This is a genomic window from Nocardia sp. NPDC051750, from assembly GCF_044453135.1.
Classification (GTDB): domain Bacteria; phylum Actinomycetota; class Actinomycetes; order Mycobacteriales; family Mycobacteriaceae; genus Nocardia.
Window position 1 is genome coordinate 802,318 of record NZ_JBITCK010000003.1, and the last position, 57,671, is coordinate 859,988.

Consider the following 57,671-nt stretch of genomic DNA (forward strand, 5'->3'; position numbering starts at 1 on the left):
AAAGAACGACTTTTGTTCTATGTTGACGAACTGCTCGGGCCGCAGTACTTTGTTGTGACGCCACTCACAGCCATTCGGCAATAGGTCTCATCCGGGGTGGCGGTAAGCGACCGCAGATCCGGAAATTTCGCCCCGGCGTCGTTCATCTTCCGAAACCGCAGTGAGAGAGCAAAATCCATGAAGCGTCTCGACGGCAAGGTCGCGTTCATCACCGGTGTGGCGCGCGGCCAGGGGCGATCGCACGCCGTCCGGCTGGCCGAGGAAGGCGCCGCGATCATCGGCATGGATATCTGTGCCCAGATCCCGTCGGTGTTCTACCCGATGGCCACCGAGGAGGATCTCGCCGAAACCGTGCGCCTGGTCGAGAAGGCGGGCGGGCGGATCGTGACGACCCTCGGTGACGTGCGCGAGCGTGCGGATATCCAGCGCGCCTACGACGCCGGTATCGCGGAGTTCGGCCACATCGACACCGTCGTCGCCAATGCCGGCATCATGCCGGTGCTGGACAAGGGGAGTGAGCCCCAGGCCTGGCACGACACCGTCGACACCATGCTCACCGGTGTGTGGCACACGCTGGAGGTGACCGTGCCCGGCATGATCGAGCGCGGCGAAGGCGGGTCCATCGCGATCACTAGTTCCGCCGCGGGCCTGCGCAGTATCGGCCTGAGCACCTTTCCCGGGCAGGCCGGATATTCCGCCGCCAAGCACGGAGTCGTCGGCCTCATGCGGCTGTACTCCAAACAGCTCGCCAAGCACTTCATCCGGGTCAACACCATCCACCCCACCGGGGTGAACACCCCGATGGTTGCCAATGCCGAGTACGGCGCTTTCGTCAATGCGCACCCCGAGGTCGCCAACGACGATGCGTACAAGGACCCGATGCCGGTCGAGTTGATCGAGGCGGTCGATATCAGCAACGCCCTGGTCTTCCTCGCATCCGACGAGGCCCGCTACATCACCGGCGTCACCCTGCCCGTCGACGCCGGCTACAACAATCGCTGAGAAAGGGCATCACGCCATGACCACCACCGACACCACCCTGGCCGCCCCTGCGGTCGCCGATCGTGAGCAGGTCTTCATCGGGGGCCGCTGGACCGACTCCACCGGCGACGAATGGATCGAACTGGTCGATCCGTGGAGTGAACAGATCGCGGCCCGTATCCGCAGCGCCACCGCGGAAGACGTCCGGCGCGCTGTGGACGCCGCCCGGGAATCGTTCGACTCCGGAGCGTGGGCCGGGAAATCCATGGCCGAACGGGCCGAGGTGATCGACGAGATCGCGACCCGGCTCGAGCAGCGGCAGGACGAACTCACCACCATCGGCGTCCTCGAGGTGGGTATACCGGTCACCGTCAGTGCCGGCACTCAGCAGATGACCGCGGGACTGTTCCGCGCGGTCGCCGAGGAAGCTCGGAACTTCGCGGTCCGCGAGGACCGGACCCGCGCCGACGGTGGGATCTCCCGGATCCTGTCCGAACCCACGGGTGTCGTCGCGGCGATCATTCCGTGGAACGGTCCCATCGGCACGATCGCGTTCAAGGTCGCGCCCGCGCTTGCCGCGGGATGCTCGGTGGTACTCAAAGGTGCGCCCGATGCACCGCTGTCGCCTGCAGTCTTCGCCGATGTGATCGCCGAACTCGTTGCCGAGGGCCGGATCCCGGAAGGCGTGGTGAGCGTGCTCATCGCCGACCGGGAGGTGTCGGAAACACTGGTCACCAACCCTGGCGTCGACCACATCACCTTCACCGGCTCCACCATGGCCGGGCGGCGGATCGCGGCGCTCGCCGGTGAGCGGATCGCCCGCGTCTCCCTGGAACTGGGTGGTAAATCCGCGGCGATCATTCTCGACGACGCGGATCTGGACCACGTCCTGCAATCGCTGCCGATGGGCGGGTGCATGCAATCAGGGCAGGCGTGTATCGCGCTGACCCGGGTGCTGGTGTCGCGCAAGCGCCACGACGAGGTCGCCGCGGCACTGTCGGCGGCGTATTCGGCGCTGCCCATGGGGAATCCGTGGGCGCCGGAGAACTTCCTCGGCCCGCTCGCCGGAGCGCGCCATCAGGAACGCGTCCAGGCATATATCGACGCCGCGGTGCACGACGGTGCCATCGTTCTCGTCGGCGGCGGCCGGCCGGAGGGCCTCGATCAGGGCTATTTCGTCGCCCCCACACTGATCGACGGGGTGCGCAACGATATGCGCATCGCCCAGGAAGAGGTGTTCGGCCCGGTCATCTCGCTCATCACCTACGAGGACGAGGACGAGGCGGTAGCCATCGCCAACGATTCGATCTACGGCCTGTCCGGTGCGGTGTACACCGAGGATCTGGAACGCGGTTATGCGCTGGCCCAGCGGATCCGGACCGGGACCGTGAGCGTGAACGGGTCGGTCATCGATTTCACGCTGCCGTTCGGCGGATACAAACAATCCGGAGTGGGCCGGGAAGGCGGGGTCGAGGGGCTCGCGGAGTTCTTCGAGACGAAGACGGTTCATATGCCCGCCCCCGCGATCTAGCGAGGCAACACCTGCGCAGGAACCGGCACTGCGCCGGATCGGCCGGTACGAGGATGCCCCCTCGTACCGGCCGGATTCGTTTATCGCTCAGCGGGAGGCCACGGTTTCGGGCACGGCGATCTCGGCGTCGCGCACCACACCGTGCAGGAAACTCCGCACCATTTCCTCGAACAACTGCTTGGAGGTCATCCGGTTCTCCATCAGGGCGGTGGCCAGTACCGGCTGGGACTCCGGATCGACATTCGGGAAGATGGTCGTCCGGGAACTGGGCCCGCGCATCGCCTCGGTGAGCGCGGCACCGACGGTGATTCGTTCCATCCCGTCCAGAATCTGGACGTGCAGGTGCGCCGGCACCCCCGAATCCGCCAGGAACCGGGCCGTTTCCTCGTATGTGCTGATGAGCAGGTCCCGGGGCAGATACTGGAGCAGGATCGGTGCGGCATTGCGGTGCCGCAGGATCGAGCGGCGCAGGTTCAGCGCCAGGGCGACGAAGAACTCCGGCCAGTCCGGACCGGGTTTGCGGCGCGGAATACTGCCCGCCCCGGCTATCTGGCGCGCAACGGCAGCCAGGATCTCCGACTTGTCCGCGAAATGGTGGTACAGCGAGGGTGCGCGCACGCCCAGGTGTTTGGCCAGCCGGGGAAGGCTGAACGCGTCCAGGCCCTCGGTGTCGATGATCTCGATGGAGGCCGCCACCACGGAAGAGCGGCTGATCAGAGGCTGCGACGGACGAGGCATATGCGGCTTTCCACTCGGGTGACACCAGGCGTTTTACCTAGCGACGTGAGGTTGATCGTATCGCGCCGCCGGTCAGGACCGCGGATGTGGCACCGACTCGTCCAGGAAGGCGAGCAAGCCCTCGGTCAGCACATCGTTGTCGTCGCCGCTGACCATATGTCCCGCACCGTCGACGGCGATATGGCGGGCCTGCGGAATCAATTCCAGTAGATCGCGGACGCCCTCGGGCCCCACGACATCCGATTGCCGCCCCTGGATCAGCAGTGTGGGGACGGCGATCCGCTGCGCCGCCGCACGTGCCCGTTGCTCGCGGAAGGAGGCATGGTCGGGGCCGTTCTCGCGATGGTTGATCATCCGCGGGTCCCAGTGCCAGTACCATCGGCCGTCGCGGAGTCGCAGATTCTTGCGGAGCCCGTCGGGCCGGGGCGGGCGTGGCCGGTGCGGGTTGTAGGCGGCGACCGCCGCGGCGGCCGCGTCCAGGGAATCGAAACCGGACAGGCCGTCGCGCATGAAGGCGGCGACCCGGTCCACACCGTCCGCTTCGGCCACGGGCGTGATGTCGACCAGCACGAGCGCCCGAGCCAGGTCCGGGTGGGTACCCAGTGCCAGCAGTCCGGCCATTCCGCCCATCGAGGCGCCGACCACGACCGGCGGCCGGTCGAGTTCGGCGGTCACAGCGACCAGGTCGCGGGCATGGGCGGCCGGCGAATAGTCGCCGTCCGCGGCCCAGTCGCTGTCACCATGGCCGCGAGCGTCCACCGCCAACGCACACCATCCGTTCGTGGCGAGGTGCAGGCTGGTGCGCCGCCAGGAATGCCGGGTCTGGCCGCCGCCGTGCAGCAGTAACACGGTGCCGCGGTCGGTGCCGTCCGCGGGGTTGAAGCGGTCGGCGACGAGTGTGACTCCCGCGCCGGGCAGCCGGGTAACGGTACTGGTCGAGGTCATGATCGGTGATCTCCTCTACGTTCAGTGGCCGGATGTGCCGCCGTCGACGGCGAGTGTGGATCCGGTGATGTAACCCGAGGCGGGGCCGGCCAGGAACACCACGGCCGCGTCGATCTCGCGCTGGGTGGCGGTGCGGCCGAGGGAACAGTCCCGCAGGAATTCGTCCAGGATGTCCTGGGACATCTCGCCGATCATGTCGGTGTCGACGAAGCCGGGCGCTATGGCATTGACGCGGATACCTTTTCGCCCCGCCCACTGATGGGAGAGGTCGCGGGTCAACCCGATGAGCCCCGCCTTGCTCGACGCGTAGGCGGCCTGGGGCAGTACCGATTTGATCAGTCCGAGCATGCTCGCCACATTGACGATGCTCGAGCCGGGACGCATCACCCGTGCGCAGGCCTGCGCCGTCCAGTACGCGCCGAAGAGATTGACCTCGAGCACGTTCCGGTAGTCGCCGGGATCTTCCCGGGTGGCCGGTGCCGTATGGGTGATGCCGGCATTGTTGACCAGCACATCGAGCCGGCCGAATTCCGTGATGGCCGTACGGGCGAGTGTTTCGCACTGGGCGGGGTCGGTGACATCCGTCGGCACCACCGAGCACCGGCGCCCCAGCGCGGTCACGCTCGCGGCGACCTGCTCGAGCTTGTCCCGCCGCCGCCCCGCGACCACGATATCGGCGCCCGCCTCCGCCAGGGCCCGGGCTAACCCTGCCCCCAATCCGCTGCCCGCCCCGGTCACCACGGCCACGCGGCCGGTGAGGCGGAAGAGATCGAGCACCGATCCGCTCGGCGGCACTACGGTATCCATCCACCGAATCCTCTCGTCGTTAGCTAATCACATTAGTTTTACCAGCCGGGTGGGATTCTCGGGTGATTGCCTCACGTGGCCCTTGATTGTCATTTATCTAAAAGCATAAGATTTAATGAGTAGTGACAGCAAGGGATGGTGAGGTGATGGCCGATACTCGGACGATGCGGGTGGCCGGTAAGGACTCCGCCGCGGACGGTGTCGTCACGGTGACGCTCACCGATCCGGACGGCGGGGTGGTGCCGGAGTGGGAGCCCGGCGCACATATCGACCTCGAGCTCGGCGACGTCACCCGGCAGTATTCGCTGTGCGGTGATCCCGCGGACCGGTCCGCACTGCGTGTCGCGGTGCTGCGGGAATCGAACGGCCGCGGGGGTTCGGTGTATGTCCACGACAAACTGGAGGCCGGCGATCTGATCGAGGTCGGCGGTCCCCGCAATAATTTCGCGCTGGCGCCCGCTTCTTCGTATCTGTTCGTCGCCGGTGGTATCGGCATCACGCCGCTGCTCCCGATGCTGCGGACTCTCGCCCAGCGAGGAGAACAGTGGCAACTGGTGTACGGGGGAAGATCGCGGGGGAGTATGGTCTTCGCCGAAGACTTGGCGTCGGCGTATCCCGAGCAGGTCCGCCTGCACCCACAGGATGAATACGGCCTGATCGACCTGGCGACCGCGCTGGACGACGCTACCCCGGGTACCGCGGTGTACTGCTGTGGTCCCGAACCACTGCTGCGCGCGATCGAAACCGCCTGCCGTGAACGTGACCAGCTCGCCCTGCATGTCGAACGGTTCGCTCCCAAAGGAGTCGCACCGGCAACCACCGGCGCATTCGAGGTCGAACTCGCACGCAGCGGCGCGGTGGTGACGGTCGGCGAATCGGAGTCGGTACTGGACGCCCTGCAGCGCAGCGGCGCAGACGTCGATTTCTCCTGCCGCGAAGGCACCTGCGGAACCTGTGAGGTCGCCGTGCTGGCCGGCCGTCCGGAACACCGGGATTCGGTCCTCACCGAGGATGAGCAGGCGGCGAACGACGCCATGATGGTCTGCGTTTCCCGGAGTTGTACACCGCGTCTGGTGCTCGATCTCTGACCCTGCCCTGTCCGTTTCCCGAGGAGTCACTGTGTCCCCATCCGAATCCGCTGCGCTGTACGAAGTGCGCGATCACATAGCTGTGATCACGCTGAACCGGCCCGACGCCCTGAACGCCGTGAACTCGGCGCTGTCGGCGGCGGCGGGGGCAGCGCTGGAGCGCTCCGCGGCCGACCCGGAAGTTCGCGTCGTGGTGATCACCGGTGCCGGCCGGGGCTTTTGCGCGGGCGCGGATCTGAAGGAGATCGCCGCCGGTCGCAGCATCTACGATCCCGATCACCGGGAGTGGGATTTCGCCGGAATCGTGCGGCACTGGATTCCCAAGCCCGTGATCGCCGCCGTCAACGGGTTCGCGCTGGGCGGCGGCACCGAAATCGTGCTCGCCGCGGATCTCGCGGTCATCGACGAGAATGCCTCGCTCGGGCTGCCCGAAGTGCGGCGCGGCCTGCTCGCCGCCGCCGGTGGGCTGCTGCGGATCCACCGCCAGGTGCCCGCCAAGGTGGCCGCCGAGATCGCGTTCACCGGTGAACCGATCTCGGCGGCCCGGGCCTACGAACTGGGTCTGGTCAACAAGATCGCTCCCACCGGTACTGCACTGCCGGTCGCGCTGGAATTGGCCGGTGTGATCGCCGCGAATGCCCCGGTGTCGGTGCAGCAGAGCAAGACGGTGCTGCACGAGAGCGCCGCGTCGGACACCGGGTGGTCGCCGGCGGAGTGGGAGGTGAACCGTGCGGCCACGAAGGCGGTGATGTCCGGTGCGGATGCGAAGGAGGGACCGCGCGCGTTCGCCGAAAAGCGGAAACCTCGATGGACAGGGCGATGATCGTAGACCTGGAACGTGGCGTTTATCAAAAAACAAATCTTGATTGACGTATCACAGCTGCCGCTGTAGCGTGGATCACATGGCGACCGGTCTCCTCCGGAAGCCCCCGACTTCGCACCGTGACTCGAACCGGTGCATTCGACCCGAATCATCCAGAATCACCGACGCCGGCGGCCCGGTCGTCGCAACACGGGCAAAGGAGCTCGCAGATGAAACTCCAGGACAAAGTCGCGATCATCACCGGTGGCGGCTCCGGCCTCGGCCGGCAATCAGCCCAGCTGTTCGCCGCCGAGGGTGCGCGGATCGGTGTGGTCGATATCGACGCGGAACGCGCCAAGGGCACCGTCGAACTGGTGCGGGAGCAGGGTGGCGAAGCGATCGCCCTGGTCGCCGATGTCAGCAAGAAAGCCGAGATCGCCGAGGCGGTGACCCGGACCGTCGCCGAATTCGGCAAACTCGACATCATGTTCGCCAACGCGGGCATCGTCTCCCGCGGCGGTGTCCCGTCGGTTGCCGGCGGCGAGCAGGTCGCGTTCGAAGATCTCACCGAAGACGACTGGCACCAAGTCCTCGGTGTCAACCTCAGCGGTGTCGTGTACTCCGCGCAGGCCGCGGTACCGGCGCTCGAGGCCAACGGCGGCGGAGTCATCCTCGCGACCTCCTCGGCCGCGTCCATCGCCGCCTACCACAGCATCGCCATGTACTCGGCCACCAAAGCCGGAGTGAACGGCCTGGTCCGCGGCCTGAGCCTGGATCTCGGCAAGCGCGGTATCCGGGTCAATGCCATCGCCCCGACCCACGGGATGTCACCGAACTTCCTGGCCCCGGCCGGCACCCCCGTAGTCGGCAAGTCCTATGAAGAGGTCGCGGGTCCGTGGGAACCGGCCGTCTCCCCGATCCCGCTGAAGCTGAACCGGCCGCCGTCGCTGCTGGACAACGCCCGCGCCGCGCTGTTCCTGGTCTCCGACGATTCCGCCTACATCTCCGGAGTCACCCTGCCCGCCACCGACGGCGGCACGTTGTCGCGGGTTGCCATGTGGTTCGACGAGGACCGCGCCTTCACCGACGCCTCCTGAGCCACCGGCTTCCGACGCCGTACACAGAGTAAGGACAACGATGGCTGCGACAATCGGGTCGGCCCTGAACTGGTGGGCCGACACCAAAGGAGATCAGCGGGCACTGATCGTCGACGACGAGGCGCTGACCTACCGGGAACTGCAGGACTGGTCGAGCCGGGTGGCGCGGCACCTGGCCGACGCCGGGATCACTCCCGGTGAACGCGTCGGGGTGCTCGGACCGAACTCGCTGATCTGGCCGGTACTGGCGCTCGGGGTGCTCAAGGCGGGCGCGGTGCTGGTTCCGCTGAACCCCCGGCTCAAACCGGCCGAATTACGCAAGGTACTCGACGATTCGGGCGCGGTGCTGGCCATCGCCCCGGCCGAATTCGCCGAGACCATCGCACAGACCCGGGAACTGGGCCGCGATTTCGCCGCGAAGTTCTTCGACGAGTTCACCGGCCTGCGGGCCGGGAGCCGAGACGACTTCCGTATCGACGTCGACCGCGACGATCCGGTCGCGCTCCTGTTCACCAGCGGTTCGACCGGTCTGTCGAAGGGCGTTGTCTGCACCAACCGGACGCTGCTCGATATCGTTTTCGAGGCCACTCTCACGGAGGAGGGGCTGCGCCCGGGCTCCACCGCGCTGCTGTTGCTTCCGCTGGTGTTCACCCCCGGCGTGGTGTGGGGACTGATCATGGCTGTCGTCCTGGGCAACACGCTGGTGGTCGAGAAGGAGCTGCGACCCGAGCGTGCGGTCGCGCTGATCGGCGAGCACAGGGTGAACACGCTGTTCGGTGTGCCGTTGGTCTTCGAGGCGATCGCCCGGACTCCCGCCTTCGCCGATACCGATGTCTCGTCGCTGCGCACCGCCATTGTCGGCGGCGCGGCCGTCGCGCCCGCACTCCTGAAGGCATGGGCGGACAAGGGTGTGGAATTGCGCCAGATCTACGGGATGACCGAAGCGGGCGGCGTCGCGACCGCCACGAAACGCGCCGAGGCGTTCACGCACCCCGACAGCTGCGGCACGGGTTCGATCTTCAGCGAACTGAAGGTGATCCGCCAGGACGGCACCGAGGCGGCTCCCGGGGAGGAGGGCGAGATCGTGCTCCGCGGACCAGGCGTCACCCCCGGCTACTGGAACGATCCGCAGTCCACCGCGCAGGCACTGCGCGACGGTTGGCTGCACAGCGGCGATCTGGGTACCCGCGACGAGGGCGGCCGGATCAAGTTCGTGGACCGGATGAAAGATCTGATCATCACCGGCGGCATCAACATCTCCCCGGTCGAGATCGAACGGACGATCGGCGAACTCGACGGCGTCGTGGAGGTCGCGGTCATCGCCGCTCCCGACGAGCGGTTCGGGGAAACACCGGCTGCCATCGTCACCGCTGGCGGTGACGTCGACGCGGCCGCGGTAGTGGCGCACTGCGAGCGATTGATGGCCGACTACAAGGTGCCCCGCTATGTCGTGATCCGGTCCGAACCGCTGCCCCGGCTGCCCAACGGCAAACTGTCCAAAACCGCTGTGCGCGAGGAATACCGCGATGTGGCGGACCGATTCGAGAAGGTGCGTTGAGTCGGATGACCGAAAACCCGGTACTACTCGAACGCGACGGGCAGATCGCTATCCTGCGCTTGCACCGGCCCGAACGGCTCAACGCCTTCACCGACGAAATGTGCGAACGACTGCTCGCCGCCATGGACGAGATCGACACCGACGACTCCGTGCGGGCCGTGATACTCACCGGGTCGGGCCGGGCGTTCTGCGCCGGTGCGGATCTGTCCGCAGGTGGCGACACCTTCGTCCTCGGCGGCGACCCTGTCACCGGCGAGGCGCCGGCGGATCAGGGTGGGCGCGTGGCCCTGCGCTTCTACCGCTCCACCAAACCGATCGTCGCCGCGATCAACGGCCCGGCTGCCGGTGTCGGCGTCACCATGACACTGCCGGCCGATATCCGGATCGCCTCGGACACAGCGAAATTCGGCTTCGTCTTCACCCGGCGCGGCCTCGTGCCGGAGGCATGCTCCTCCTGGTTCCTGCCACGGATCGTCGGCATCTCCACCGCGCTGGAGTGGGCCCTCGGCGGACGTATGGTCGGCGCGGACGAAGCCCGGGAACGCGGTCTGGTGCGCGAAACCGTGCCGCCCGATCAGGTGCTGGATCGCGCGCTCGAACTCGCCCGCGAGCTCGTCGGCGGAACAGCCCCCGTGTCCGTGGCGCTCACTCGCAGCCTGATGTGGCGGATGCTCGGCGCGGAAAGCCCCGAGGCCGCCCACCGTGCCGATTCGCTCGGTATCTACCTGCGGGGAACCTCCGACGATGTCCGGGAGGGTGTCGAGTCCTTCCTGGCCAAACGCGACCCCCGGTTTCCCGATCGCGTCTCCGCGGGCCTGCCCGACCTGTTCGGTGCAGCTGCGCCGACGACCTGATTGCTACGATTCACCGGGCTCGGTGTCTGGCCGGGTGGGTGAGAAGGAGGTATGCGGAGATGGCTCGACGGCGCACCGGGAGCGTCCTCAGCGAGGACCCCGACGAGGCACGCCGTCAGATCCTCACCGCCGCCGAAGCGGTGTTCGAACGCTACGGTGTCGCCAAGACGACCATGGACGATATCGCCAAGGAAGCCAACGTTTCCCGGCCCACCGTCTACCGCTACTTCGGCGACCGTGACAGCCTGATCACGGCGTTGATCGAGGTCCGGGCCCGGGCCATGTTCACCCGTGCCCGGACCTTCCTGCGTAAACGCGAAACCTTCGCCGAACAGGTTGTCGACGGGCTGATCTACCTGGTGAACATCGGCCGCAAGGATCCGGTGGTCAGGCTGATCGTGAGCCCCGAGCATATGGATATGGCCACGGCGCTGGTCGGCAGTTCCGGGCTCGCCGCCCGGCTCACCGAAGAAATGTGGGCGCCGGTTCTGCAAGAGGCACGCGCCCGCGGCGAGGTCCGTGAGGACCGGACCGATACCGAGATCTGCCAGTGGATCGCCCTGGTGGAACTGATCCTGGTGGGCCGGATGGACTTCGGTTCCGACTCCGATCCCGACCATCGGCGGATGCTGACGAAATTCCTGCTACCGGGGATTGTCACGCCCGGAGCCGCGGCACGCGCGGGTATCTGACTCGCGGGCCCAGCTCGACGACCCCGTCCGCACTCGGCATCAGCGCGGTGTCATCCGGATCGCCCCATCGAGGCGGATGGTCTCGCCGTTGATCATCGGGTTCGTGACGATATGGGCGACGAGCGCACCGTACTCGGCGGGTTCACCCAGCCGGGACGGATGCGGGACCTGTGCCCCGAGAGACTGCTGGGCCTCCTCGGGCAGTGTGCCGAGCAGCGGCGTCCGGAAAAGCCCGGGGGCGATGGTGTTCACCCGGATCAAGAGTGAGGCGAGATCGCGGGCGATCGGCAGGGTCATTCCGACGACGCCGCCCTTGGATGCGGAGTAGGCGGCCTGACCGATCTGCCCCTCGAACGCGGCCACCGACGCAGTGTTGACGATGACACCCCGCTCGTCCTCGACCGGGTCGTTCTTCGCGATACGTTCGGCGGCCAGCCGCAAGACATTGAATGTGCCCACCAGGTTCACAGTGACGACCTTGGTGAAATCTGCCAGCGGGAACGCGCCCTTTTTGCTCACGGTCTTGACGGCGTTGCCGATACCGGCGCAGTTCACCGCGATCCGCAACGGCCCCAGGGTTTCCGCGGTATCCAGTGCCGCGGCGATCGCTGCCTCGTCGGTGACGTCGGCGGGGGCGAACCGGACCCGGTCCCCGAGTTCCGCGGCGACATTCGCGCCGGGGGAGGAGGGCAGGTCGATGACGACGATGCGGGCGCCCTCGGCGAGCAGCGCTTTCGTTGTCGCCAGACCGAGCCCCGAGGCGCCGCCGGTGACAACGGCGACAGCGTCTTCGATACGCATGGTTCTTTCCTATCCGGGTTCGTTGTGGTTCAGAGTCGTTCGATCACGGTGGCGTTGGCCATACCGGCGCCCTCGCACATCGTTTGCAGGCCGTAGCGGCCGCCGGTGCGTTCCAGATGATTGACCAGGGTGGTGAGCAGTCGCGTACCCGACGACCCGAGCGCGTGGCCGAGGGCGATCGCGCCGCCGGCGGGGTTGAGTTTCGCGGGGTCGGCACCGAACTCGTGGGCCCAGGCCAGCGGTACCGGTGCGAACGCCTCGTTGACCTCGTAGGCGTCGATATCGTCGATACCGAGCCCGGCCTTGGCGAGCACCTTGCGGGTGGCGGGGATCGGGGCGGTGAGCATGAACACCGGGTCGTCACCGGCGACCGCGAACGAATGGAACCGTGCCCGCGGGGTGAGCCCGAGCCGGCCGGCCGCCTCTTCGCTCATGATCAGTACCGCGGAGGCGCCGTCGGTCAGTGGTGAGGAGTTCCCGGGTGTGATCCGCCACTGCGCCTCCGGGAACCGCGTCGCGAACTCCTCCGTGCGGAACGAGGATTTCAGGCCCGCCAGCCCCTCGACGGTGGTCGCGGCACGGACGGTCTCGTCGACGGTGTGCGGGACGGCCGTGCCGTCGGCGCCGATCCGGTCGATCGGTACGATCTCGCGGTCGAAGTACCCCTTCGCGATGGCATCGGCGGCCCGCTCGTGCGACTGCGCCGAATACCGGTCGAGGGCGTCGCGGTCGAGTTTCCATTTCGCGGCGATGAGCTCGGCGGATATGCCCTGGTGGACCAGACCTGCCGGGTACCGGACGGCGATGCCGGGGCCGGATGCGTCCTGTCCGATGGTCGCGGTGCCCATCGGAATCCGGCTCATCGATTCGACACCGCAGGCGATGACGATATCGTAGGCGCCGGCGAGCACACCCTGTGCGGCGAAGTGCGCGGCCTGCTGGCTCGAACCGCATTGCCGATCGATGGTCGTGGCCGGTACCGAATCGGGGAATCCGGCGGAGAGCAGTGCCGTCCGCGAGATATTGAGTGCCTGTTCGCCGACCTGCTGTACGCAGCCGCCGATGACATCGTCGACCTGTGCGGGATCCGGTCGACGAGGGCTCGCAATACATGCGCGAGCAATTCCACCGGATGGGTCCCGGACAGCGCACCGCCCATCTTCCCCTTGCCGGAGGCGAGGCGTATGGCATCCACGATGACGGCGTTGGGCATGACGATTCCTTTCATCGGCTGTGGCCCGGGGCAGACCACAGGCCTCGGAACCCGCCGGTTTCGGTGGGTGGTGTCGGGGGTCCGGGCATTCGAGTCTCCAAATATCTATCACCATTAGGTTTGTGGGTCAATGGCAGCGTTGTTTGCGCAGGTCTGGGATCACCGGCTTGCGCTGTCGATGACGCCCCAGCTGATGGCAGGTGGAGGCAACGATTCATTCCTGTACGGCTTTCGCCCTAGGCTTCGAGGCCGTGTGCTCAGCGGTTCGCGGCGCCGCCCGGTTCGGAAAGCCGGTTTCGACGGCTGACCGGCGTGCGGCCTCCGGGGTTACCGACGGGTGTGGTCGACCGATTCGAAGCACGCCTCGAGATCGCCGACTGCTACCCACAGGGACGGCTGGGCGATGTAGAGACGCGTGGCCGCGCGACCGAAGTGGAGTTCCTCGGCTACGGCCATGAAGTAGCGGAGCAGGCGGGGGCTGATATCGATAGGCAATTCCTAACGATCGGCGTCCGAACAAGTCTTGGACGCCTACTCGGTGGCGGCCGTACGGTCGTTTTCGGGCTGCGGAGACGTTCCGGCCTGCCTCATCGAATCTGGTCGGAGCAGGTCTCTGTTCGCATGATCTGACTTCCACCATCGAGCGTTCAACCCATCACACAAAAGGAAATAGCGTGACGCGCACTGCCAAGGTCGGACTCGAAGCACTGCTCACCCCCGAGGAGAGCGTTCTCGTGCTCATCGACCACCAGCCCTACCAGTTCGCCAATCTCCACAGCCATGAACCGACCATGATCGTCAACAATGTCGTCGGTCTGGCCAAGCTGGCCAAGGTGTTCGACGTCCCCACGGTGCTGACCACGGTGATCGAAGAACGTGGCGGCAACCTCATCAAGGGCATCCAGGACCTCTCCCCGGACCAGAAGCCGATCAACCGCACGTTCATCAACACCTGGCAAGACCGTCGCGTCGTCGATGTCGTGGAGAAGACGGGGCGCAAGAAGCTGATCATTGCCGGGTTGTGGACCGAGATCTGCGTCGCCATGCCCGCCATCCAGGCGCTGGACGAGGGGTACGACGTCTTCGTCGTCACCGACGCCTGCGGCGGAGTCACCGCGGAGGCACACGATATGGCGGTGCGCCGCATGGTCCAGGCCGGCGTCGTGCCTATCACTTGGATGGCCGTGGCCGGTGAATGGCAGCGCGACTGGGCTCGCGAGTCGACGACCGGCGGGGCCGGGGAGGTCATGGCCGAGCACGGTGGCGGTAGCGGGGTAGCGCTCGCCTGGGAGCTGCAATTGCTGGCTACACCCGCCACTGATGGTGCTGGTCGGTAGCCCCGGTGATCAGGGCGTACGTACCGAATCGGATCACTACGTCCAAGTACAGCAAACGGCCCGCGTTGCGCTGGTCGGCATCGAAAGGAAAATCATGGGGTATATCACCGTTGGGCATGAGAACAGCACGCCGGTCGAGCTGTATTACGAGGACCAGGGGGTGGGTCGACCGGTCGTCCTCATTCACGGCTACCCGCTGAACGGGCACAGCTGGGAGCGGCAGACGCGTGAGCTGCTGGCCTCCGGGTACCGGGTCATCACCTACGACCGTCGCGGATTCGGGCGGTCGTCGAAGGTCGGCTCCGGTTACGACTACGATACGTTCGCCGCGGATTTGAACACGGTCTTGCAGATCCTGGATCTGCGTGATGTGGTGCTTGTCGGCTTCTCGATGGGTACGGGGGAGCTGGCCCGCTATGTGGCACGTTACGGGCATGAGCGAGTAGCGAAGCTCGCGTTTCTCGCCTCGCTCGAACCGTTTCTCGTCGCCCGCGACGACAACCCCGAGGGGGTTCCGCATGAGGTGTTCGACGGCATCGCCGCGGCCGCGAAAGGTGACCGGTACGCCTGGTTCACGCAGTTCTTCGCGGACTTCTACAACCTGGACGAGAACCTCGGTTCCCGGATCGGTCAGGAAGCGGTCACCGGGAGCTGGAACGTCGCGATCGGCAGCGCCCCGGTCGCCGCGTATGCGGTCGTTCCGTCCTGGATCGAGGATTTCCGCAGTGATATCGAGGCGGTGCGTGCCAGTGGTAAGCCATCGCTGATCCTGCACGGCACCAAGGACAACATCCTGCCCATCGACGCCACCGGGCGGCGCTTCCACGCGGCCTTCCCCGAGGCCGACTATGTCGAGATCGAGGGTGCCCCACACGGTCTGCTCTGGACCCACGCCGACGAGGTCAACACCGTGCTGAACGACTTCCTCGACAAGTAGCGCCACCACGATAGGGGCGGTACTCGCGGTCGACCGGAGTATCGAGAGAGATGGAGACACACATGGGACAGCTGGAAGGCAAGACGTCGGTAGTCACCGGAGGAAGCAGCGGGATCGGTCTGGCCACCGCTGTCCGGCTGGCAGACGAGGGCGCGTACGTGTTCGTCACCGGCCGGCGCCGGGCCGAACTGGAGGCCGCCGTCAAAACTATCGGAGCAGACCGGGCCACCGCGGTCGTCGGCGACATCTCGAAGCCGGAGGACCTGGACCGGCTCTACGAGGCGGTCCGGGGGCGAGGCAAGGGTTTGGACGTGCTGGTGGCGAACGCGGCGGTCGGTGCGTTCGTGACGCTGGAGCAGACCACCGAGGAGCACTTCGACCATACCTTCGCGGTCAACGTCCGAGGCACGCTGTTCACAGTGCAGAAAGCGCTGCCGCTGCTCAACGACGGGGCCTCGATCGTCCTGGTCGGTTCGACTGCCGGCGACCGTGGTGTGGAGGCTTTCGGCGCGTACGCGGCGTCCAAGGCGGCCGTCCGGTCCTTCGCGCGGACGTGGTCCAACGAGCTCAAGGGCCGTGGCATCCGGGTCAACGTGGTCTCGCCGGCATGGATCGAGACTCCCGGGGGTACCGCCGCTTTCGGCGATGAGGAGATCGCTCGGGCCGTCAAGGAGAATGTCGCCGCAACCGTGGCCAGGGGCCGCATGGGTCAGCCTGAGGAGGCCGCCGCAGTCGTGGTCTTTCTGGCCTCGGAACAGAGCAGCTACGTCGTCGGCGCGAACTTCTACGTCGACGGAGGCGCGAACCAGATCTGAGCAGGGAACACACGGTGGGTGGCGATTCCAGGCTCGGTTCCTCAGGTCTCGACCAGAGTCTCCACCACCGTGCATCGGTGGCGAAGCCGCACCGACTCGGCTCCGCCGTCGGTGCATGACCGGCATCGCATCAGGTGTTCCGGCCCCCGTTGACTCCGAGTAGCCGGCCGGTGATGTAGCCGGCTTCCTCGGAGACCAGGAACGCGCAGGCGGCCACGATATCCGCGGGTGTGCCGATCCGGCGGACGGGGGTGCGCAGGATACGGTCCTAGACGGTGCCGCCGAGCCGGCCGATTTTCTCTCTCTTACGCAGCATCGGCGTTACGATCCGGTGGTGCTGGGTGGCGTCGGCGGCGGCAGGGGCGGCAAGGTCGAAATCGGCGTCGAATATGACCCGGTACAGGTGCGGGTCCGCGCATGCGAGACGTGACCTGGCGGCTCAGAACCAGCTGTCGGCAAGCAGGTTCAGGGAGCGCTGCCGCACTGCGGGGTCGTAGGCGTAGGTGACGGTGATGAGCTCGTCGGCACCGGTGTGCTCTACGAATTCCGCCAGCTCCCGGACGACCGTCTGCGGCGCGCCGACTGCCTTGATACGCAACATCGCGTGATCGCGACCGCCCCGGGCAGCAAGCTGGTCAGGGTCGACCGGCGGCTGAAGCTTCCGCCGCCGGCCGCTCCGGATATCGAGGAACATCTGCTCCAGCGTGGTGAACTCCCGCTCGGCCTCCTCGTCGGTCGGTGCCACCATGACGTTGATGCCCGCCATCAGGTACGGCTGCGCGATCTGCGCAGTGGGCGCGGAATCGGAAAAAGTGTCCCGGTAGACCTTGACGGCCTCGTCCAGTTGATCGGGCGCAAAATGCGAGGCGAGGGCGAACGGTAGACCGAGCTGGCCGGCGATAGAGGCACCATTGACCGTGGAACCCAGGACCCAGATGGGGACCTCGGTTCCCGCGGAGACAGCCGAAACGATCGGGGCACTCTGGGCCGTTCCCTCTGCGCTGAACCAGCCCTGTAGATCGAAGATGTGCTCCGCAAAAGCCTGCGGTTCGCTGGATGACCGGCTCAGGGCACGGGCGGTCATCATATCCGTGCCCGGGGCACGGCCCAGGCCGAGATCGATCCGGTCGCCGTACATGGCGGCGAGGGTCCCGTACTGCTCGGCAACCATGAGTGGCGCGTGGTTGGGGAGCATCACACCGCCGGATCCCAGACGGATCCGTTCGGTCACCGAGGCGGCCTGAGCGATCAGCAGCGATGTGGCGCTGGCGGCAAGGTTGGCAGTGTTGTGATGCTCGGCGAACCATAGCCGGTGGTATCCGAGCCGGTCCGCTTCCCGGGCGGCGTCCATCGAGGCGGCAATGCCGTCGCGGGCCGTTGAGCCTTGGGGGATGGAGACCAGATCGAGAATACTCAGTGGCACGGACAAGGTCGCGGCTTCCTCACGTTGACGACGTTAGATCTTGGCGTGTCAACCATCAGAACCTGGGCGTCTATTCCTCGATCGTTGTGAACCGGGTTTCCGGCGCGCTGTCCGCCCCCGCGTCCACTGCCTTCGTCTCCCGGTCCGGTCGAATGGGCCGTAGCCCCGCTTGTCGCCCGGCGCGTCGTGGTTTCGGTCAGGCGGGGGTCTGCGCGGAGGGGGCTCCGGTATCGGATTCGTCGCGGTCGGACAAGCCGAGACGCAGGTGTTCGCGACACTGTCACTTCGCCGTGCCCGTGTCCGGCACTGTCGACGATCGCCGCGGCGACGGTTTCGGGATCCAGGGGGGTGCCGGCGCAACCGTAGACCGGCGGTCGGATTGCGGGTCGCGGCCGGAATGATCGTGGTCATCGCGACGCCGGTTCCGCGAGTTCGGCGCGAAGTGCTCGGGAGAGTGGTGCGGGTGACTTCTTCGTGGATCGCCCCGTGCCGTCCTGGCCGTTGTGCGCTGTGCACTACTGGTAGGCCGAATTGTGTTCTGTCGGTCCATTCCTTTGTTGTTGCGCGCCTAATACCCTTGGTGCACTTCGACGTGACGGGCGTAATGCGCACTGCATGTGAACCGACCTCGGCCCGGCGCACGGTGGTAACGACAAAAGGCACTGCGTGATATGACCTCAGCGGAAAGCGCCGCGCCCGGTACCGGGACGCCTCTGACCCCGGAGCCCGGGGCAACGGCTGGTGAACCCGGTCCGCCGGACATAGAATTCACTCTCGGTGCGCATCCCGCCGAATCTGCACCAGTGCTGTCCCGCGGTTCTGTCGAGCGCACCCGCGAACTCATCCGGCAGGCGGCCCGGGCACTGGCCGCCCTCGTCCCGGAAGGCTGGATCCGGGTGGATGCGATCTTCGCTTCGACTGTCGCCGCGGAGACTGCAGTCGCCTACTACTCCGACGGCGAACGTGCGGTTCCGGTGCTGCCACCGTCGTCGGTACTGGACTCGGTCCGGGAACATCGGCGGCTATCCGCCGAGTACGCCGATGGGCCGTGGTGGCGGCTGCTGCTCTCGGTGACCGGTGACGGGCAGATCGAGGCCGACTACGACTACGGCGATGAACCGTTCCCCGCGGAACAGCTCTTTCCGCCCGAAGCGTACCGAGCCGATCTGGAGATCTTTCCGCGGAAAGAACTTCCGGTGTGGCTCGCCGCATACCTGAACCACCGTGACCGGCAGGTGCGCTCCCCGCTACGGGCAGCCGCGCAGGCGCACACCGGCCGGCCGGCCGGGGCGCACGATGACTCGGCCGGCGTCGGGCTGCCACCGTTGCCCGTACTGGCAGCGCGGTGGGCGGTACTGGCCGCGGCATTCGTTGCCGCCGGATCGGAGTGGGGTCCGCGGTTGCTGCCCGCGTTGCGCTGGTTCGAGGGCACCGGGCGCAGCGGCAGTTCACTGTATGCGTTACCCGGCGGCCGGGCAGTTCTGTCCGGTGGCGTGTGGAATGCGCAGGTGCTCGACCGGGCCTACAACCAGGGCGCGCCGCTGCCGGATCTCTACCGGGGCGCGCCGGAGTGGGTGGCCGATCCGGTGCTGAACAACCGTGCGGCACACGGAATGCTCACCTTCTGCTACTGGTGGGACGGCTCCTGCTGGAATCGCGGTGAATCGCCGGAGGTCGGCGAGGTCGCTGAAGCTGTTCCAGGGGTGTGGGATTCGGGAACCGTCGCCCGGATCATCGGGGACTTGACCGGTGCCGCGAATGTCGATGAACCCGGCGGTGCGGTGTCGGGCCTGGTTGCTGCCGCCGAGTCCGCCGCGGTCACCCGGTCGGCGCTGGCCGCTGTTTTCCCCGAGGCGGGCGAGTCCGATATCGCTGACGCCTACTACCAGCTGCACATGGGTGGAATCGCGGCGGCGGAGCCGCTGCCGGAGGGAGAAGCAATCGCCCGGGTGGCCCGGGAGCTGACCGGAAGTGGGATGGAACTGTCCGATTACCCGGTGGATGGGTTGCGTGCCGACCGGATGAATATGGGCTGGATGGTGTATGTCCCGGTGCCGCAGGGTGAGGTGGCGGTCGGCCGAGCCATTTTCTATATCGCGGATGACGGGGTGATGGAATGGTCGTCCTCGTCGGAAGCGCCGTCGCGCTATGTGGTCGACTTCGAGGAACGCTGCCGGGTGCGCAATCGTGCTCTGCTGTAATCGGGATCGGTGACTCGGGTGGGTGCTGCCCGCCCGAATCGGAGGGATATGGGCGCTGAATCGGTGGCATCCGAACGGAATTCCCGTAGCTGGGGACATTGGATTCGAGGCGACTGAGTATTGTTGAGCCACAAGGTGTTTCGGCAATGATCAGCTCGATCGATGAACGCTGTTCTCCGGACTTCGCATGCGCCTGAGGAGTGGATATTGTGGACGACAAGACCCTCGAGTTCGACGAACAGAAGTTTCGGTCCGCGGCAGGCGCTGTCGACGCTGTCGGTGATTTGATCGGTGATGTGTTGAACACGCTGGCGAGCGCGATGGAAAGCCGTGGCGCGGTATGGGGAAACGACCAGCTCGGCGCTACTTTCTATGACGGAGTGGGTGGTCAGGATGGTTACCGGGAGAACTCGGCAGGATTGACCGGAAGCATCGGGTCCTCCGCCGAATCGATACACGGCCTTTCCGTCAGCATGCGAAACATTGCCGATGTGGTTCGTGCCATGGAAGACGACAATCGCGCCGGGTTCGGCCGTGTGAACGGGAAATAGTCCATGCCGAACGAACAAGCGAAGTCCGAGTTTGCCGAGCTGCTCGAAGGGGCACAGGCGCAGGTGCGTAACATTTCGCGGATTCAGCAGGAGCGGGCGGAACTGACCGCCGCCGCCCAGGCGCGCGGTAAAAAGGTCACCGTTACGGTCAATGCCGACAACAAGGTAATCGACGTAAAATTTGCCGACGATATAGGAAAACTGAGCTATTTCGAAATAGCCAGGGCCGTGGTCGAAGCGGCCCAGAAAGCGTCGGCGGACGTGGCCCGGAAGACCGCGGAGCTGATGACACCGATCCAGGAGCAGCAGGCCCGGATGCCCAAGCTGATCGATATGCTCGGCGAGTTGTCGATAGACGCATCCGGGTTGCGTATTTCCGAGTCCATCGAAGCTCCGGTCGATTCACCGAAAGCTCGCCAGCGGCGCCGTTTTTCCGATGGCAGCCTCGCAGCGCCGGAGGCAGCTGCGGAAGAGAGCGGCCGGACCCCGCGCGGCTCGATCGCCGACTCCAGTTGGTGAAGGTCGGTTAGCCGGGGATGGTCTGGGAGCTGCCCTCCGAGCTGGAATGGCTCAAATGGCTTGTCGGGATGGAATGGCCGGACGGTGACCCGGACCAGATGTGGGCGCTGTCCCAGGACTGGCGCGCCGCCGCGAGCCGCTTGGACGAGATCCTCGACAACGAGCTCGTCGCCGCCAAAGAAGCCGCCCTCGCCGCCGCCCCGCAGGGGGAGATCCGGGAGGGTCTGCAGAAGACGTTCGACAGTTTCCTCGTCCCGACAACCCCCGCGGAAGACGATTCATCGCTGAAAGCACTGGTCCGCTTTCTGAACATGACAGCGGATGCGACCTGGGACACCGGCACCGAAATCGAATATGCCAAGCTGATGTTCTGGTCGTCGCTGGTGTTGCTGGCCCTGGAAATCGCGCTGGCATGGATTTTTCCGCCGACCGCCCCCGTGGCGCAAGGGGTGGCCATCGCGGTGACCCGGGTGGTGGTGAGAGGGTTGTTGCAGCGGGCGCTGCTGGCCATCGGCCGGGCCGTCGGCGGGATGGCCAAGCAGCAGCTGCTGAACTTCGGTGTCCGGAAGCTGCCGACTTTCGTCGTGCGGCACGCCGCTATCGATACCACTATCGGGGTCGGCCAGGACTTGGCTGTGCAAGCCTGGCAGGGCGATCGCCGCCGGCACGGTATCAACACCACCCAGCTCGGAATCACCGCAGTCAGTTCGGCGGCCGGTGGCCTGGCGGCCGGGCCGGCGGCCGGGATCGTCCACCAGAACCTGAGCCGGCGACTCGGTGACAGCGTGCCCATGAGGCTGGTGAACGGGACGCTCACCGGTACCGTTGCGGGTGCGATCGGAGGTGTCGCGGGGCTGGGGGCGGCGATCGGTACCCAGGTCGGGATCGACCTGCACGACGGCAAGAGCTGGGAGGAAATCCGGGCGGGCACTCTGTCCATGGACACCCTCGCACCGCAGTTCAGTCCGCTCATGATCAGCGGCGGTGCGGTGAGTGGCGCGTTGACCGGGGGCAACAAAACGGCGGCCGAGCTGCCGCGCTGGGGTCGTAACAGCGAGAGCCATAAGCAGAGATGGGGCAACTTCAGCTTCGGTGATCGGCTGTCCGCCGCCGCGTTCGGGGGAACAGATGATCGCCCGGGCATCGGGTTCAGCGACGGTGGTTCGGAGGGTGATTCCGGGGCCGCCGGATCGGTGGCAGTTGCCGGAGCTGTGGACGGCGGCGGTGTGGCGGGCCTGCAGGTCGACGATGTTATTGCCGGGCCGGCCGGTGACGCGAGGGTGTCGGCGGAAGCCGCCGCCGGTCCGGCCGGTGGTGCGGGCTCGCCGGTGGGAGGCGCTGCCGTCGGGACGGCTGGTGTGGCGGGAGTCGAGGCCGGGTCGGCTGCCGGTGCTACGCGCGGTGTCGAGAGCGTGAATGGTGCCGCCGACCCGGCGGCCACCGCAGCCGGTGCCGCGACTGAACCGAGGTCTGCCGGGGTCGGCGCCTCGTCCGATGTTCGCGAGGGCGAAAATTCCGCGTCGATGGCCGACCGCGATTCGGATGAGGCGTCCGGGAATTCCGCGACAGCCACCCGCGACCCGAAGCCGGAATCCGCGGAGCCGGGAGCTGATACCCGGGTAGGCGAATCGGCGCCGGGCGAATCCGGTGCCGCCACCGGGACCCAGGAAGAATCATCGGCCGGAGAGCCGAATGATCCGACAGCCGGTGCAGGAACTTCCGCACGTACTTCCGCTGCGCCGGACGTAGCCGCCGGGTTTGTCGATCCGGAATCCGGTGCAGGTGCTGCGGTGCTCGCCGACCTCGGCGACGAGATAGCCACTGCGGGGGCGGCGGGTGCGTCGGTGACCGTACCGGGACCGGTCGCCGGTGGCGCGCCGGCCGGTGCGGTGGTCGCCGACCAACCCGGCGGCGGGTCGCCGGCCGCATCGCCGGCGAACAGGTCCGGGACGGTGGGCGCCCGTGTCACGGGCCCTGCTGCGGGGCAACAGGATAGGGGTTCCGCTCCGGCCCGCCCGGGTGTTGTGGACGGGAGTTCGCCCCGGCGGCCCGGCCCGGCTGGAGGATTCGGAAATGATGTGTCCGAGGCGCGGTCCGCAGGACCGGCACCGTCTCCTGGCACCGAGTCCGGGGTTGCGGCTGATAGCGGGGCGGCGGCCGATCTATCCGGATCCGTCGTCGCGGAACCGGTGGCCGCCCGGCATGGAGGTCAGGACGGGGAATCCGGTGGCCCCGCACCCGATGCGGCGATGGTTGCGCCGGCCGGCGCGGGCGCGAACGGACCCGATCCTCGGGACGTGATCCGACGTCCGGTGCCACCGAACGGCGCCGGCTCAGAGCGGTTCACCGCGGCTGAGCACGGCGCACCGGAGGGGGAATCGGGAACCACGGTGGCGCCCCGAACCGGCGGCCGCCGTAGCGACTGCGTGCAGCTGGCGCTGACCGAACTCGCCCGGGAAACGGGTAGCCGAGTCCTCCGGGTGCCGGCCGGGCCGATCGGTCCCGGGGGGATGAAGCTCGCCGAGATCGAGGAGGCGGTCCGCAGCCCACTGTTCGAATTCCCGCCGGCGGACGGGACACAATCCCGCCATCAGCCGATCGCCGATGAGCTGCTGCGGATGGCGGCCGGGCTGGATCCACGGCAGGTAGCGCAGGGCCGGGGGCCGCGGGCCCTCATCGTGGACCGGTACGCCGCCCCCGCGGAGGGGCCGGCGGTGGGCGGCCATGCCTACACGATGACCGTGCGGATGAACAAGGAAACCGGCGAATACTTCGTCCAGGTCTCCGATCCGTCAGCTGGAGTCCGGCGCCGGTTCCCGCCCGATCTGCCGCGCGAGGCCGACTCGGTATCGGCGGTACTGCTGGACGGCGCCGGCCGGCCGGTCCGCCCGAGCTGGCTGGATCCACGGGTCCGGCCGCTGACGGAGCACTATCGAAATACCGACGAACGAGCGATAGTCGCTGACGACGCCTACCGGACAGGCAAGCTGCCCGGCGAATCCCGGGAGCGTTTCGCGGCCCGGCGCGCGGCAGTCCGGCTGGATATCGAAGGGCAGCTCGCGGCGCAGCGTGCGGCCTATCTTCGTTCGCTGCAACACGATGCGTTCAACGGAGACGGGATCGCCGGCTTGCGGCGGTACGACGACCTGATCACCGAGGTCCAGCACGCGGCGAATGAACTCAAAGAGCAAGCCGACGCACAATGGGCGGAGTCCGGGCGGCGGGGCAAGGGTAAGCGTCCGTGGGATGCCGAATGGAACCCCTTCGTCGAGCTGGAACCACTACCCGAGCAGCGGGTGCGTCCGGCGCCCCGGGCATCGCAGACCTCCGCGCCGAAGGAGGTGGACCTCGATGACCGCCGCTCTTCGCCGGCAGCGGCCGAAGCGGCCGTGGCCGGCGATACGGTTGCCGGCCGGTCATTGCGCGCCCGCTATGGTGGCTCGATCACCGATAAGTGGTCGGATCTGATCGATTCGGCAGATTCCACGTGGGATGCCAACCGTGCGATCGGTGCTGAGTTGCAGCACCGATTGCGGGAATTGACCGGCAACGAAGACCTCCGTGTGCAGTTCGATGATCCGAAGCTCACGTCGGAGGTGCTCGCTGAATATGCCCGCGCCATGGTCGTAATGTTCGGAAGGTACCCGCTGGATTCCCTGGATATCGAAGTTTTCCCGCTATGGGACGAGATGCCTTTCTCGGTGACTCCTTCCGATAATCCGCCTTTGCCGGCCGGAAATGAGTTCGCCGACAATCAGGAACAGACGTATGTTCCGGGTATCGCGTTCGACACCCATTATTTTTTCAAATCTGATCCTGCGGCCCCGGACGATGAATACGGCGACTATTTCCTGGCGAATGTGCAGCGGGATGTGACGCTGGGCCGCCTTCCGGAAGCCGTCCTGGACCGCCCGGCATTCGCGGTGGCAGTACTCGCATTCGGTCATGCGCGGGATGTTTCGGTCGGCCGGATGGCGCACCCGGCAGTGGACGAGGTTCTGCGGCAGTCCTTTGCCGGCAGCGGACACCGGCCGCAGCACGGTCCGGAGTTCCGGCGCTGGTTCCGGCAGCTCATGCCCTACGCTTTCACCGACCAGGTCGGCGGTCATCTCGATCCAGCGAAGGCGCTGGCGTCGGCACTGCTGGAAACGACCCTGCGCGGCCGTGCCGCGGACGCATCGCTGATCAGGCTGGCAGAGCTACAGGACGCGCAGGACGGAATCGAACCGCGTACAACTATTCCGGCCGGGGTCGATCCGGTGCGATTGCCCGAACCCGGTAATGCGGCATTGATGCCGCAAACGGTGTTCGACGACGAGTGGGCCGCGCAGCCTACCGCGGCGAAGATTGCGAGTCGCCTGGCGGAAGTGCTCGCTGATATCACCGGTCGTGATATTCGGGTCACCGGATACGACGACGACCTCGATATCGACGTGTTGCGGGAGGCCGCGCGCTCCCTGGAAGAGGTATATCGCGACCTCCCGCATATCCCGGTGCTGGAGACGGCCTTCGCCGATCTCGTCGCGACCGGTCAAAGGCGTTCGGAACATAGATTTTTCGGGGCGACCCGGCCGGGATACGGTGATTCGCCGCCCGGGCGATACGAAGGAGAAGAGGGCCGGAAGCCGCCGCGCCGGATCACGCATACCGAAAGTCTGGTACTGAATCGGGCGTATGCCGAGAATGCGGAGTACTTCTGGCGAAGTGCGATGAATTCCGCCGAGTCCGGCCTGCACCCGGACAGCGGCCGGGCGCGCCCGGTGCGTGCGGTGGTGCTGCACGAGTTCGGGCATGCGGTCGATTTCGCCGGGCACGGGGTGGCACGCAGATCGGTCGGCAATGCGCTGCTGCGCCACTACATGGCGAACCGCCTGGGCCCGGCGAGGGTGGGGGAATACGAGAGTTGGCTGAACGATCAGCTGAGCGGTTACAGCTTCCACGCCGATGGGCGCTTGAATCCCACCGAAGCCATCGCCGCGGCGTTCGCCGATGTCCGCTCGCAGGGGTATGAGAACGCCAACGATGCCGTGCGGATCATCTACGATCTGGCGGTCCGGGCGGCGGACGAGTCGTTGCTGGGGAGGGTGCGCCGGTTCGGCGATCGGCAGCGGTTCGGTGCTTCCGGTTACCGGGTCCAGCTCACCGATGGGAGCATCCGGCGCAACATCCTCTTCCCGGACCGGCAAGTCGACGGTGCAGACCCGATGGGGATCGCGGGCGCGGAGAAGAGCGCCGAATCCGGTGGTGGCGTTGCCGCAATGGCCGAGCCCCGAGGAGATCGGCCACAGCCGTCGGGCCGTAAGACGCAGGACGGGCCGTTGCCGCCGGATGGAGGGGAGCCGGCGGGTGGTTCTGCGAGCGAGGACATGATCCAGCGGGCAGCAAATGATCCCTGGGTACGACGGCGGGCTTCAATACTGTTGGGCGAGGCCTTCTTCCGCGCCACCGGTCCGACCACACCGGACCAGCGCAGTCTGCTCCTCCGCGGTTTCGAGCACTGGCTGCGTATGCGACTACCCGGCGACACCTTCCATTCCGGCGAGGATCCGGGCCGGGAGTTTCCGCTCGGCGCTCTGGATATGCCGAAGGCGCTGGTGGCGGCACACAAAGCCGGACGAGTCAAGGGTCTCGGGGCCCTCAACGCCGCCGAATGGGCGCTCGTCCAACCCATGCTGGAGTTTCTGGGGAAGTCCGGCCCGAGGATGGGATCGGAAAAGGCCCGCTTGCCGGCCGGTGGCTCGGAGGTCGGAAGTGACTCGGCTGGGCCGAAGGCCGACCCTGCTGCGGATGATGAATCTCGCCGCGACCTCATGGCGGCGGCCTTGGCCGATCCCGAGTGGGAGGTCCGGGAAATCCAGACCGGCACCCCGGCCGATCGGGGAGTGGTGCAGCCAGATATTGCACCGCACACCGTGGGCCCGGCTGATGCACGGCCGCTGCCGGAGGCAGGGCGTAGTGCGGAATTGCTCGGGGTACCGGACACTGACGACTGGACTCGGTGGGATCCGGCTCGGGTCGCCGTAGAGCTCCGCAGGAAGTTGTTCGACACCACCGGATCGGATATTCCGGTAGTCGGTTTCGATCCGGATGCGGTGAATACCGAAATCGCGCGCGAATACGCCCGCGCCGTGGTGGACAGGTTCGACGAGGCGCCACACACCCCGTTGGATTCGATCGAGATCGGGCCGATCGACCACGAGACATCCGAACGGGTTCTGGCCGAAGTGCAGTATCGTCAAGTCACTGCGGCAGACGGTACGGTGTGGTTGACCCGGCATCTGGTACTCAACCAGCTGCTCGCCGCGGATCCCGGGAAGATCCGGCGTCTGGTGGACGCCAACGCCGCACTGCACCACTTCGCGGACAGTGCTCGCGCGCGTCCGCTGTACACCGTCATTTCGCATGACTTCGGGCATCTACTGGACCGCGCCGGGACGACCGCCGCCCGGAGACTGGCCGGCAACGCGCTGCTGCAGCACTATATGGCCGAGCGGCTGGGGCCCGATACGGTCGAGGGGTACAACGCCTGGTTGCGAAAGAACCTCAGCGGATACAGTTTCGACCCCGGAACGGGGTGGCTGCTTCCCGGCGAAGCGCTGGCCGAAGCCTACGCCCAGGTGACCGCGGAGGGCCGTGAGAATGTCAGCGCCCCCGTCTGGATCCTGTACGACCTGCTGGTCCGGTCCGCCGATCGGGAAACACTACGCGGCCGGTTCGGTGGGTTCATCGATCAGCTGCGTTACCGCTCGTCGCATTACCGGGTGTCCGACGGGACCTTCGTCCGGGCCCGGCCACCGGTCGGGAAAACCGTCGACGGCGGCAATCCGCGGCGCGAGCGCGAGAGGTCAGCGGACCGGGATGCGGGCGACGAGAGCCGATCGGAACGTGTCGAAGGCATCGATCCGGCCGGCCAGGTCCGGGATCTCCTCACACAGATCGCAACCGGGCGGAAGGCCCTGGAATTTCTCGACGCGAACCCGATGATCCGGACCCATTTCCCACTCCGTGACAAGGACGCGCCTCCTGGAAAGCTGGGTGTCGAGGGGAGTTTCGAATGGCACTTGTTGTCGGTGAAGGCATTTACCGACGGCAGAGGACTGGTCGCGCAGGCCATCACCGCGGTGCACGAATCGGTGCATGCGCAGTACCACGTGAACGGCATCAGCGGTCTCGCGATCGAGCGGCGGCGGACGATGTCCCGCGAAGAATTCGTGGCCGTCATGGTCGACGAGGAAGCGCATGCGGAAGCGCTGGCCATCCGGGCCGGGCAGGAATTTCGGGCGCTGGGGTATCGGGTACCGGAAACTTCTCTGGAGAAGGCGTACGTCTCGGCGACCGGGCAGTACCTGCGTAACGCTCGGCTGACCGAATCGGAGGTGGTCGCCGAGCAGATGCATGAACAGGGTGTCGCCGCCCTGCGTGACCTGGTCGGACTCGAGGTGATCCAGCGGGGGATGGGGTACAACCAGTACTACGGAGAATTCTGGGATCAGGAGAATCCGGCGCCCGGTGATGCCGTGGCCGGTGACGCGGGCTCCGCCGGAGACTACTGGTACCGGCCTGCTGATCCCGCGGTAGCCGCCGAACTGCGCCGGGGTGTGCTGGAACGTCACGATCTCGATCTGCGAAGGAGCGAGTCCGCGGACCGGATCCGGGAACTGGCTGCCGAGCTCGGTTTCGGCACCGAGCTGAGTTCGACGGAGTGGCACAAGGCTGTCGAGACCGAATTACGGCGGCCACCCGGGACGTCGGATGATCCGGTCGAATCCCGGCGGCGCCGGCACGACCTGCGAGTGCTCGACGATCTGATCGCCCGGTCGGCGTGGCTGGAGTCCCTCGTTGCGCATGCTGGGCTCCGCCTCGAGGTGCTGCTGGGACGGGATGTGCTCACCGCGGCAATCCGGGACGAGGCCGCGGCCGGATCCGGTGCGCGGCTGCTCACCGATCAGGTCGCGTATCTGCCGGGTACGCCGGACCGTATCGTGGTGGTGGCCTTATCGGATGGGCACAGCGCGGCGCTGGCCGCGGCCGGCCGGGATCCGGAGACGGCCGCGATTCTGGAGCGCGGTGATATCCAAACGGAGTATCGGCGCGCCTGGCACTACCCGGACGGGTCCTTCCAGGTGGAACTCGTCGAGCACCCTGACCCGCACCGATCGCGTTCCGCCGCGGTGCTCGCCGAACCCGCGTCCGCGGCCGACCGGGCAGCAACCGAGCGGCTGGTACATATCCGCCGTGAGCTCGCCGATACGAGCAAGACCCAGGTCGGTCCCTGGGCCGACACCATTCTGCGGGACTGGGAGGTGCGGATCGAATACGCGACGGGCGCGGACAATCAGTACGATCCGGTGCGCAAGACCCTGGTCCTGGATCCGGGTTTGTCCGACGGTCAGCAGCTTGCCGCCATGGTGCATGCCGCAATCCATATCGAAGCCGCCGGCAGCCGGGAAACCCCGATGGGGACCAGGTTTCGGATGCAGGTCCCACGGTGGGATTACGTCCGCAGTATGCTCGCCGAAGAAGCCCGTGCGCACGCCCTGGAAATCATCGCGATCAGGGAGTTGCGCACTGCCGGTTCCGATATCCCGGAAACCGCCCTGGAAAGGGCCTACACCACCGCATTCGATACCGAACGTGCGCGGCTCGCGGCGAACGATCCCGGCCGCTCGCCTGCCGATCTGGACGCCCTGGCCAATATCGCCGGCTTACAGGCGATACGCCCTGAACTGGCGAACCACCGATTGCCCTCCGGCCGGACTTACGCCGAGTACTACAGCACCGCATGGGAGCAGGCACGTGGTGTGCGCTCGATGGATCGGATCGTCGCCGATACCCGCCTGGCCGGCCCGGCGATATCGGACCGCGGCGACGTGCGTCCGTCGCGGGTGCTGGAAAATTCGGAAACCAGAGTGGTCGAGCAGGTCGAGTACGCGAACGGCGAAATCCTCGTCAAGATCTTCTTCGCCGACCGCGACCGCGCCGTGGCCGCCCTGCTGACCTCGGTTGTCGGCCGGGCAATCGGTGCGCCGGTGCCGCGGGCAGCGTGCGAACTGCAGATGTTCTACCAGCGTATCCCGCTGGGAACGCCGGCCGATCGTGCTTCCGCTGACGTTCCCGGGCTGCTGGCGCGGTATGCCGATACCGACCAGGGATTACTGCTGGGGCTGCTGGATACGGTCACGGGTAACCGAGGACGGTCCGGGGCGGAAATCTATGTAAGACCTGGAAAACAGAAGACTGTTCTCGCTGTCGGCCACTACCGCGCATTCGAGGACGGCGGCGTGGTGCCTTCCGAGATAGGCCCGTTCTCCGGCTATCTGCTGCGCCACACCGGCGACGGTGCCGTCGAATACCAGGACAACCAGGTGTTGTCGGCGGCTGCGGTCGACGACTTCATCGAACGATTCGCGACGACCCACCCGGTATTCGAACAGTACGACAAGCTCGACTGGTACGACCAGGGTATGGCGCGGCTGCGGCAGATCCGCGCCCACGCCCTCGGACAGGCCGACAGTGCTGTGGAACTGGATCGGATCGGGGTTGTCGGCTCGATCGAGGACAGTTACCTCAATCAGTACGGGGCGGGGGACGGATTCGGAGTCTGGGCAACGGTCGATTCGGCCGGAGTGGTGCGGGCCGAGATCCGTTCCGGGGAAAACACTCCGCGCGGCGCGGATATGTTCAGTGATATCTTGCGCAATCTCAGTCATCTGGCCACCGAATTCCGGGTCGACTGGATCGTGGCCGATGGTGTGCCGGGCGACGGCGGAGACGGTATGCCGAGCCCGATGGTCACCGGGGACGGGCTGGTCGATGCCGGTGTCGCCGAGCTCGCGGCCGAACACGGGTTCACCCGGATCGAGATCGGTTCGGCGGAGAACGCCGGACAGCTCGCGGAACGCCCTTCTGCTGTCGTGCGCTTCCTGCGTCCGGAGAATCCGGTCGCGGCCGGCACGGAACCGGTCGCCGGGCCCGAGGTGGTATCGGATGACTCGAATGCCGGGAGACCGGGCGACGAACCGGCCACACCGGCGAACCCGGCGGATGAGCGTGCCAGGCACATTCCGGACACTGCCCGGGATGACGTGCCGAAACAGCGGGAAGATTTCTCGGGCAAGTCTCCGGCCGAGGTCGGGCGACTACTGCGGGATCTACTGGCCGGCCGGGAACATCCCGTCGAGGTGTTCGGGTTCGACACACTGCCCCTCGATACCGCGCCGGATGTACAAGACATGGCCCGCGACATGCTGCGGATGCTCGAGCTGAACCCGCAACTGGATGTGCGGCAGATCGGTTTCGGCCCGACGCGGAACCGGTACGACGTGCGGGTGGCGGAAACCGATACCGGGCATCGCTACACCGAAGCGATCGTCTTCGGAATCGGCCAGTTCATCAGACCCGGCGGGGATACAGCCACCGGCAACTACTTTCACGAAATGATCCGGCAGGATATCGACAACGGGATCCTTCCGGAAATATCTGCCGCGCAGCCCGGTCCCGCGCTCGCGGCCCGGGCATTTGCACACGCATTGGATCACGCGGGCGGATATCTGGCTCGTGAAATGGTGCATGCCGAACTGACCCATTGCTTCCGCGACAACCGGCCCCGTAAGTACCTGAGCCGCGAACGGTGGAGCCTCGACGGCCCGAACTATCGCCGCTGGCTGAAGGAGGTACTACCGCAGTCGAGTTTTGTGGACAGCTGGCACGATATCGTTCCAGGGAAGGCACTGATAGACGGATTCACGGCGAACTGGGTCGCCGCGAATTTCGGCGGCTTCGCTCAGACAACAGCGCAGGACGCGGCGAACCGGACACTGGCCGGCCTGCTGGCCGTCCAGGACGGAGTGGAGCCGCGTCCGCTCGACACGGAACATGCGGAGCCGTTGCCGTTGCCCGAACCGACCCCCGCGCAGATACTCGGCGCGGTGGACGAATCCGGTGCGCCGATAACGGATGGTTTCTTCGAGAAATCCTCGCCTGAAATATCTGAAATTCTGACGGATAAGCTCGAGGAAATTACCAAGAAACCGGTAGTCGTCTATGGGTTCGATGAAAGTATCGATCCAGAGGTTGCCGGTGAGATTGCGCGTTTCATGGTGGACCGCTTCGAAACCGATGACTTTGTTCACGTTCCCGCGGTGGGTATCGGACCGATCGAGCCCGAGCCGAACCTCAACCATTACGTTTTGGCCCGGACATATCCGGGTTCGCCGCCGGTGACCGAAGGCGAATCCGCCGAGCTCGATGGGGACCGCCCGGTCTCCGTGGAGCGTATCCAGTTCAACTCCGAGGTGGCCGAGAAGGCAGAGTTCTTGCGCAGGGGTGTCGACAATGCCGTGGAAGTGCGGCAGCTCGGGCGGGATGCCGGTGCACGACCGGTGTGGTGGTTAGGCGGACACGAGTGGGGGCACGTCCTCGACGCCGCGGGGGCCGGCGAGTTCCGGACGAAGATCGGTGACGTGCTGCTCGGTCTCTTCATGCACCAGCATTCCGGGAATCAGACGATCTCTGACTACGTCATCTGGCTGAGTTCGAACCTGAGTGGTCACAGCATCACGGACCTGCCGGACCGTTGGCAGATCGATCCGCGCGAAGTCGGCCCCGACGCTGTCCCCGAGGTGTTGTGGCGTGGCCGCGAGAACGTCGGTGACGACGAGGTGATCGCGGTTGTCTACGACCTGCTGAGAGAGCTGGCGCGGGCGCAGCACACCAACGGGGTACCGAGCGCCCGGCTCACCGAACTTCTGGCCCTGCGCGGGACCTACCGCCTCGAGGCCACCGGCGAGATCATCAACGGCCTGGACCCATTTGCCGCGATCCCCCGCGGCGAGGTAGGCGGCGTCATTGTCGGACCCGATATTCCGGCAGTGGTGGATGGGGGCCGTAGTCTCACCCCGGCCATTCCGGACATCCCGGATACCCCGGACGCTTCGGACACCCCGGACGCTTCGGCGCCCCGCTTTGCTCCGGAACTTCCGACTGCTTTGCAGGACGACCGGATACTGCTCCCGCCCACCGGTTCCGGAGACGCCCGGAGCGACCTGGTGGCGGTTGCCCTGGACGACCCGGAGCAACAGATCCGGAGCTTGCTGGCCCTCACTCCGACCGGCCGGGAAATTCTGGCGATACTCGGTGACCGGCGGATCCGTACCGACTTCGTGCCGTACGGAACGTTCGAAGTGGGCAACCACGACAGGGTTCTGGGCCAGTACGTGACGCGGTCGCTGACCGCACGTGTGCATACGGCAGAGGCGGATCTGCTCACGCAGGGGCTGACACTGGCACACGAAGCGGTGCACGCGCTGTACGACATCGATGGTGAGGTCGCCGATCCGGCCGGAATGGGCCGAGCGGACTACATTGCGGCCCGGGTCGGTGAGGAGACCGACGCCGAAATATTGACGGTCCGGCTGGCGGCCGAATGGCGCGAGCTGGGTTATCCGATACCGCCCTTCGCCGGCGAAAATGTTTACTACGCAGCGGTAACCGAACAGGCCGGCGATGCCGGCACACCTGATGCCGCCTCGTCCGATGACGCGGCAGTACGGTCTCATGAGCGCGGTGTCGCGGCAGTACACGCGATGTACCGGGAACATCACGCCAGAAGGTACGGACGAGTGTGGGATGAAGCCCACAGCGGCAGGGGCAACCCTGTTCCCGCCGGCGAGCGGTATCGATCCACCGGTCCGGAATTCGACGCGGAACTGCGGCGTGGCCTGGTGGACTGGAAGGATGCCGATCTGCGGTGGGAGGCTGCCGGGGCCGCGGTGGCACAATTGTCTTCCCTGCTCGCTGTTGATCCGCTGCCCGCCGACCCGGCTGCGTCCGGCGGGACCGAGACCCCACTGCAGCGGGTGGAGCGGGAGCTGGCCACCACCGAATCAGCGGAAGACCGAGCGGAATTGCGGCGGCGCCGGCACGAGTTGCACCGGCTGGCCGATCTGCAGAACGACTCGTTGCGACAGGCGGCTCGATTCCGTACCGAGCAGCACGCTGTGCACACCCTGGTGGCGCGGGATGTGCTGGCAGCGGCGGTGCGGGATCTCCCAGGTGCCCGAGTGCTCACCGATAACGTCGCTTACCTGCCGGGGGAACCGGATCGGCTGGTGATCGTCGCGCGCACAGGTGATCACGATCGGGCGGTGGCGGTAGCGGCGCAGCTGTCCGGCGATATCGTGCACCGAGCCGATATCGCTCGCGAATACCGTGACGTCAGGGTTGGGCTGGACGGGCAGGTCAGGGTGACGGAGGTCGACGAGCCGTCTCCGTCACTGCCGGAGGAGCCGTTGCGAGATCTTCCTGTCGCGGACGTGGCGCAGCGGGCTGCGGACAGCGAAACCGGCCGGATCCGCCGGCTCCTGGCCCGGGCCGATGTCGGTGCGTGGGCCGATGCGGTGTTGCGGGAGCACGATATCCGGATCGAGTACCGGTCGTATGCCGTCGACCGGTACTACCCGGAGCAGCGGCTGCTGGTGCTCGATCCGGGCGGGTCCGACGGTGCCCAGATGGCGGCGATGGTGCATACCGCGGTGCACGCCGACATCGCGGCACAGCAGGCGGCCGGAGAAGCAACGCTGTTCGGGCTGGCGGCTTCCCGCGCGGACTATATCGATCGGATGATCGAGTATCAGGCGCGGGCACAGGCGATGGAGGTCGTGGCGCTCCGGCAGTTGCGGGCGCTGAGCGATAGCGCGCTCTCGGCTGCCGAGATTCCCGAGGCTGCGTGGGAGCCCATCTACGGCGCGGCTTTCGAGCGCCAGGTGGCGGCCGGGGACGGCTCGCCCGAGGTCTTGCGGGCCGGCCACGATGCCGGGGTGGCGGCGCTGCGGCGCGAACTGCCCGGGCTCGAAGTATCGCCGGACCGCACGTACGCCGAATTCTTCGGCGCGGCATGGGATTACCTGCACGGTACGAGTCCGGTGGCTGACGAGCCGGAGAACACCGCGAGTGAGGCGGCCGATCCCGAGCAGCCTCTCGTTCCGCGGCTCGGCCTGCCGGACCCGGACCTGCCCGACGACCGGGTACCGCCGGTTCAGGACGGATTCGAACCGACCACTGTGCCACCGGCGGGCGAAAGTGACGGGCATATACCGGGACAACCGGTCGAATTTTCGGGCCGGCCGCCGGCCGAGGTCGGCGTGGAATTGCAGGAACTGCTGGCCGATCGGGTTCATCCCATCGAAGTGTTCGGGTTCGACAAATTACCCGATGACGACCCGCCGGCGATACGGGATATGGCCCATGCCGTGGCGCGACTGTTCGCGCTGAATCCGCAGCTGGATGTGCGGTGTATCGGCTTCGGCCGGATACCGGACCGGTACGAAGTGCGGGTAGCGGAAACGGATACCGGCCACCGATTCACCGACGCCATCATTTTCGGAGTCGACCAGTTCACCAGGCCGTATTTCGATACAGGTACCGAGGATTACTTTCTGGCCGGGATCCAGCAGGATATCGCCGACGGTGTTCTTCCGGTAACTTTTGCCGATCGGCCCGCCGACGCACTCGTTGCTCAGACGTTCGCCCACGCATTGGATCATCACGGCGGCTATCTGGCGCGCGATCTCGTCCACGCCGAACTGACCCACCATTACCGGGACAACCGGCGCCTGCCGAACACCGTCGGTGAGCGGTGGCGGCTCAGCGGGCCGGGCTATCGGACCTGGTTGACGGAGGTGCTGCCGCACACCAGTTTTCCGGACGAGTGGAATGATGTCCTTCCCGATAAGGCGCTGATCGACGGATTCGTCTCGAACTGGGTCGAATACCGGAACGCCGACACACACTTCGACCCGGAACACGTGGCGGTGAGCCGGAAACTGGCCGAGCTTCTGGTCGCACAGGACGGTGTGCAGCCGCGGCTGCTCGACCCGGACCATGCGGTGCCCCTGCCGTTGCCCGAACCCAGCGCTGCGGAGATGCTCGGCGCCCTGGACGACTCCGGTGCCCCCATCCAGGACGAATTCACCGGAAAATCTCAGCACGACGTCGCGAGCATACTGACAAGAAAGCTACAGGAGATCACGCGAAAAGAGGTCGTGAACTTCGGGCCCGGTATTTACGATGTTTCCACCAGAACATCTCATTCGGAAATCACGGATGTATCGGGTAGGGTGCACAAGCTCGAGGGAAGTGCCATTATTGTCTATGGTTTCGGGACGCGTATCGATCCGGAGATCGCCCGTGAATGGGCACGCTTCTTCGTGAATGGATTCGATAAAGACAAACTGATGGATGTTCGTGCAGTGGGTATCGGATTTCCGCTGGCCGCCCGCTTCCCCGGTGTCCTGGCGCGGACATTCTATGGCGTTACGCCTTTTGTCGTCAGGGGTGATCCGACCGAGCCCGATTACAGTCGCCCGGTCTTCGTGGATAAAATCGCACTCAACCCTGCCTACACCGAGAATGCGGAATTCTTCCGAAGAATTTTCGACCGCGCCGTCGAATCGGGGAATTTCCGGCCGCAGGCCGGCCTCCGCCCGGTGTGGTGGTCCGGCGGGCACGAATGGGGGCACGCCCTCGAGGTCGCCGGGAACGGCCTGTTCCGGATGCTGGTCGGTGATGTGCTGCTGGGTCACTACATGACCAATCGTCTGGGGGAGCCGACGAGCTTGGATTACTGGGCCTGGTTGAAACGGCATCTGAGCGGCTACAGCTTCAAGGACGGTCGGATCGATCCGGTCGAAGCCGGAGCCGAAGCCGACGTCGAGGTGTGGTCGCGTGGTCGCGAGAACATCATCGACCGGGAAGCGGTCGGCATTGTCCACGATCTGCTGAACGAATTGGCGCAGTGGTACCGAAACGACCGGGTGCCGAGCGAACGGCTGGTCGAACTTCTGGAGCTCGGCCGGGTCTACCGCGCGAGGACCGGCGAGGAGGTCATCGACGGCCTGGACCCCCTCGCCGGCCTGCGCAGGGGCGGGGACAGCGGGATTGCCGGACCCGCCGTCTCGATGGCAGTGGACGGGACCCCGGGCGGGACACCGGACGACCCCTTCGATACCGAGCTCTGGGGGGCGCCGACCGACGACGTGTGGGCGGGGGAGAAGGACCCGGTGCGGGTCGGCCGGATGCTGGAAGAGTTCCTGCGGGAGAGACCGGATGATCCCCGTGATGTCGAGATTGTGGGGTTCGAACTGGTCCCGCCGGAGGGCGTACGGGTGGTGCACGAATATATCCGGGCGGTAGCCGATCACGATCGCCACAACCCCGACTCCGCTCTGGGTTTGATCGGATTCACCGAGGCTGCCCCCGAGGGCATCGATCCCGAATACTGGCGGACTGCGTACAGCGCGACTCTCAACAGGACCGAGCCGGCCACCCGGGATCGGGTCCGGGCCGAGGTCTGGTTCAACCCCGCCATGCTTACCGGTTCCAATGCTTCCGCGCTGGAGGCTCGCGGCATCGAAGTCAGCGGCCACCGGCCGCAGGGTCCGTTCCTGCGCCCCGCCTATTCGATAGCTGCCTACGCACTCTCGAATGTGGCCGACGTGCACGAATTCGAGATCGCCGCCGATGACGTACACAACTATGCGGTACGGAACCAGGTGCTCTACCACTACTTACGCGATCTTTCGGGCCCGGCAACCGATTCCGCATACCAGCAGTGGATCCGCGACAACCTTCCCGGTGCCAGGCCGGCCGGCGAGACCTGGACCGACGAACACGAGGACTCGGTCGAGCACGGTGCCGGGCCGGCGACAGCGCACCCGGACAGAGTCGATGATCTGGTCCAGCTGCTGGCGGCACTGGATTCCGCTGCGGACGGGAACGCAGCCGCAGATGTCGACCGTAGTGTTCGAGGCCCGGTGCGGTCACCCGATCCCGACTCTTCCCGGCTGCCCGGGGAGGCCGGGCCGCCGTCTGCGGAACCGGCTGTTCCGCGTGCGGATACTTATGCACGATGGTCCGGGCTGAGCCCGGAAGCGGCGGGTGCACAACTTCAGCGGATGGAAAAGGTGGAGGTCTTCGGTTTCGAGGGCCTGGACCCGGCGGTAGTGTCCGAAAACGCGCGCGGACTCACCGATACGCTCGCGCGGCTCGGGGAACTCGGCATCAGTCCGGACATTCGGCGGATCGGATACGGACCGGTTCCCGACGGCATGCTGTCGATCGCGCGTCCCGGCATCGCCCCGGAGACCGGCCGGCGGTTCGTGGATGTGATCTTCAGCGCCGAATTCGCCCGGGACGCTGCCGGGTACTGGGAGGCAGTGGCCGGGCAGTATGCCGGGTTCGGTCCGCGCAGTGCGCATCGCATCAGCCCGTACGCAACAGGTGTGCAGGCGATCGGCCAGGCCATGGTGCACGGTGTGAACCCGGCCGCCGCCGATAAGGTCGAACCGTTGCTGAGTCTGTTCTACCGGACCCGGCCCGAACTCTCGGGTGAGCAGAGCGGGATCGGTGTGCTCGGCTGGCTCGCAGGCAATTTCACTGGTTATGCCTTCACACCCACCACCCTGTTCGACGGGTTCCGGGCACTGACCGACGCCTTCACCGAGATGATGCTCGATGGGCCGGGCCGGGTCGGTGAGCCGGTCCGGCTGGCCTACGAACTGCTGCTCGGACCGGATGACGATCAGGTGATCCACCGGCTGCTCGGCTCGCCTCCGGAACCGGGCCGGCCCCGGGAAACCGTCGAGGTGAATCCCGAGTATCTGGGCGGACCGTGGCCGGTTCCGGATACCGATACCGATACCGAGCACCGGCTTCCCGGCTCGGGCGATAGCGGCGCGGGAATTGCGGCGGACTCCGTGCCCTACGGTGGGGCCCCGGAAGCGGACGTCTACCCCGATCGAGGACCACGAGCGATTGCCGAACGGCTACAGGCCGAGCTGCGGGAGCTCACCGGCAATCCGCGGTTCGAGATAGTCGGGATCGACCCTCCTGGGGTCGGCGACGAGCTGAATCCGGGTATGGTCCGGGAACTGGCGCGGGCGTTGACCGAGATGTTCGGATTGTCTCCCGCGGTGAATCTCCAGTTCGCCGGCTGGGCGTCTGCCGCGCTGCCCGACGGCCGGTTCGCGATCGTGGTCAACGAGACGGATCCGGGCACGGGGGAGGTCCGGCGCGGTCTGCTCTTCGATCCGCAACGATTCGGCCGGGTGGTGGCCGGATCCGGGGACAACCCGCACAGTTTCCTGGAGTACATCGCCGAGCAGGTCGGCATGGGCCGGTATTCCGATATCGTCTTCGAGGATCCGGTGTATGCGGCGGTGGTGCATGCGTTCGGCGAGGCCATTGATTACCCGCATCAGCGGGCGGCCGAAATTGCGATCAATGCGGAACTTCGGCACCTCTACGAGGAGACCGATCCGCGGCGGGGTGACCCGGATTACGAGGACTGGCTTGCCAGGGTCTTGCCCGGGAATCGCCAGGGCCCCCAGGGGGTGCTCCCGGACAGTGTCATGGGGAGTGTGCTGACCGAGGTCGCAGTGCACGGTGATCATGTCAGTGAGTTCGCGCAGACGCTCTACACCGTGTTGTGGTTGTCCCATCGAGACAAGCTGCCTGCGCCGTGGAGTGATTGGCCGAACCCGGATGCCGTTCGAGACCCGCGGTTGGATTGGGAACCGGGTACCGAGTATTCGGACGCGGAATGGCTCGGTGTGCCGGCGGACGACGAATCGTTCGACGTGCCGACCGTGGAAGAAGTCGGCGAACTACTCCAGCGCAGACTGCGGGATCTCGGCAAACGGACGCAGGTCTACGGCTTCCACACCGAACTGAGAAATAAGGAATTCCGGGTCACGGGTGAGCGGGAACCCGGGCCGCTCATCGCGAATCTCGAGAAAACAAAGGAACTCGCGCGGGGGTTCATTCGCTTTGTCGAGGATCACCCGGAGTACGAAATCGGCCACTTCCGGATCGCACCGGTGGGCCGCGGCACGGATGCCGTGACAAGGGCTCCGCGGGACCCGAAGATCGGTGTTCGGGTTATCGAGTCGATCGACTTCAGCCCGGAGCTGGTGGCCGGATCCGCCCGGCGAACCACCGAATCGGCCCAGTTCGCGACGCTGACCGGGAATAACAATCCGAGTATGGCCCGCCGGCCGATACAGGCGCTGCTGTGGAGCCAGCTCGCGGAGGCAGTGCTGGCCAGAGGTAATGATGTCGCGCGGGAGGTCGCCGAACCAGCGGTACGGCAGTGGTACGAGATGGTGGCTGCCTCGCCGACCGAGGCGGGCTTCCGGGAATTCACCCGCACCCAGCTCGACCAACTCAGCCACGCACCGGAACACGGGAGCATCGACGGCTACGTGGACGGTGCGTTCTATCCGGCGGGAGCGCTGCGGCAGGCCGTGCAGGCGGTGGCTGTGCTGGGCGCGGCGAATGTTCCACCGCTGGTGAAGTTCCTCAACGACCTGGCGTTCCGGACAGCCGAACGGCAGGACGACCCACCCGGTTCCGTGCGGGATCACCTCCGCCGGATCACCGACCGGATACAGTTCGGCGCGCCACTGCGCACCGGGACGGTGCCGGCGCTGCGGGTGCTGGGGAACGCCGGCACCGGACTGGTAGCCGATGAGGTACCGGATGAGGCGACCGCGGCATCGGTGAGCGAGTTGCTGGGGGTTCCCGCCGATGATGTGTGGTCCTTCCGGACCACCGCATCGGCGGTCGGGGCGGATCTCAGCGCCCATCTGTCGGCCCCGGTGGAGGGTTTCGCCGATGATGCGGTGGATGTGGAGGTGGCGCGGGAGTTCGTACGTCCGCTGGCCGATGGTTTCGACAGGTATTGGCCGTCCTGGGTGGCGATCGACGGCATCGTCATCGGGGAGGTGCCCGACGGTGCGATTGCTCGCACCACGTTCCGGCGGGATCCGTTGACCGGTGCGGTGCGCGGAGTGACGATCACGCTGAGCGCCGAGTATGCCCGCGATGCGCGCACGCTGCGGTTCGCGGTGCTGGCGAAGGCAGGCCCGAAGCAGGGAGGTACTGACCATTGGGCGCTGGAACACCGGCCGGTGTATTCGGTGGGGTTGCGCGAGTACGCCCGGGTGCTCCGTGCCGCGGGCGGGGGACGCGGCGACGAGGAGCTGGCGAAATGGCTGTGGGTCGAACCCGGCCCCGGTGATTCGGGTAGCGGGCACTGGGATGTCTACCCGGACAGTCCCGAACGGGCCGGGAGCTTCACCGGATACGTCCGGGTCGACGAGAGTGCGGATCCGGACCGTCCCCCGGTGGACCTGGCCGAGGCCGCGGTGGACGGGTTCGTCGAATCGGTGCTGGGCAGCCGCGGTATCAGCGGTACGCACTGGACGGCATTCGACACCTTGCTCGGGGCAGCGGAACGGGCCCGGGCGCTCGGGCCGCTCGGGCGGCTCGCGGACGCGGCATTTCGAACCGGTGAGTTCGACGGTCCGGCCGATGCCACCGCCGGGATAGCCGATTCCGCCCTGCTCGCGGCATTGACAGAGCTCGAATCCGCGGTGCGGGCGGTCGAGGGTGACACCGCGATGCTGGTCGATGCGACGGAACCGGACGTGGCGGACGCTGACCCGTTTTTCGGACAGGAGCCGCATCGGGTGCAGGAGATCCTGCAGGAGGTACTGCGCGAGCACACCGATACCGAGCCGCGGGTGGTCGGGCTGGCATCCGATGATCTGGATCCCGCACGCGTCCAGGAATTCGCGCGGGCGCTGGCCGATACGTTCCGCCGGCTCCCCGGTACAGACGTGGACGAGGTCGGTCTTCTGGAGCAGTACTCCGACGGGTTCCGGGAAAACACCCGGGACGGTTTCGCGGCATCGATTCGCTATTCGGACCCCCATACCGGTGAACCGCGCCACCGACTGGTCTTCGCCATGGAATTCTTCCGTAGGCCGCCGGCTGCCGATATCGATAACGGATCCGATGCGTTTCTCCGTTTTGTGCAGGACAGGGTTTCCGACGGCCGGTATCCGGAAATGGTCCAGGAACGGCCGGTCTACGGCGCAGTGGTCCACGGCGTCGGCCGCGCTGTCGGATACCGGGACCCTGCGGCTGTTCGCAGCGACCTCGCGGCCATAGCGCAGGACCACTACAACACTCATCCCGAACTATGGGATATCGAATACGCGGACTGGTGGCGGCAGATCCTCCCCGGACACGATCCCGCCGACCAGCAGATATCGCCGGAGAACGCCATGGGAGCTGTTCTCCTCGCGGTAACGCTGCGCGGCGAGACCGGGGCACCGGCACCGCTGGCAGCGATCTACCGGCTGCTCGAATCGAGTCATCGGGCGGAGCCACCGGCCCCGGATGGCCCGTCGAGCGACGGCCTCACCGGAACGAAAGGTATCGACGACCCACCTTCGGGCCGTGGGGAGGCCGGGGCGGACGCCCCGATACCCAGGGAAAGCACGCCGGACGATGCGATCGAACCGGCGCCTCTGACACCCGGGGACCCGGGTTGGCGTTTGCTGCGCCTGCGGGACGAGGTCGAGCTGGCGCGGGAGTTGTATCACCGGCCGGAGACCAGCAGGGCCGCGGTCGCGATGCTCGATCGGCTGCACGAGGTTCTCACCGCGCTGCATCCCGGCGCGACGCGAGCCGAGATCGATAGCGCCTTCTTCGCGCCGGAGAATACGGAGGCCGGCGGGATGGTGCCGCGTTCGGTATTGCTGGACGAGCTGCGGCACGACGGGAACCCGCGTGAATTGATGGCTGCGGTGTACAACGCCATGCTGCGGAGCGGTGAGCTTGCCGAGAATCCCGCGACGACCACGCTGGATGACGGTGTGGCCGCGTTGCTGAACGAAGAGAATTGGCGCGAGAAGGCCCAGCGGTTGGGGCTCGATGCCGACGCTTTGGCGCAGGTGCGTACGTGGATCACCAGCGACGACCCACAGGCGGCGATCGGAAAAAGAGATCTTCGTGATGTGCGGAACACCGTGCGATACGATGAAGATCGTGAGGTCGCGGACGAGCGCACCCTGAGCACTGCGGAAGAAAGGGAGCGGGACCCGCGGGAACAGGTTCGGCGGGGGCTCACCGTCCAGGATTGGGCATTGCTGGGCATGCCGTTGTCACCGCGGGAATTGGCGGCGATTCCGGGTGAGCTGATCGCGCTGCGCAAGTCCCGGCTCGAGGCCGGGCGGGTGCTGCCGCGTGATGCCCGCGGGCGGGTCGATACGGACGCGCTGGAGTCCGAGCTCGCGGCGGCGGACGAGACATTCCGCTTCGCTGTTCCGCTGTACGAGTACGACAGCAACGGCCGCCGGATGCGGGATGAGGCGGGGACTGCGGTGGTATCCGGTGTGCTGGTGTACCGCGAGGTGGCTCCGGTCGACGCCGAAACCGCGTTGCGTCTCGATCCGGGCGAGTTCGCGGTGCCGCTGCCGTGGGGTCCCGGTGTGTCACGAGTGACCCTCGCGAAGGACGGTGAATGGTTCCGCGAGGTCGGGGTCGAGCAGGGGATTCCGCTGCTGGCGGGACTTTCGGGGACGGCCGCGCGGATCGCCGCCCGATTCGTGTGGTTGCGGCCGCCGGGTGTTACCGAGACCGATATCGCGGGGGCGATTCTGGCTGTCCTTTCACCCCAGCACCATTCGCTGTACGAGCAAGTGCGCGGGATGCAGATGTCGGGCCTGCGACTCGTGGACGACGCGGTGTTGCGGTCGCCCGACGGTTCGGCCGGGGAGTTGTATCGGGCGGTGTTCGACAGGTTCGGTGTTCCCGCGCCGGCGGGCCCGGCACGAATCGCTCCGCTTCTTGTCGAAGGTATCGGTGCGAAATCGGGCACACCGGATGAAGCCCCCGCGACCGGTGGGGAGGTTCGCCGACCGGGCGAGCCGGGTTCGACCGCGAAAGCAGTAACGAATGCTTCCCGCCGGGCGGACATCGGCGGCACCGGTGATCCGGGGCGAGGCCAGTATTCGCGCAGTCGTGCCCACTACGCGACGAGGGAGCCCGAACTGCCGGCCGATACCCGGCCACGCGGGAAGTCCACCGAACTCGTGCTGGACGCAGAAGGATTGCTCCGGGACGCGGCCGGTGAGCTTTACACCGGATCGAAGGCGGATGCGTTCGTGATGAACGCGGTGGGTCGATTCCGGACGGTCGAGGCAGCCTTCGGCCACGGTGAGCTGGTCGCCGAGTACGCACAGTCCACGGATCCGGTCGACGCGGTGGCGGGTTTCGGTATGTGGGAGGTGAACGCGGGCAGGGTGACCTTCTTGTGGCCGGACGGGGCGGGAAGGTTTCGCGACGCCGGTTTCGACCCGCTGTATACCGCACAGGTGCTGGACCAGCTCCGGCGCCATGGTGTCGATCTGGCGCAGGCGCGCTTCCGGAGTAGCGCGCGGGGGGCGCTGTGGCATCCGGAAATCGGCACGCCCACTCTCGGCAGAGTGCTCGAGGGGGGCGGGTCCGTCTTGCTGGCCGAGACGGGTTCCGGGACTGCGGAGCGGGCGGGGTTGCTGGACGGATTCGGTGACGGGTTCGCGATCCGCGCCGAGACGGTCGAGTCCGCGGACGGGCTGGTCCGGGTGGCGCTGGCCGTCGAACCCGTCCGCGGGGAGCCCGGCCGGGTTGTGCTGGAGTTGAGCGCCGGGGAGGGCGTGCGATATGCAGAGGTCGAATCGGGCTCGGAGCCGGAGCGAGTGAATGCGGCGCTGAACGTGCTGGACGAGAAGCTCGCCGAGTGGCTGGGGTATACCCCGCAGGGGCGCAACATCTCCGACAGCGTCACCGCAGTAGGTGACGACGACGCTGCCCGTGGTGAGGGGCATTCGGAAGCCGATCCGCTGGGTGTCAGGACCGAGGACAAGTGGTCGGACGTGCCACTGGAAAAGATCTGGCCCGAACTTCAGGCGATGCTGGGGCGGGTGCTGCCCGGCCGCGCTGTCGAGCTGTTCGGGTTCCCGGGGCAGTCATCCGGAGTGAACGCCGACCTGCTCGATTCGGACGCGCCGACGGAGACACTCGATGTGGTGGTGCTCCGTGAGTACGCGCGGGTACTGGAGAGCAGCTTCGGTGAGTCCCGGAATGTAGATGTGCGCGGGATCGGGTTCGCCGAATTGGCGCCGGACCGGATAGCGCAGACCAAGACCGCGATCGATCCGAAAACCGGCCGGATGTACATCGAATCGATCACCTTCAATACCCGGTTTGCGGCGGATGCGCAGCGGTTACAGCAGTACATCGCCCAGGAGGTCGAGGACGGGTATTTCCCGGAGATCTTCCTCGACCGGCCGATACAGGCAGTGGCTCTGCACGAATACGGTCATGTGCTGGACGCGATGGGGAACCATTCGGCGCGGAAGCTGCTGGGCCCGATGATGCTGCGGCATTTTCTGGGCGAACTGCGTGCGGAACGGCGGTGGTGGAGTGCGCTGCCTGCCGACGGGAAGGCGGAGTGGGGTCAGTGGTGGAAACGGCTACTGCCCGAACGGGAGTCGGAGCCGTCGGAGGAGATCGGCACTTACCTGGCCTGGCTGGCGAACAGGTTCGCGGGGCACGGTATCTCCCGGGCGGGTGTGCTACTGCCGGGCGAAACAATGGCCGATTCGTACGCGGTGGTGAAACTGACCGAGCTGCTGAACGCCGGCCGGGCGGAACCGGTGGAGATCGGCGCCGAGACGCAGCTGGCCCACAATCTGCTGGTGCGACGGGCAGTGCGGGGTACTGCGGCGAGCTTGCTGGGCAGGGCCGCGGACTGGTTGCGGTACGAGCAGCCGTACGGGGACGCTCAGCCGGTGCCGTACAACGGTGCGATCGCGCATATCAAGAACGCGGAGAATATCGGACCGGGCGAGGACGACATGGCCGGGCGGCGTGATCCGGATGGACCGGCGGACGAGGGTGTCGGCGACCGGCGGGAAAGCGCGGATCCCGCCGCCGTGCCGAAATCGCGGTGGAGTGCTTGGCCGAATCAGGACGCCACCCGGGATCCGCGACAACAGTGGGAACCGGGCAGCGAGCATTCGGACGTCGAATGGCTGGGTGTACCGGACGAGGACGTATGGTCGTTCCATACGAAACTGGAGAACCTCGGCGCCTATTTGTGGCAGAGACTACAGCGTATTCCGGGGAATAATCTTTCAGTAATCCGATTCCGCGGTTCCGTAGCGAACTTCGAATCCGCCCGGGAAACAGCGCGGGCGCTGACCGATATGTCCGAGCGTTACCCTATGGCCGATATCAGCAAGATCGATATCTCGCCGGCCAGCGCGAGGAAGGACGCTTATACGAGCGCTCCGATCGCCAAATCGACCGGAATTCCTGCTGCGGCAATGATCGCGATCAACCGCCGAATGCTCGACAGCGCGGCCCGAACGCTGGCCGAATCTGCTCGGTTCGCGGTCGACATGGGGGTCGCTTACCCGAATGCCGCGCTCCGGCCGGTATACACCACGATGGTGGAGGAATTCGCAAAGGCGCTGATGGCCAAGGGGAACTGGGATGCGCCGCGCGTGGCCGAGCAGGCGTTGCTCACGCTGTATGAGCGGGGCGAACGGCTGCATCTGCGCAAGCCGACCCGGGAAGGGTTCGTGCAATGGGCCCGCGAGCAATTGACCGATGACAGTTATGAGCTCGGTGGGAGGGCCGGGTGGAAGCTGCTGCCGGAAAAGGCACTGCCCGCGGCGTTCGCGGCAGTAGAGGTGCTGGGCCGGAAAAAGGTTCCCCCGGCGCTGCGGTTACTGCACGATGTGGTGGTCCGCGCCGCCGAGCATCAAGCCGGCCGGCCCGGGCCGGTGCGCGATCAGCTCGGCCGGTTCACTGACCGGGTCCGATTCGGCGCACCGCTGTCCAGTGGGCGGCTCCATGCCCTGCGGGTGCTCGCCGAGCGCCACGGCTTCGAGGTGAAACAGCCACCGACCGAAGCGAATAAGACATCGGTCGCCGGGCTACTGGGCGCTCCCGCCGATGATTGGTCGCGGCTGACGAGTGTCAATGCAGTGCGAAACGAACTCAGCGCCCGGCTGTCGATGCCGGTGTACGGGTTCGACAACTCGGTGGATCTCGAGGTGGCTCGCGATATCGCGCGATTTGCCGAAGACATGCTCGGGCGGTTCCGGCCACCGGGTTTCGAATACATTGCCTTCGGCGAACTTCCGAAAGGCGTATTGGCGCATACCGACACGCAGGTGAATCCGATCACCGGTGCGGTGCATGCCACCTCCATCACCTTCAATGCCGAGTTGGCCGCCGATGCCAGGCGGTTCCGGGCCGAGGTGCTGGCGAAGGCAGGGCCGAAAAAGGGCGGTGCCCAACATTGGGGGCTGGAGTACCGGCCGGTGTACTCGGTGGGCCTGCGGGAATACGCGCGAGTACTCGACTTCGCCGGTATCGGCTACGCCCACAAGGTGCTGTTGGAGCTATTGTGGGCCGGGGAGCCCTTGGCGGACGGTATGTACTGGGATATTGTCCCGGATTCTCTCGATCAGGCCGGGGATTTCACCGGATACGTCGACATCACTCCCTCCGAGGAGTTCACCGAGCCGGTGGTCGATCCGGCGGATGCGCTGGCGGACATTTTCGTCGAGGTAGTGGCGAGCCCCTTCCCGGCCGGCGGGTTGCATGAGAAAGCATTCGACAGTCTGATCGGTGCGGTGGAAAGGGCCCAGCGGCGTGGGCCGCTCGGACGGCTGGCCGACTGGGCACAGTTCGGCGCCCGCGCATTCCGCGATCTTCCACACCCCACCATGGAAGGCAACGATGCCGAACCGCAGGTGAGCCGGAACGAGTTCCGGGAGATGATCGACGAGATCCTGGCCGGTGCGGGCCGCGACGATCCGTTTTTCGGGGCGGAGCCGCGCGCGGTCCGGGTGACCCTGCAAGAGATGCTGCGCCGGCACACCGGAAACGACGAGTTGAGGGTGTCCGGGCTCGACCGCGGCGATCTGAACCCGGAACGAGTGCAGGAATTCGCGCGGGCGATGGCGGATGTGTCCGAGCTGCTTTCGGCCATGGGGGTGGGCAAGATCGCGCTTGCGGGGCCGGGCCGATTCGACGACCACACCGAAGACGGCTTCAGTGCGTGGATTCCGGACTCCGGTACCGGCAACAGCGGCTCCGAGCTGATGTTCAATGCCCTGCATTTCCGGGCGGAACGACCGGACGGCACTCCCGTCGATCCGGGTGAACTGCTGAACTACCTGCAGGAGAAGATCGACGACGCGCAATATCCCGGAGAGGTACTGGAGCGGCCGATATATGCGGCGGTGATCCGCGGGGTCGGCCAAGCTGTCGAGTATCAGGATTACCGAGCGGCCGAAGCCGAACTCAATGCGGCATTGCAGGTGTACTACGACACCCATCCGGGCTGGTGGGAGATCGATTACGAGGATTGGCTGCGGCTGACATTCCCCGGATACCGCACCGGTGAGCACGGCGTGACCCCCGCGGAAGGTATGCGGAACGCGCTTGTCGAAGTGGTGCTCCGGGGTGCGGACCACGCTGCCGGTCCGATGCGGATGGTCTACGAACTGCTGATGTCGAGGCAGCGAGTGCGGTCGCAGGACCGGCCGGACATCGGTTCGGACCAGGCCGGCCGGCGGGACGGCGACGATCCGGGCCGGACCCGGCCGGGCGAGCCGGCGCCCCGCCGGCGGCCGCGGGGATCATCGCTGCGATCCCGGGTGCCGGAACCACGAATATGGCCGGAGGAAAAGGAGTGGCCCGGCCCGGTTCATATCGCACCGGTCGAATGGCCGGATGCGGAAACGCTGGCCCGTCTCGAACGGCCGGAGTCCACCGACTCGCCGGATCGGTTGGACCTTGCGGAACGTAAACGGATGTTCGACTTGCTGGTACCAGCGGACGGACACCGTGAAACACCCGTGCCGGGTTCTTCCGGGGCGCTTCCGCATCCGGAGAACCCGGATGTGCGCGGGTGGCAGAATCGGCTGGGTACGCCGGGATTGCCCTATCCCGCGAACCCGGAACAACCGGGCGCCCCCGATGAATCCGCTCCTCCACGCCGCGACCGTTCCCCGGATCGGTCGCAACCTCAGGGCTCGGCGCCGCCACCAAGCCGATACACGCAGCCGGAACCGCCGAATCAGATGTGGCTTCCGGACGCGCCGCAGACAGTTCGGCCGGGCGAGCCGCTGCCATCCGGTATCCCGGATCCCTCGGTTCCGTCCGATGACCCCGGCCGGTCAGGAGCACCCGGTCGGTACGGTCCGGGATATTCCCGCCCGGTTTCACACACTCGGCCAGACTTCGGGGACCCGCACACCGACACTCCTGTGCACACCGCATCCGCCGTCGGCCCGAAGATCCCGGGGATGAGCGGACCTCCGGACGCTCCCGGTGCGAAACCCGGACTGCCGGTCGCGGGGCCGGGATACTCGCCGGCCGGGCCGCCGCTGGACCCGGCGTTCCCGGGAACCGGGCGGACTCCGCACCGTGATCGTTCCGCAGCCGGGCCAGATACCGGCGTCCGCGGCACCCAGCGGCCGGATCTGCCGGCCGGCGAGGTACCGGTCATTCTGGTTCGGCCTTTCGCCGGTGCCGGCGTGCCGGCGGTATTCGATCCGCACACCGGGGCACTACATGTGGCGCATGGTGCGGTAGGAGAGCAGTGCGGTGTCTACGGCGACCTCGGCAAGATCGCGGTGGTGTTCTACCGCGCCGCCGGTGGGGAGCTCGCGCTGCGGGTCGGGGAGCACCACCTCGAGTGCAGCGGTGCGGTAACCGCATGGTGGGGCCCGGCCGGGCCGCGGATGAGCCGATTCGTTGTCGCCGTCGCGGAGACGGTACTGGCAGACCTCACCTATCGGGTGCTACCGCGGGAGCTGGACCTGGGTGCCTATATCAGTGCGGTCCTCGCCGACGGTGACCGTCGTAAAACATTGTTCGGCTGAATCCGTGAGCGGAATTCAGCGCAGGAAGTAACAGTTTCGAGGAGGAAAAATGCGGCTCGATCACCCGACCCGTGCAGAACTGGTCCAGAATTTCGATGCTGAACTCGCCTCGGTGTGCGCGGGGGGCGGGCTAAGGTCGGAGACCGGCTTGGATATGGAGACCGACGAGGCATTGTGGGCGATTGCCCGCGCGTATCCGAATGTCACCGATGTCCTGGTGGCAGCCGCGAAGGACGCGTTCGCTGGTCAGCTCGACGGCGGCAATGCCGAACGGTACCGGGCGGAGCTGGCGCGTCAGATCGAGGAAATGCGCCGTATCCGGGACGGCGAATGACGGGCAGACCGGTGTGGACTGCCGGCGTCGATGCGAATGCGGACGGGGGCGGTGATCTTTTCGTTGGCGGTCGATTTCGGCATGCATCGGAGGATGAGCTCATCGCGCTGCCGGAACAGGGCCGGCCATGACCGTAGTAGCACCGGAATCCGGTCCTGCGGACCGTAACTGGGAATTCACCGACCTCGAATACTATGTGCTGTGGTCCGGGCTGGATCGGGGTGGGCTTCCCTTCCCGTTCTACTACACCGCCCGTACCCAGGATCCCGCGAGCTTCCGTGCCGATCGAGCGCGCACGCGCGGGGAACTGGAACAGCGCCTGGACACCTCGTTCGGTCCCGTGCTCGAGGCGATGGCTCAACCCGATGTCCGGATCGTCGTCGACGGCGCGGGCGGCCGGGATCCGCAGGATCCCGCGCAGCTGGTGCGGTTGTCCGGGGTCCGCCGAGGCGATCGCGGGTATGTGACCCGTCAGCTGCCCGGAGAAACGTGCTGGCACAGCGGTGGATTCACCGTTACCGAATGCGATGCGCTCCGCCTCGCCGACACCCTGGTGGCGGCGATGCCCGAATGCGCGGCCGGAACGCTGGCCGATATCGTCCTGCCCGATCACCGGGTGGACAACGAATTCGAGTGCCACCACGGCGGTTCCCGGACCCGGGATTGGTTCACCGATTCGGCCGAGAAGCGGGCTGCCGCATTTCTTTCGGCGCCGGTGGAGCGTAGCGGGACCGTCGATATCGAGCAGGGGTACTCGGTGTTCGGCCCCCGTGGGATCGCTCGCTACCGCATCGGCTGGCATGACCTCGAGGACGACGGAAGATACGTCATCGATGATCAGAGCCCGCCCGTCGCCCGGGCTGCCGATCGGCAGCGCACAGTGGAGGCGGTGAATTCGAAGATCGCGGAGGTTATCGAGTCGATCAAGGACGAACGATATCGAGTGAACATCGGTTGACCGAACGAGCATCGTATTACCGGAACGGTGATCGATGCGTGGGATCGAAAAGGAGCCGGCGATGTCCGGAGAGAACCAGTGGGAAGCACTTCGCGATAAAGCGGCCGATGGCGGCTTCACCTTCGATACGACCGTCGGCCGCGACGCGGCCGAATTCTGTGCGGACCTGGTGAACGTCTGCGAATTCGTCGAATCCGGCATCTCCGAGGTGGAGAACGTCCAAGGATTGGGGCACCTGCCCGGCGCTGTGCGGCTGGCGGGCAAATTCAGTGAGCTCGCCGCTGACATGCGGGAGGTCCTGAAGGCGCACAAGAGTGTCGTGACCGACCTCGGCGTCGCTTTCATCCTGGCCGGAAAGAAATACAAGGGCACGGAGTCGGATGCCGAGGACGACTTCCGGAACCTGACCGGCAGCAGCACCTCGCATCTTCCGATCGAACATATCGGGATGATCGAGACCGAGCCCGGCCGCTGGCGTCCCGACTGCAACGTTCCGCTGCAATGCGTGGATCCGGACGGCGAGTACCGGCCGCCGGAGAATCTTGGCAAGTTACCACCGGGCGCCGAACGGCAAACGCTGAATATCGGTGTTCCACCCACTGAAGGAATGGGCTTCAACGATCTGTGGCTTCTCGGTGAGGCATTGTCCGGGTATACGGAATCCCTGACATCGAAGGGATCCGGCTGGATCCGGATGGGTCTGCAACTGCAGACCGGGTTCACCGGCTTCGAGCAGAACATGCTGGGCCTGGTGGAGAACTCCGACCGATGGGTGGGGGAGGGTGCCAAGGGGGCAGCCCTGGCCGTCCGGTCCTATCTGGGGCAAGGGCAGGGCCTGCTGCATGCCATGGATATGCTCGGCAACAACTTGCAGGAGACTGTTTTCTGGACGTTCACCACCGCGTCCAACATGCCCCCCGAGTCGTGGGGGAATACCTCGAGCGACCACCGGAAGCCGACTGAATCGCTGGCCAGGACGGTATATCAGAACTGGTACGAGCCGGGTATCCACTCTGCGGCCGCGGCCATTCCCGTCCTGCCGAGCCCGACCGGCAGTACCACCTCGCCCAGCGGCACCGGTGCGAGAAGGAGTAGCGGCGGGGTTTCCAGCGGCCGTGCCGGCGATGTTCCCGCTGGTTCCACCGGGGCGATGCCGAGCATTCCGGCCGGTGCGCAGGCTCCTCAGTTGTCTACGGCCGGCTTGTCGGATCCGGCGCTCACGACAGCGCAGCCGGCCGCGCAACAGCGCATCGAGGGACGAGATGTGGTGCAGGCGCGAGAGGCCCTGGTGCCGGGTCGGCGGCAATCGGCGGAGCGGGTCCAGCGGAGTCCGCGGACCCGGAAGGGTCCACCGGTAACGGAGCGGCAGACGGTGCGGCAACAGCAACAGCAACAGCCAGTGGCGGCGCAGGCCGCGCAGCAGGCACAGCCGCCGGCCGGCTCAGCTCTGCCGCAGCTGTCGTCCGCGGCACAGCAGGCGCAGCAGGCGCTGCAGCAGCTCGCCGCGAACCGCCCGCCTGGGATACCGCCGGGACTCCAGGATGCGGCAAATCGGTATCAGTCGGCACTGCAGAACGTGGAGAAGGCGCTGGGGGGCGGCTCAGGCGCCGGCGGAAGTGCGTCCGGTGGCGGCCCCGGCTCCGGGATGAAAACGCCGCAGCTGCCGGGCGCGGAGAAGGCGGCGCGACTCTTTCCCCGGGCATCGCTGACGGGCACCGCCCACGGGATGAGCACCTCCACAGTGACGGCGGGGCCGTGGCAGGGGAGCCCGATGGGTGGTGCCCCGATGGGCGGCGGTGGCGGCGCGGGGGCCGGAGCGGGGCAGCAACAGGCGAAAGAACATGACAGGGCCGATCACCTTATTACCGGCGAGTGGCTCGATGAAGGGATCGGGGAGGCGCCGATCGCGGTCAAACCGGTTATCGATAGCTGAACGACGCCCGGCGTGACGACGGGCGGTAGGTCGCCGGGTCGGTGCCGGACGTCGGCGCGGATGAGCGGCGCCGGCGGCAGCACGTCGTCGGCGCCGACCGGCAGTGCGATGCGCTAGGACGTCCCGCCGGATGCCTGCCCCGGGGGCCAGCGGTCGGTGATCATCTCGGTCATCTCGTTCACCCAGGTGTCGTCGAGGGCGGCGTCACGACGGATGAGGATGCGGAAGATCGCGGTGCCCGCCACGACCTCGGCGAGCATGGGCAACTGGTCGTCGTCGCGGCGCTGCCGGCCGTAGCGGGATTCGAAAGCGGCCAGGTTACCGGTCAACCGGTCGATCATCATGCTGTGCACTTCGGGGGCGGCGACGGTGTCGGCGATCAGTCCCGGTAGTGCCACCCGCACCTCCGGTCTGTCGAATATCGCACGGACCGTCTCGACCAATGCCCGGATGTCCGCGCGGATATCGCCGGAACCGTCCCGGGTGGGAATCGTTTCGGCGGACAACACGGCCTCGTGGACGAGCTGTGCCTTGCCGGACCAGCGCCGGTAGATGGCGGCCGTCGTCGTTCCGGCGCGCGCGGCGATCGCCGACAACGACAGCGCGGGGTAGCCCGTCTGCAGTATCAATTCCCGGGTTGCCGCAATGATCGCGGCGTCGATCCTGCCGTCGCGCGGCCGCCCCGGCGTGGATGGCGCAGACCCCTTGCCTTCTGTGCGGCCTTCTGCTGTCATGATCCCACCCTAATTCCAATACGGTGTGCATCATATTTGAGGGAGAGCGTGTGAACCTGAGCCCACTCGACGAGTATCCGATTCATCAGACGCCCGCGCCCCTCACCTGGCCCGCCACCTCCGACCGGAACTTCTACGATCGTTCGTACTTCAACGTGCTCGATCGGGACGGTCGCTTCATGGCACTGACCGGAATCGGCTACTACCCGCGCCTCGGCGTGAAGGACGCCTACTTCGTCGTCCGCCGCGGGGACACCCAGACCGCGGTGCACCTGAGCGACGCCATCGATGACGACCGTCTCCACCAGAACGTCAACGGCTACCGTCTCGACGTCGTCGAACCGTTGCAGGAGCTGCACCTCACCTTGGCCGAGACCGAGGGCATCTCCGCGGATCTGACCTGGCGTGGGTTGTTCCCCGCCGCCCTCGAACGGCCGCACGACATGCTGACCGAGCGACGAGTGACACTGCAAGCATGCCGGTTCGCCCAGGTCGGCACATGGCAGGGCTGGATCGATGTCGACGGCGACCGGTTGACAGTCGATCACGACACCAGCGTCGCGAGCCGCGACCGATCCTGGGGTATCCGGCCGGTCGGTGAGCCGGAACCGGCCGGCCGGCCGGATGCCGCATTCCGCGGAATGTGGTGGCTCTACCTGCCACTGGCCTTCGACGATTTCCAGCTGTTCCTGATCCTGCAAGAAGACCCCGACGGCCACCGCAGCCTCTACGACTGCACCCGCCGCTGGCGCGACGGCCGCGTCGAACAACTCGACGGAGTACGCGCCACCATCCACTACACACCCGGTACGCGCATCCCGCACGGCGCCCATGTCTCGTTCATGAACCGCGCCGGTGACCGGATCGAACTCGATATCGAATCGAAGCTCTTCGCGCCCATCGCGTTCGGGTCGGGTTACGGCGGTGACTCCTCTTGGGCACACGGCACCTGGAAGGACGGGCCGTTCGCCGAACGCGTCAGCTTCGACCTGACAGACCCCGCGGTGATGGCCCGAGCGCCGTTCAGTCTCATCGACCACGTCGGCGCGGCCGTGTGCACCGAAGCCGACGGGCAGGTCCGCGAGGGCGCGGGGTTGTTCGAGCACGGCGTGCTCGGGCCGCACTATCCGTCGGGGTTCTCCGACTGGACCGACGTAGCGGGATAGGCACGACGTATGAAGATCATGACAGCGCTGTACGGCCCCACCGACGCGGTCGAACGCGCGACAGTGCTCCAGGAAGCCGGCGCCTCCGGCGTTTTCACCTTCGAAGGCCCGTTCGACGTTTTCACGCCGCTGGTGCTGGCATCGGCGGTCAAGGGCCTCGACGTGATGTCCAACGTCGCGATCGCACTTCCCCGTAATCCGATCCAGCTCGCCCACCAGGCCAACGATCTGCAACTGCTCACCGAGGGGCGCTTCATCCTGGGGCTGGGCACGCAGGTGCGCGCGCAGATAGAGAAGCGTTACGGGGCCGAATTCGACCATCCCGTCGCACGGATGAAGGAAATGGTGGGGGCGCTGCGAGCGATCTTCGCGGCATGGAACGACGGCGCGCGGCTGGACTTCCGCGGCGAGTACTACCGGCACACCCTGATGACACCGACCTTCGTACCCGGGCCGAACCCGTTCGGTCCGCCGCCGATCTATCTCGGCGCACTGGGACCCCGGCTGACCAGAGCCACCGCGGAGGTGGCCGACGGCTTGCTGGTGATGCCGTTCGGGACGAAGCGGTTCCTGCACGGCACGACGATGCCGGCCGTCCGCGCGGGGCTCGCAGCGGCCGGACGCGGCGAGGACGATTTCGAAGTGGTGCCGGAGATCATCGTGTCGGTGGCCGGCGGACGAGACGACGACCATGCCTCGACCCGGATGCTGCTGGCGTTCTACGGTTCCACCCCGGCCTACCGGCCGGTGCTCGACGCCCACGGCTGGGGTGACCTGCAGCCGGAACTCAACGCGATGTCCAAGCAGGGCCGCTGGCGGGAGATGGCGACCCTGATCGACGACGACATACTGCACACCATCGCCGCCTGCGGCACCCCGGCCGAGGTGGCCGCGCATATCCGGGACCGTGTGGACGGCGTATCGGACCGGATCTGCCTGTATCAGCCGGGTCCCATCGCCGTCGACGCGCTCGCCGAGATCGTCGACGCGCTGGGAGGATCCGCATGTCACTGACAACGGTCGAATTCGACGACATCAGCGACGCCCGCTACGGCGGCAAAGCGGCCGGCCTCGCGCAATTGCGCCGTCTCGGACTTGCCGTGCCGACGGGATTCGTCATCGCCGATGCTTCCGGACCGGGCACTATCGATGATGCGGCGGAAAGGTTTTCCCAGATGACCGCCGCCGGGGCGACCCCCGTCGCCGTCCGTTCCTCGGCAGTGGGAGAAGACGGCGACGACCAGTCCTTCGCCGGGCAATACGACACGGTGCTGGGCGTCGACTCCGTCGAGGCCTTCGCCGCGGCCGTGCGCACCTGCGCCGCCTCCGTCCATTCCCGGCGGGCCTCGTCCTACAGCGGGCAACACAGCGCCACCATGCATGTAGTGGTTCAGCAGATGGTCGACGCGCGCGCCGCCGGCGTCGTGTTCACCGCGGACCCGGCAACCGGCCGCCGCGACCTCATGGTGATCGACGCCATCGCCGGTCTCGGTGAAGCGCTCGTCGACGGTACGGCTTCCCCCGACCATCTCGTCCTGGATTCCGACGGTAACGCCGCCGTACACGAGGTCGGCGAGGTGCCGGTGTTGGCACCGGACGATATCGCGGATATCCGGTCCGATGCCCTGCGTGCCGCCCGGCACTGGGGCAGGCCGATGGATCTCGAATGGGCGATCGACCGATCCGGGAAACTGTGGTGGCTGCAGGCCCGGCCGATCACCACCCTGCCCGGCGATCTCAACGAGATGGATTCGCCACTCGCGGGCGCCGACCACGTGTACACGCGCTGCAATATCGGCGAGATGATGCCGGGGGCCTTCTGCCCGCTGACCGCATCGGTATCCGGCTATGCCATCGACTACGCGATGCAGATGACGCAGGTGGTGGCGCGGGCCCAGGCCGCTTACGAGAAGCCGTGGCTACAGGTCGGATACTTCTACGGCCACATGTTCCTGAACCTGACCGAAGGTACGGCGCTGAGCTCGGGCCTGCTGGGCAATTCGCTGGAGCAGTTCTCGATGTCGATCTGCGGTCGAGTGGTCGACGAGCTGCAGGCGCAACCACCGAAGCCGTTCGCCCGTAGGCTCGTCAACACTGTCCGGCTCACCACGCATGCGCTGTCCGCCGGCCCCGCGATCCGCCGCTTGGGCGATCGAATCGCCGAATTCCGGATCCCGGCCGGTGACGATCCACGGCTTATCCTGCGCCAGTTGGAATCCGGCGTCGAACAGTACTGCGACATCACGCTGACCCATGTGCGGTCGTCGTCACGCGCCGCGGTTGCCGCCAATATCTTGGAGAGCGTTCTCGTACGTCAGGCGGTCAGGGGCGGACGCAGCGAGGAAGACGGCCGAGCCGATGCGGCCAGGCTCATGGCCGGCGCCGCCGAGGTCGAGAGCGCGCTCATGCTGGAGGAGCTTCAGTCGGTCGTGCGCACCATCGCCGGCGACGAGGCGGCCACCGAGGAGTTCCTGGGGCGGGAGCCGGACCAGGCGGTCAGCGAGCTGCGGGCCGCTGACAACGCCGGTGGTGGGGCGTTGCGGCGTTTCCTGAGTCGGCACGGTCACCGTGGATACCGCGAGCTGTGTATGCGCGACCCCTCCTGGGCCGAGGACCCCGGAGGCCTGGGAACGATGATGCAGGTCATGCTGCGCTCAGCGGTCGATCCGGCCGACCGTGGGCCGGTGCATGCACACGTCGAGGCGCCCAGGTCTGCGGCCGTCGGGTTTCTCGCCCGGCTGGCACAGGGCGGCGCGCGGGGGCGCGAGGAGACGAAATCGAAGATGGCTCTGATGGCGCATGCGCTCAAGCTCGGCTACCGGCACCTGGGCGACGTGCTGGCCGGGTCGGGACGGCTGCC

At 66.6% G+C, this 57,671-nt stretch carries 27 protein-coding genes and 3 pseudogenes (1 of these 30 running past the window's edge); 21 read left to right on the top strand and 9 right to left on the bottom strand.

Translation table 11 applies throughout. From position 1 onward, the window contains the following. The first annotated feature begins 177 nt into the window (after positions 1-177). On the top strand, positions 178-1,002 hold the full coding sequence (locus ACIA75_RS16955; RefSeq protein WP_397104738.1) for a mycofactocin-coupled SDR family oxidoreductase: 825 nt from the start codon (positions 178-180) through the stop codon (positions 1,000-1,002). A gap of 16 nt (positions 1,003-1,018) precedes the next feature. Beyond that, entirely contained in the window at positions 1,019-2,512 is a 1,494-nt protein-coding gene (locus ACIA75_RS16960) for an aldehyde dehydrogenase (protein WP_397104741.1), read from the top strand. Positions 2,513-2,599: 87 nt separating this feature from the next. On the opposite strand, the gene ACIA75_RS16965 is transcribed toward ACIA75_RS16960, so the two are convergent. The 3 genes from ACIA75_RS16965 to ACIA75_RS16975 form a co-directional block, all read right to left on the bottom strand. Further along, positions 2,600-3,250, bottom strand: coding sequence for a TetR family transcriptional regulator (locus tag ACIA75_RS16965; protein WP_397104743.1), 651 nt, complete (start codon positions 3,248-3,250; stop codon positions 2,600-2,602). A gap of 72 nt (positions 3,251-3,322) precedes the next feature. Next, entirely contained in the window at positions 3,323-4,195 is an 873-nt protein-coding gene (locus ACIA75_RS16970) for an alpha/beta fold hydrolase (RefSeq protein ID WP_397104745.1), read from the bottom strand. A 21-nt stretch (positions 4,196-4,216) separates the two neighbouring features. After that, the gene (locus ACIA75_RS16975; protein WP_397104748.1) at positions 4,217-5,002 is read right to left on the bottom strand and encodes an SDR family NAD(P)-dependent oxidoreductase; all 786 of its coding nucleotides are present in this window, start codon (positions 5,000-5,002) and stop codon (positions 4,217-4,219) included. A 146-nt stretch (positions 5,003-5,148) separates the two neighbouring features. On the opposite strand from ACIA75_RS16975, the gene ACIA75_RS16980 reads away from it, so the two are divergent. The 6 genes from ACIA75_RS16980 to ACIA75_RS17005 all read left to right on the top strand — a co-directional run bounded on the left by ACIA75_RS16980 (position 5,149) and on the right by ACIA75_RS17005 (position 11,093). After that, on the top strand, positions 5,149-6,090 hold the full coding sequence (locus ACIA75_RS16980) for a PDR/VanB family oxidoreductase (protein ID WP_397104750.1): 942 nt from the start codon (positions 5,149-5,151) through the stop codon (positions 6,088-6,090). Between the two features lie 31 nt (positions 6,091-6,121). Continuing rightward, positions 6,122-6,913 (top strand): enoyl-CoA hydratase-related protein, encoded by a 792-nt coding sequence (locus ACIA75_RS16985; RefSeq protein ID WP_397104753.1) that lies wholly within the window; start codon positions 6,122-6,124, stop codon positions 6,911-6,913. A 209-nt stretch (positions 6,914-7,122) separates the two neighbouring features. Continuing rightward, on the top strand, positions 7,123-7,989 hold the full coding sequence (locus ACIA75_RS16990) for an SDR family NAD(P)-dependent oxidoreductase (RefSeq protein ID WP_397104755.1): 867 nt from the start codon (positions 7,123-7,125) through the stop codon (positions 7,987-7,989). Between the two features lie 40 nt (positions 7,990-8,029). Next, the gene (locus ACIA75_RS16995) at positions 8,030-9,547 is read left to right on the top strand and encodes a class I adenylate-forming enzyme family protein (protein ID WP_397104757.1); all 1,518 of its coding nucleotides are present in this window, start codon (positions 8,030-8,032) and stop codon (positions 9,545-9,547) included. A gap of 5 nt (positions 9,548-9,552) precedes the next feature. After that, positions 9,553-10,401, top strand: coding sequence for an enoyl-CoA hydratase-related protein (locus ACIA75_RS17000; protein ID WP_397104759.1), 849 nt, complete (start codon positions 9,553-9,555; stop codon positions 10,399-10,401). A gap of 59 nt (positions 10,402-10,460) precedes the next feature. Further along, positions 10,461-11,093: a TetR/AcrR family transcriptional regulator gene (locus ACIA75_RS17005; protein WP_397104761.1), complete on the top strand. Its 633-nt coding sequence runs from the start codon at positions 10,461-10,463 to the stop codon at positions 11,091-11,093. A gap of 39 nt (positions 11,094-11,132) precedes the next feature. On the opposite strand, the gene ACIA75_RS17010 is transcribed toward ACIA75_RS17005, so the two are convergent. The 3 genes and pseudogenes from ACIA75_RS17010 to ACIA75_RS17020 form a co-directional block, all read right to left on the bottom strand. Then, a complete protein-coding gene (locus ACIA75_RS17010) occupies positions 11,133-11,894 on the bottom strand; it encodes a 3-hydroxyacyl-CoA dehydrogenase (RefSeq protein ID WP_397104763.1) in 762 nt (253 codons plus the stop codon). Between the two features lie 29 nt (positions 11,895-11,923). After that, positions 11,924-13,107, bottom strand: a pseudogene (locus ACIA75_RS17015) (thiolase family protein). Between the two features lie 363 nt (positions 13,108-13,470). Beyond that, positions 13,471-13,590: pseudogene (locus ACIA75_RS17020) on the bottom strand (LysR family transcriptional regulator); the annotation flags it as partial. Positions 13,591-13,781: 191 nt separating this feature from the next. Between ACIA75_RS17020 and ACIA75_RS17025 the strand changes: the two are divergent. From ACIA75_RS17025 to ACIA75_RS17035, 3 genes are all read left to right on the top strand, one after another. After that, complete coding sequence (locus tag ACIA75_RS17025) at positions 13,782-14,444, top strand: hydrolase (RefSeq protein WP_397104765.1); 663 nt, start codon at positions 13,782-13,784, stop codon at positions 14,442-14,444. A 94-nt stretch (positions 14,445-14,538) separates the two neighbouring features. After that, a complete protein-coding gene (locus ACIA75_RS17030) occupies positions 14,539-15,381 on the top strand; it encodes an alpha/beta fold hydrolase (protein WP_397104767.1) in 843 nt (280 codons plus the stop codon). A gap of 62 nt (positions 15,382-15,443) precedes the next feature. After that, positions 15,444-16,196, top strand: a complete 753-nt coding sequence (locus ACIA75_RS17035) for an SDR family NAD(P)-dependent oxidoreductase (RefSeq protein WP_397104769.1) — start codon at positions 15,444-15,446, stop codon at positions 16,194-16,196. Positions 16,197-16,326: 130 nt separating this feature from the next. On the opposite strand, the pseudogene ACIA75_RS17040 reads toward ACIA75_RS17035, so the two are convergent. Both ACIA75_RS17040 and ACIA75_RS17045 read right to left on the bottom strand, forming a co-directional pair. Continuing rightward, positions 16,327-16,524 (bottom strand): annotated as a pseudogene (locus ACIA75_RS17040) (SDR family oxidoreductase); the annotation flags it as partial. A gap of 111 nt (positions 16,525-16,635) precedes the next feature. Beyond that, entirely contained in the window at positions 16,636-17,625 is a 990-nt protein-coding gene (locus tag ACIA75_RS17045; protein WP_397104771.1) for an LLM class flavin-dependent oxidoreductase, read from the bottom strand. A gap of 797 nt (positions 17,626-18,422) precedes the next feature. On the opposite strand from ACIA75_RS17045, the gene ACIA75_RS17050 reads away from it, so the two are divergent. From ACIA75_RS17050 to ACIA75_RS17080, 7 genes are all read left to right on the top strand, one after another. Continuing rightward, the gene (locus tag ACIA75_RS17050; protein ID WP_397104773.1) at positions 18,423-19,820 is read left to right on the top strand and encodes a hypothetical protein; all 1,398 of its coding nucleotides are present in this window, start codon (positions 18,423-18,425) and stop codon (positions 19,818-19,820) included. A 209-nt stretch (positions 19,821-20,029) separates the two neighbouring features. After that, entirely contained in the window at positions 20,030-20,371 is a 342-nt protein-coding gene (locus ACIA75_RS17055; RefSeq protein WP_397104775.1) for a hypothetical protein, read from the top strand. Positions 20,372-20,374: 3 nt separating this feature from the next. Then, complete coding sequence (locus ACIA75_RS17060; RefSeq protein WP_397104777.1) at positions 20,375-20,890, top strand: YbaB/EbfC family nucleoid-associated protein; 516 nt, start codon at positions 20,375-20,377, stop codon at positions 20,888-20,890. Positions 20,891-20,907: 17 nt separating this feature from the next. Next, positions 20,908-49,686 (top strand): hypothetical protein, encoded by a 28,779-nt coding sequence (locus tag ACIA75_RS17065; protein ID WP_397104780.1) that lies wholly within the window; start codon positions 20,908-20,910, stop codon positions 49,684-49,686. A gap of 49 nt (positions 49,687-49,735) precedes the next feature. Continuing rightward, complete coding sequence (locus ACIA75_RS17070; protein ID WP_397104782.1) at positions 49,736-50,020, top strand: hypothetical protein; 285 nt, start codon at positions 49,736-49,738, stop codon at positions 50,018-50,020. 127 nt (positions 50,021-50,147) lie between these two features. Then, entirely contained in the window at positions 50,148-50,978 is an 831-nt protein-coding gene (locus ACIA75_RS17075; protein ID WP_397104784.1) for an ESX secretion-associated protein EspG, read from the top strand. A gap of 61 nt (positions 50,979-51,039) precedes the next feature. After that, positions 51,040-52,911 carry a hypothetical protein gene (locus ACIA75_RS17080; protein WP_397104786.1) on the top strand — a complete coding sequence of 624 codons (1,872 nt, stop codon included), beginning with the start codon at positions 51,040-51,042 and terminating at the stop codon, positions 52,909-52,911. Between the two features lie 113 nt (positions 52,912-53,024). Here the strand turns inward: ACIA75_RS17080 and ACIA75_RS17085 are convergent, their stop codons facing one another. Further along, complete coding sequence (locus tag ACIA75_RS17085) at positions 53,025-53,645, bottom strand: TetR-like C-terminal domain-containing protein (protein WP_397104788.1); 621 nt, start codon at positions 53,643-53,645, stop codon at positions 53,025-53,027. Between the two features lie 50 nt (positions 53,646-53,695). Between ACIA75_RS17085 and ACIA75_RS17090 the strand changes: the two genes are divergently transcribed. The 3 genes in view from ACIA75_RS17090 to ACIA75_RS17100 are tightly spaced (at most 9 nt apart) and all read left to right on the top strand, a layout consistent with a single transcriptional unit that may run on beyond the window. After that, a complete protein-coding gene (locus tag ACIA75_RS17090; protein ID WP_397104790.1) occupies positions 53,696-54,811 on the top strand; it encodes a hypothetical protein in 1,116 nt (371 codons plus the stop codon). A 9-nt stretch (positions 54,812-54,820) separates the two neighbouring features. Then, on the top strand, positions 54,821-55,825 hold the full coding sequence (locus tag ACIA75_RS17095) for a TIGR03617 family F420-dependent LLM class oxidoreductase (RefSeq protein ID WP_397104792.1): 1,005 nt from the start codon (positions 54,821-54,823) through the stop codon (positions 55,823-55,825). After that, positions 55,816-57,671, top strand: the 5' portion of a protein-coding gene (locus tag ACIA75_RS17100; RefSeq protein ID WP_397104794.1) for a PEP/pyruvate-binding domain-containing protein. The gene runs 538 nt beyond the window's last position; the window shows 1,856 of its 2,394 coding nt (coding positions 1-1,856); the start codon lies at positions 55,816-55,818; the stop codon falls past the right edge of the window. The genes ACIA75_RS17095 and ACIA75_RS17100 overlap by 10 nt, the downstream gene beginning before the upstream one ends.

Excerpts from the sequence above, each read along its gene's own strand:
- ACIA75_RS17035 (WP_397104769.1), top strand. The coding sequence starts at position 15,444 with ATGGGACAGCTGGAAGGCAAGACGTCGGTAGTCACCGGAGGAAGCAGC.
- ACIA75_RS17075 (WP_397104784.1), top strand. The coding sequence starts at position 50,148 with ATGACCGTAGTAGCACCGGAATCCGGTCCTGCGGACCGTAACTGGGAA.
- ACIA75_RS17095 (WP_397104792.1), top strand. The coding sequence starts at position 54,821 with ATGAAGATCATGACAGCGCTGTACGGCCCCACCGACGCGGTCGAACGC.
- ACIA75_RS16995 (WP_397104757.1), top strand. The coding sequence starts at position 8,030 with ATGGCTGCGACAATCGGGTCGGCCCTGAACTGGTGGGCCGACACCAAA.
- ACIA75_RS16980 (WP_397104750.1), top strand. The coding sequence starts at position 5,149 with ATGGCCGATACTCGGACGATGCGGGTGGCCGGTAAGGACTCCGCCGCG.
- ACIA75_RS16955 (WP_397104738.1), top strand. The coding sequence starts at position 178 with ATGAAGCGTCTCGACGGCAAGGTCGCGTTCATCACCGGTGTGGCGCGC.
- ACIA75_RS17000 (WP_397104759.1), top strand. The coding sequence starts at position 9,553 with ATGACCGAAAACCCGGTACTACTCGAACGCGACGGGCAGATCGCTATC.
- ACIA75_RS17070 (WP_397104782.1), top strand. The coding sequence starts at position 49,736 with ATGCGGCTCGATCACCCGACCCGTGCAGAACTGGTCCAGAATTTCGAT.
- ACIA75_RS17010 (WP_397104763.1), bottom strand. The coding sequence starts at position 11,894 with ATGCGTATCGAAGACGCTGTCGCCGTTGTCACCGGCGGCGCCTCGGGG.
- ACIA75_RS16990 (WP_397104755.1), top strand. The coding sequence starts at position 7,123 with ATGAAACTCCAGGACAAAGTCGCGATCATCACCGGTGGCGGCTCCGGC.
- ACIA75_RS17060 (WP_397104777.1), top strand. The coding sequence starts at position 20,375 with ATGCCGAACGAACAAGCGAAGTCCGAGTTTGCCGAGCTGCTCGAAGGG.
- ACIA75_RS16975 (WP_397104748.1), bottom strand. The coding sequence starts at position 5,002 with ATGGATACCGTAGTGCCGCCGAGCGGATCGGTGCTCGATCTCTTCCGC.
- ACIA75_RS17005 (WP_397104761.1), top strand. The coding sequence starts at position 10,461 with ATGGCTCGACGGCGCACCGGGAGCGTCCTCAGCGAGGACCCCGACGAG.
- ACIA75_RS16960 (WP_397104741.1), top strand. The coding sequence starts at position 1,019 with ATGACCACCACCGACACCACCCTGGCCGCCCCTGCGGTCGCCGATCGT.
- ACIA75_RS16970 (WP_397104745.1), bottom strand. The coding sequence starts at position 4,195 with ATGACCTCGACCAGTACCGTTACCCGGCTGCCCGGCGCGGGAGTCACA.
- ACIA75_RS16965 (WP_397104743.1), bottom strand. The coding sequence starts at position 3,250 with ATGCCTCGTCCGTCGCAGCCTCTGATCAGCCGCTCTTCCGTGGTGGCG.
- ACIA75_RS17085 (WP_397104788.1), bottom strand. The coding sequence starts at position 53,645 with ATGACAGCAGAAGGCCGCACAGAAGGCAAGGGGTCTGCGCCATCCACG.
- ACIA75_RS17030 (WP_397104767.1), top strand. The coding sequence starts at position 14,539 with ATGGGGTATATCACCGTTGGGCATGAGAACAGCACGCCGGTCGAGCTG.
- ACIA75_RS17080 (WP_397104786.1), top strand. The coding sequence starts at position 51,040 with ATGTCCGGAGAGAACCAGTGGGAAGCACTTCGCGATAAAGCGGCCGAT.
- ACIA75_RS17065 (WP_397104780.1), top strand. The coding sequence starts at position 20,908 with ATGGTCTGGGAGCTGCCCTCCGAGCTGGAATGGCTCAAATGGCTTGTC.